General features: G+C 69.3%; 48 protein-coding genes (1 of these 48 only partly in view). 37 read left to right on the forward strand and 11 right to left on the reverse strand.

The window, feature by feature from the left end; all coding sequences use genetic code 11:
• Positions 1 to 216: 216 nt before the first annotated feature.
• Positions 217 to 903: a rhomboid family intramembrane serine protease gene (locus IE266_RS19145; RefSeq protein WP_189681731.1), complete on the reverse strand. Its 687-nt coding sequence runs from the start codon at positions 901 to 903 to the stop codon at positions 217 to 219.
• A gap of 91 nt (positions 904 to 994) precedes the next feature.
• Between IE266_RS19145 and trpS the strand changes: the two genes are divergently transcribed.
• Positions 995 to 2,023 (forward strand): tryptophan--tRNA ligase, encoded by a 1,029-nt coding sequence (trpS, locus tag IE266_RS19150; protein ID WP_189681732.1) that lies wholly within the window; start codon positions 995 to 997, stop codon positions 2,021 to 2,023.
• Between the two features lie 62 nt (positions 2,024 to 2,085).
• On the opposite strand, the gene IE266_RS19155 is transcribed toward trpS, so the two are convergent.
• The 3 genes from IE266_RS19155 to cobU all read right to left on the reverse strand — a co-directional run bounded on the left by IE266_RS19155 (position 2,086) and on the right by cobU (position 4,026).
• Positions 2,086 to 2,751: a glutathione S-transferase gene (locus tag IE266_RS19155; protein WP_308434611.1), complete on the reverse strand. Its 666-nt coding sequence runs from the start codon at positions 2,749 to 2,751 to the stop codon at positions 2,086 to 2,088.
• Positions 2,752 to 2,839: 88 nt separating this feature from the next.
• On the reverse strand, positions 2,840 to 3,418 hold the full coding sequence (locus tag IE266_RS19160; protein WP_189681734.1) for a histidine phosphatase family protein: 579 nt from the start codon (positions 3,416 to 3,418) through the stop codon (positions 2,840 to 2,842).
• A complete protein-coding gene (cobU, locus tag IE266_RS19165; RefSeq protein ID WP_308434612.1) occupies positions 3,415 to 4,026 on the reverse strand; it encodes a bifunctional adenosylcobinamide kinase/adenosylcobinamide-phosphate guanylyltransferase in 612 nt (203 codons plus the stop codon). The genes IE266_RS19160 and cobU overlap by 4 nt, the downstream gene beginning before the upstream one ends.
• On the opposite strand from cobU, the gene IE266_RS19170 reads away from it, so the two are divergent.
• The 6 genes from IE266_RS19170 (at position 4,027) to IE266_RS19195 (ending at position 10,624) form a co-directional block, all read left to right on the forward strand.
• Positions 4,027 to 4,905 (forward strand): RNA polymerase factor sigma-32, encoded by an 879-nt coding sequence (locus tag IE266_RS19170; RefSeq protein ID WP_189681736.1) that lies wholly within the window; start codon positions 4,027 to 4,029, stop codon positions 4,903 to 4,905.
• Positions 4,902 to 5,693, forward strand: coding sequence for a ChaN family lipoprotein (locus tag IE266_RS19175; RefSeq protein WP_189681737.1), 792 nt, complete (start codon positions 4,902 to 4,904; stop codon positions 5,691 to 5,693). The genes IE266_RS19170 and IE266_RS19175 overlap by 4 nt, the downstream gene beginning before the upstream one ends.
• Positions 5,694 to 5,786: 93 nt before the next feature.
• Complete coding sequence (gene coaBC / locus IE266_RS19180) at positions 5,787 to 6,980, forward strand: bifunctional phosphopantothenoylcysteine decarboxylase/phosphopantothenate--cysteine ligase CoaBC (RefSeq protein ID WP_189681738.1); 1,194 nt, start codon at positions 5,787 to 5,789, stop codon at positions 6,978 to 6,980.
• 77 nt (positions 6,981 to 7,057) lie between these two features.
• Positions 7,058 to 7,513: a dUTP diphosphatase gene (gene dut, locus IE266_RS19185; RefSeq protein ID WP_229864288.1), complete on the forward strand. Its 456-nt coding sequence runs from the start codon at positions 7,058 to 7,060 to the stop codon at positions 7,511 to 7,513.
• The gene (locus IE266_RS19190; RefSeq protein ID WP_189681740.1) at positions 7,513 to 8,550 is read left to right on the forward strand and encodes a HesA/MoeB/ThiF family protein; all 1,038 of its coding nucleotides are present in this window, start codon (positions 7,513 to 7,515) and stop codon (positions 8,548 to 8,550) included. The genes dut and IE266_RS19190 overlap by 1 nt, the downstream gene beginning before the upstream one ends.
• Positions 8,551 to 8,611: 61 nt before the next feature.
• On the forward strand, positions 8,612 to 10,624 hold the full coding sequence (locus IE266_RS19195) for a M3 family metallopeptidase (protein ID WP_189681741.1): 2,013 nt from the start codon (positions 8,612 to 8,614) through the stop codon (positions 10,622 to 10,624).
• Between the two features lie 158 nt (positions 10,625 to 10,782).
• Here the strand turns inward: IE266_RS19195 and IE266_RS19200 are convergent, their stop codons facing one another.
• Positions 10,783 to 12,357, reverse strand: a complete 1,575-nt coding sequence (locus tag IE266_RS19200; RefSeq protein ID WP_189681742.1) for a 2-isopropylmalate synthase — start codon at positions 12,355 to 12,357, stop codon at positions 10,783 to 10,785.
• 222 nt (positions 12,358 to 12,579) lie between these two features.
• A complete protein-coding gene (locus IE266_RS19205) occupies positions 12,580 to 13,977 on the reverse strand; it encodes an MORN repeat-containing protein (protein WP_189681743.1) in 1,398 nt (465 codons plus the stop codon).
• 161 nt (positions 13,978 to 14,138) lie between these two features.
• On the opposite strand from IE266_RS19205, the gene IE266_RS19210 reads away from it, so the two are divergent.
• The gene (locus tag IE266_RS19210; protein ID WP_189681787.1) at positions 14,139 to 15,797 is read left to right on the forward strand and encodes an NAD+ synthase; all 1,659 of its coding nucleotides are present in this window, start codon (positions 14,139 to 14,141) and stop codon (positions 15,795 to 15,797) included.
• Here the strand turns inward: IE266_RS19210 and IE266_RS19215 are convergent.
• On the reverse strand, positions 15,772 to 16,254 hold the full coding sequence (locus IE266_RS19215) for a GNAT family N-acetyltransferase (protein ID WP_189681744.1): 483 nt from the start codon (positions 16,252 to 16,254) through the stop codon (positions 15,772 to 15,774). The genes IE266_RS19210 and IE266_RS19215 overlap by 26 nt on opposite strands.
• Before the next feature lie 147 nt (positions 16,255 to 16,401).
• Between IE266_RS19215 and IE266_RS19220 the strand changes: the two genes are divergently transcribed.
• From IE266_RS19220 to IE266_RS19290, 15 genes are all read left to right on the forward strand, one after another.
• Entirely contained in the window at positions 16,402 to 16,989 is a 588-nt protein-coding gene (locus tag IE266_RS19220; protein WP_189681745.1) for a heme NO-binding domain-containing protein, read from the forward strand.
• Positions 16,986 to 17,993, forward strand: a complete 1,008-nt coding sequence (locus IE266_RS19225) for a GGDEF domain-containing protein (protein WP_189681746.1) — start codon at positions 16,986 to 16,988, stop codon at positions 17,991 to 17,993. Before IE266_RS19220 ends, IE266_RS19225 begins: the two co-directional genes overlap by 4 nt.
• Positions 17,994 to 18,168: 175 nt before the next feature.
• Positions 18,169 to 18,645, forward strand: coding sequence for a MaoC family dehydratase (locus IE266_RS19230; protein ID WP_189681747.1), 477 nt, complete (start codon positions 18,169 to 18,171; stop codon positions 18,643 to 18,645).
• 184 nt (positions 18,646 to 18,829) lie between these two features.
• Positions 18,830 to 19,537, forward strand: a complete 708-nt coding sequence (locus tag IE266_RS19235; protein WP_189681748.1) for a hypothetical protein — start codon at positions 18,830 to 18,832, stop codon at positions 19,535 to 19,537.
• Between the two features lie 4 nt (positions 19,538 to 19,541).
• Positions 19,542 to 21,170 carry a trypsin-like peptidase domain-containing protein gene (locus tag IE266_RS19240; protein WP_189681749.1) on the forward strand — a complete coding sequence of 543 codons (1,629 nt, stop codon included), beginning with the start codon at positions 19,542 to 19,544 and terminating at the stop codon, positions 21,168 to 21,170.
• Between the two features lie 3 nt (positions 21,171 to 21,173).
• On the forward strand, positions 21,174 to 22,427 hold the full coding sequence (locus IE266_RS19245) for a hypothetical protein (protein WP_189681750.1): 1,254 nt from the start codon (positions 21,174 to 21,176) through the stop codon (positions 22,425 to 22,427).
• 5 nt (positions 22,428 to 22,432) lie between these two features.
• Positions 22,433 to 25,474 (forward strand): virulence factor SrfB, encoded by a 3,042-nt coding sequence (locus tag IE266_RS19250; protein ID WP_189681751.1) that lies wholly within the window; start codon positions 22,433 to 22,435, stop codon positions 25,472 to 25,474.
• Between the two features lie 11 nt (positions 25,475 to 25,485).
• Positions 25,486 to 28,092, forward strand: a complete 2,607-nt coding sequence (locus tag IE266_RS19255) for a virulence factor SrfC family protein (protein ID WP_189681752.1) — start codon at positions 25,486 to 25,488, stop codon at positions 28,090 to 28,092.
• Entirely contained in the window at positions 28,089 to 29,174 is a 1,086-nt protein-coding gene (locus IE266_RS19260) for an SEL1-like repeat protein (RefSeq protein ID WP_189681753.1), read from the forward strand. The genes IE266_RS19255 and IE266_RS19260 overlap by 4 nt, the downstream gene beginning before the upstream one ends.
• Complete coding sequence (locus tag IE266_RS19265; RefSeq protein ID WP_189681754.1) at positions 29,158 to 31,068, forward strand: vWA domain-containing protein; 1,911 nt, start codon at positions 29,158 to 29,160, stop codon at positions 31,066 to 31,068. Before IE266_RS19260 ends, IE266_RS19265 begins: the two co-directional genes overlap by 17 nt.
• A 7-nt stretch (positions 31,069 to 31,075) precedes the next feature.
• Positions 31,076 to 31,789, forward strand: coding sequence for an ABC transporter ATP-binding protein (locus tag IE266_RS19270; protein WP_229864290.1), 714 nt, complete (start codon positions 31,076 to 31,078; stop codon positions 31,787 to 31,789).
• Entirely contained in the window at positions 31,783 to 32,979 is a 1,197-nt protein-coding gene (locus tag IE266_RS19275; RefSeq protein WP_189681756.1) for an ABC transporter permease family protein, read from the forward strand. Before IE266_RS19270 ends, IE266_RS19275 begins: the two co-directional genes overlap by 7 nt.
• On the forward strand, positions 32,976 to 34,526 hold the full coding sequence (locus IE266_RS19280) for a formylglycine-generating enzyme family protein (RefSeq protein WP_189681757.1): 1,551 nt from the start codon (positions 32,976 to 32,978) through the stop codon (positions 34,524 to 34,526). The genes IE266_RS19275 and IE266_RS19280 overlap by 4 nt, the downstream gene beginning before the upstream one ends.
• 181 nt (positions 34,527 to 34,707) lie before the next feature.
• Positions 34,708 to 36,018 (forward strand): peptidoglycan-binding domain-containing protein, encoded by a 1,311-nt coding sequence (locus IE266_RS26935; RefSeq protein ID WP_229864292.1) that lies wholly within the window; start codon positions 34,708 to 34,710, stop codon positions 36,016 to 36,018.
• Positions 36,019 to 36,289: 271 nt separating this feature from the next.
• Positions 36,290 to 36,721 carry a CAP domain-containing protein gene (locus IE266_RS19290; protein ID WP_189681758.1) on the forward strand — a complete coding sequence of 144 codons (432 nt, stop codon included), beginning with the start codon at positions 36,290 to 36,292 and terminating at the stop codon, positions 36,719 to 36,721.
• A 1-nt stretch (position 36,722) separates the two neighbouring features.
• On the opposite strand, the gene IE266_RS19295 is transcribed toward IE266_RS19290, so the two are convergent.
• The gene (locus tag IE266_RS19295; RefSeq protein WP_189681759.1) at positions 36,723 to 37,145 is read right to left on the reverse strand and encodes a MarR family winged helix-turn-helix transcriptional regulator; all 423 of its coding nucleotides are present in this window, start codon (positions 37,143 to 37,145) and stop codon (positions 36,723 to 36,725) included.
• A 92-nt stretch (positions 37,146 to 37,237) separates the two neighbouring features.
• On the opposite strand from IE266_RS19295, the gene IE266_RS19300 reads away from it, so the two are divergent.
• The 14 genes from IE266_RS19300 to ribD all read left to right on the forward strand — a co-directional run bounded on the left by IE266_RS19300 (position 37,238) and on the right by ribD (position 53,446).
• Positions 37,238 to 38,071, forward strand: a complete 834-nt coding sequence (locus IE266_RS19300) for an FAD binding domain-containing protein (protein WP_229864294.1) — start codon at positions 37,238 to 37,240, stop codon at positions 38,069 to 38,071.
• Complete coding sequence (locus IE266_RS19305) at positions 38,068 to 40,782, forward strand: molybdopterin-dependent oxidoreductase (protein WP_189681761.1); 2,715 nt, start codon at positions 38,068 to 38,070, stop codon at positions 40,780 to 40,782. The genes IE266_RS19300 and IE266_RS19305 overlap by 4 nt, the downstream gene beginning before the upstream one ends.
• Before the next feature lie 211 nt (positions 40,783 to 40,993).
• Complete coding sequence (locus IE266_RS19310) at positions 40,994 to 42,391, forward strand: 6-hydroxynicotinate reductase (RefSeq protein ID WP_229864304.1); 1,398 nt, start codon at positions 40,994 to 40,996, stop codon at positions 42,389 to 42,391.
• Positions 42,388 to 43,236 carry a UPF0280 family protein gene (locus IE266_RS19315; protein WP_189681763.1) on the forward strand — a complete coding sequence of 283 codons (849 nt, stop codon included), beginning with the start codon at positions 42,388 to 42,390 and terminating at the stop codon, positions 43,234 to 43,236. Before IE266_RS19310 ends, IE266_RS19315 begins: the two co-directional genes overlap by 4 nt.
• The gene (locus tag IE266_RS19320) at positions 43,229 to 43,810 is read left to right on the forward strand and encodes an amino acid synthesis family protein (protein WP_189681764.1); all 582 of its coding nucleotides are present in this window, start codon (positions 43,229 to 43,231) and stop codon (positions 43,808 to 43,810) included. The genes IE266_RS19315 and IE266_RS19320 overlap by 8 nt, the downstream gene beginning before the upstream one ends.
• A 2-nt stretch (positions 43,811 to 43,812) precedes the next feature.
• Positions 43,813 to 44,940 (forward strand): peptidoglycan-binding domain-containing protein, encoded by a 1,128-nt coding sequence (locus IE266_RS19325; RefSeq protein ID WP_189681765.1) that lies wholly within the window; start codon positions 43,813 to 43,815, stop codon positions 44,938 to 44,940.
• Between the two features lie 183 nt (positions 44,941 to 45,123).
• Positions 45,124 to 47,067, forward strand: a complete 1,944-nt coding sequence (dnaG, locus tag IE266_RS19330; protein ID WP_189681766.1) for a DNA primase — start codon at positions 45,124 to 45,126, stop codon at positions 47,065 to 47,067.
• Positions 47,068 to 47,184: 117 nt separating this feature from the next.
• The gene (gene rpoD, locus IE266_RS19335; RefSeq protein WP_189681767.1) at positions 47,185 to 49,170 is read left to right on the forward strand and encodes an RNA polymerase sigma factor RpoD; all 1,986 of its coding nucleotides are present in this window, start codon (positions 47,185 to 47,187) and stop codon (positions 49,168 to 49,170) included.
• 247 nt (positions 49,171 to 49,417) lie between these two features.
• Entirely contained in the window at positions 49,418 to 49,885 is a 468-nt protein-coding gene (locus IE266_RS19340) for an REP-associated tyrosine transposase (RefSeq protein ID WP_189681768.1), read from the forward strand.
• A 192-nt stretch (positions 49,886 to 50,077) separates the two neighbouring features.
• Positions 50,078 to 50,656 carry a hypothetical protein gene (locus IE266_RS19345; protein ID WP_189681769.1) on the forward strand — a complete coding sequence of 193 codons (579 nt, stop codon included), beginning with the start codon at positions 50,078 to 50,080 and terminating at the stop codon, positions 50,654 to 50,656.
• Between the two features lie 238 nt (positions 50,657 to 50,894).
• Positions 50,895 to 51,308, forward strand: coding sequence for a hypothetical protein (locus tag IE266_RS19350; RefSeq protein ID WP_229864296.1), 414 nt, complete (start codon positions 50,895 to 50,897; stop codon positions 51,306 to 51,308).
• Between the two features lie 5 nt (positions 51,309 to 51,313).
• Positions 51,314 to 51,730, forward strand: a complete 417-nt coding sequence (locus tag IE266_RS19355) for a secondary thiamine-phosphate synthase enzyme YjbQ (RefSeq protein WP_189681788.1) — start codon at positions 51,314 to 51,316, stop codon at positions 51,728 to 51,730.
• Between the two features lie 154 nt (positions 51,731 to 51,884).
• A complete protein-coding gene (nrdR, locus tag IE266_RS19360; RefSeq protein WP_189681771.1) occupies positions 51,885 to 52,352 on the forward strand; it encodes a transcriptional regulator NrdR in 468 nt (155 codons plus the stop codon).
• Positions 52,349 to 53,446 carry a bifunctional diaminohydroxyphosphoribosylaminopyrimidine deaminase/5-amino-6-(5-phosphoribosylamino)uracil reductase RibD gene (gene ribD, locus IE266_RS19365; protein WP_268249763.1) on the forward strand — a complete coding sequence of 366 codons (1,098 nt, stop codon included), beginning with the start codon at positions 52,349 to 52,351 and terminating at the stop codon, positions 53,444 to 53,446. The genes nrdR and ribD overlap by 4 nt, the downstream gene beginning before the upstream one ends.
• Position 53,447: 1 nt before the next feature.
• Here the strand turns inward: ribD and IE266_RS19370 are convergent, their stop codons facing one another.
• The 3 genes from IE266_RS19370 to IE266_RS19380 form a co-directional block, all read right to left on the reverse strand.
• Positions 53,448 to 55,460: a capsule polysaccharide biogenesis protein gene (locus tag IE266_RS19370; protein ID WP_189681772.1), complete on the reverse strand. Its 2,013-nt coding sequence runs from the start codon at positions 55,458 to 55,460 to the stop codon at positions 53,448 to 53,450.
• Positions 55,461 to 55,464: 4 nt separating this feature from the next.
• Positions 55,465 to 56,541 (reverse strand): polysaccharide biosynthesis/export family protein, encoded by a 1,077-nt coding sequence (locus IE266_RS19375; RefSeq protein ID WP_189681790.1) that lies wholly within the window; start codon positions 56,539 to 56,541, stop codon positions 55,465 to 55,467.
• Between the two features lie 154 nt (positions 56,542 to 56,695).
• Positions 56,696 to 57,671, reverse strand: partial view of a capsule polysaccharide biogenesis protein gene (locus IE266_RS19380; RefSeq protein WP_189681773.1) — the 3' portion only. The gene runs 308 nt beyond the window's last position; only the last 976 of its 1,284 coding nucleotides appear in the window; its start codon lies beyond the right edge, outside the window; the stop codon is at positions 56,696 to 56,698.

Below are 57,671 nucleotides of genomic sequence, written 5' to 3' on the forward strand. Positions count from 1 at the left end.
TCCGCCCGTTCTGGGGAGCCACGGCGGCGGCAGAAGTCCCCGTCAGAAACCCTTACACGGGCGGAGGAGTAACGGCCATGCGAGCACTGGCACTCTGGCTCTTGGGTGTTCCTGTCTGGATCATCCTGCTCTACCTGATCTTCGGCTGAGCTGGTTCCGCCGCCCCTCATTCCCTCGGGGCGGCGGGATCGTGTCTGGGGTCAGTCCTGTCTGGGGTCAGTCCTGGCGCAGCCGATGCAGCAGGCGGGCCCAGCCGCCCGGCGCCAGCACGAAGGACAGCAGAAAACCGGCCGCGAAGGCGCCGAGATCGGCGATCCAGTCGCTCTGGGTGCCGAAAAGCAGGCCGAACAGCAACTGCACCCCCATCAGGAACCCGATCAGCGAGAAGGCCCGCGCCTGATTGGCGCCAACCCTCGACAGGTTGCGCCAGAGGATCCAGGTGAAGGCGCCGATCAGCCCGTAGATCGAGGGGAAGGCACCTATGAGGTAGGTGGGCCCGGCGGCGAAGGCGGTGAAGACAAGCGCGCCTGCAATGGCCGAGACGAAGAAGATCACCACCACGGCGATATTGCCGAAGACCTCGCCCACCATCTTGCCCATGGCCAGGAACATCACCGCCCCGATCAGGGTCTGGGTAAAGCTGCCGTGTACGAAGGGGTAGGTGACGATGCGGATCACGTGCTCGGGCGGCCAGCGCCCGGTTTCCCACATCCACTGCAGGATTTCCCCGGAATAGGCGAAGCGTTCTATCGCCTCGACCCGCCAGCCGACCGCGGTGGGGCCTCCGGCAAGGCCCGAGGCACCGATCTGGAAGACGATCTCGGCGGCGGCCATGACCAGCGCCAGCAGCACGACGGTTGCGGGCAGGGGATTGACGGCGGGGACGTGGTTCGGACTGCTCATGCCGGGGCTCCTGAGGGTGGGCTTCTTGACGGCGTCTGCCCTCATGGGTAAGCGAGGCAGGCCGAAAATTCCAGCCGGGAGTTGCGCCGACATGAGCAAAACGACTTTCACGCCCCGGGTCTTCTCGGGGATCCAGCCGTCGGGCAACCTGCACCTGGGCAACTATCTTGGCGCGCTCAAGCGGTTCGTCGATACCCAGAACGCAGGTGGGTTCCAGACCGTCTACTGCATGGTCGACCTGCACGCGATCACCGTCTGGCAGGACCCGGAGAAGCTGCGCCACAACACGCGCGAACTGACCGCCGGGTTCATCGCGGCCGGTATCGACCCCGAGAAGTCGATCCTCATCAACCAGAGCCAGGTGCCGGAGCACGCGCAGCTGGCCTGGATCTTCAACTGCGTTGCCCGGATGGGCTGGATGGGTCGGATGACCCAGTGGAAGGACAAGGCCGGCAAGGACGCCGAGGCAGCCTCGCTTGGGCTGTTCGCCTATCCGTCGCTGATGGCGGCCGACATCCTGATCTATCACGCCACCCATGTGCCGGTGGGCGAGGACCAGAAGCAGCATATCGAGCTGACCCGCGACATCGCGGCGAAGTTCAACCATGACTATGGCGTCGACTTCTTCCCGATGACCGAGCCGGTGATCGAAGGGGCGGCCACCCGTGTCATGTCGCTGCGCGACGGCACCAAGAAGATGTCGAAGTCGGACCCGTCGGACGCCAGCCGGATCAACATGACCGACGACGCCGATGCGATCGCCAAGAAGATCCGCAAGGCCAAGACCGACCCCGAGCCGCTGCCCGAGAGCCTGGAGGGGCTCAAGGACCGGCCCGATGCGCGCAACCTCGTGAACATCTACGCCGCGCTGGCCGACATGACGCCCGAGGCGGTGGTGGCGGAATATGCGGGCGCCCAGTTTGGCACCTTCAAACCGGCGCTGGCCGACCTGGCGGTGGCACGGCTTGCGCCGATCTCGTCGGAGATGAAGCGATTGATGGCGGACCCTGCCGAGATCGACCGGATCCTTGCGCGTGGCGCGCTGCAGGCGCGCGAGATCACCGCGCCGATCCTGAAGAAGACCTACGAGATCGTCGGCATGATCTCGAGCGCCGGCTGAGGATAAATCTGTGAACAACCGGGCCGCGCGCTGTTATTTCAACAGCTTGCGGCCCAATGTTTTCATGCGGTCTGAAGTGCGGCCTCGGGCCAGGGCTGCGATGGCAGGTCTTTCCTGTAAGGCTCTGGATCGTAGGTGATTTTCAGACCCTCGTTGCGCCACGCCTGAACTGCCGGGTCAGCAAGCAGCTGCAGGCAATAAGCGCGTGCCTCTGCCGATACCGGCAGGTCATAGCCGATGATCCGCGCCGCGACCGGGGTATAATATACATCGGCCAGCGAATAAGCCCCGAACAGGTAGCCCTGCGATCCCGAGAGCTTGCGGGCATGGGCCCAGAGCGTTTCGATCCGGGCGAGGTCGTCCAGCACTTCGGCCGAGGGCTGGAAGTCCTTGTAGACGCGCAGCAATTGCATCGGGCAATCGTTGCGAAGCGCGCGGAAGCCGGCGACCATTTCGGCGCAGAGCCAGCGCGCGGTGGCGCGCTGCGCGGGATCGTTGGGCCAGTGTCCGGCCTCGGGGTGACGCTCGGCCAGGGTTTCAGCAATGGCGAGGCTTTCGCCCAGTGGCGTGCCTTCGGGGGTCATCACCGCCGGCACCAGCCGGGCCGGGTGAAGCGGCGCGAGATCGGCCTGCATCGTCCCGGAATAGAGCCCCACGAGATGCGTGCGGACCGGGATGCCGAATTTCTCGAACATAAGCCACCCACGCAGCGACCAGCTGGAGAACACGCGGTCTCCGATGTAAAGATCATATGTCATGAGACGAGTGTAAGCAGTTGCAACGCTTACGCATAACGCTGGTTTGTGGGTGCCCCCATCACGGGAGGTGATTGATCGCCCCGACGTCCCAGCCGCCCGCGTGGCGGCGCAGCGTGGTCACGGAAAGGTTGTCGATCTTGTGCCGCATCGCCTCGACGGCATCGACGCCCATCGCGCGTTGCACCTGGGTCAGGATGGCGCCGAAATGGGCGACGATGACCAGGTCGCGGCCGGGGTGGGCGTGAAGCAGCGCGTCGACGGCGGTGTCGATCCGGGCGCGGGCCTCGTTCCAGCTCTCGCCGTTTGGCGGGCGGATATCGCCGGGGCTCTCCCAGTAGCTGCGGGCGAGGTGGGCGTCGACGGCCTCGATCTCGCGGAAGCTGCGCAACTCCCAGTCGCCGAAATGCAGCTCGCGCAGCTCTCGCTGGTGCGGCAGGCGTTGGCGCGTACCCTGGATTGCATCGGCGGTGGCGGCGGCGCGGGAGAGGTCGGAGGAGACCACCAGCGCAGCCGCAGGAAGATGGGCGGAGAGACGCGCCAGCGCGGCGGTATCGCTCAGATCGGCGGGCAGGTCGGACCATCCGACAAAGGTCTTCGCATGGGTCGGGCCATGGCGGACGAGGAAAAGCCGGCTCATGCCAACGCGCCCTTAAGCACGCGGGGGATGCCGGCGACGACATGCACCACGGTGTCGGCGGCGGTGGCGAGTTCGATGTTCAGACGCCCCTGTGCCTCTCGGAAGCGCCGGGCGAGAGCATTGTCGGGAACCACGCCCATGCCAACTTCGTTGCTGACCACGACAAGGCGGGCAGGGCAGCTGCGGATCGCGGCCAGGAGGCGGGCTTGTTCGGCGGCGAGATAGGTTTCGGACAGCAGGTGGTTCGAAAGCCAGAGCGTGGCGCAGTCAAACAGGCAGACATCCGCCGACCCGAGCGCCTCGATGGCCCCGGCGGCATCCAGCGGCGCCTCGACCGTGCGCCATTTTGACCCACGACGGGCGATGTGGCGGTCGATCTTGGCGCGCATCTCGGCGTCGAATGCCTGGGCGGAGGCAATGTAAACAGGGGTTTGCGCATCGCTGAAGAGGGTTTCGGCAAAGGCCGACTTGCCGGAGGCCGCTCCGCCGAGAACAAAAATGACTTCCCCAGACACCATAACGTGAAACCCAAGTGATCCGCCGCGCGTTACTCTCCGTAATGACTGTGAGATGCCGAAACAAGGCTGGCCGAAGCAAGGGGGACGCATATGCCACTTGATGCAGCCGACGATCGCAGGATGTCGCGCCGGGCCATGAAGGCCGAGATCCTGGACGCTGAAACCGAACTGGCGCTGGCCTATGCCTGGCGCGATCAACGCGACGAGGCGGCCTTGCACCGTCTCATCACAGCCTACATGCGGCTGGCGATTTCCATGGCCGCGCGGTTCCGCCGCTATGGCGCGCCGATGAACGACCTGATCCAGGAAGCCGGACTGGGCCTGATGAAGGCCGCCGACAAGTTCGACCCTGACCGCGGCGTGCGGTTTTCGACCTACGCTGTGTGGTGGATCAAGGCCTCGATCCAGGACTTCGTGATGCGCAACTGGTCGATGGTTCGCACCGGATCAACTTCGTCGCAGAAGTCGCTGTTCTTCAACATGCGCCGGGTGCAGGCGCGGCTGGAACGAGAGGCCGACGCGCGCGGTGAGATGCTGGACCAACACCAGCTGTTGCAGCTGATTTCCACCGAGATCGGCGTGCCGCTGGCCGATGTCGAGATGATGGCCGGACGGCTGGCGGGGTCGGATTTCTCGTTGAACTCGGTGCAATCGGCCGACGAGGACGGGCGCGAATGGATCGACGTTCTGGAAGATGACGCCACGCAGGCCGCGGAACTGGTCGAAGACCGGCACGACACGGCGCGGCTGCGGTCGTGGCTGCTCGAGGCGATGAAGCAATTGACCGAACGCGAGCGGCTGATCGTGCGGGAGCGCAAGCTCCGGGACGACCCGCGCACGCTGGAGAGCCTGGGCGAGGAACTGGGGCTGTCGAAGGAGAGGGTGCGCCAGCTCGAGGCGGCGGCTTTTGCCAAGATGCGGAAGTCGCTTGCAAATCAGAATCAGGAGGTGTTCGAGTTCCTCGGATGAAACACCTGATTTTCGGCCTGGCGCTGCTCGCCACCGGCGCGGCGGCTGCCGAGCCTGACGTCTCTCCCCTGCAGGGTGCCGAGGTGGTGCTGCTGGGAGAGGTGCACGACAATCCCGGACATCACCAGATGCAGGTGGCGGCGGTTGCGGCCCTGAAGCCGCGCGCCCTGGTCTTCGAGATGTTGACCGCCGAACAGGCCGCGCGCGTCGGCGAAGAGCGCGGCGATGCCGAGGCGATGGCGCGCGAACTTGGCTGGGCCGCGTCGGGTTGGCCTGACTTCTCGATGTATCACCCGATTTTCACGGCCGCACCCGAGACGCAGGTCTATGGCGCGGCGCTGCCGCGCGAGGCGGCACGGGCGGCATTGAGGGAAGGGGTTGCAGCAAGTTTCGGCGAGAATGCCGAACTTTACGGGCTGACCTTCAAGCTGCCCGAGGACGTGCAGAAGGCCCGCGAGGCCGAGCAGGCGGCGGCCCATTGCGACGCCCTGCCGGCCGAGCTGCTGCCTGGCATGGTCGATCTGCAGCGACTGCGGGATGCGATGCTGGCGCGGGCGGCGATCGAGGCGCTGGATGCCACGGGCGGTCCGGTGGTGGTTATCACCGGCAATGGCCATGCCCGCCGCGACGGCGGGGTGCCCGAGGTGCTGACGCGGGTGCGTAATGCACTCAAGGTGGTAAGCGTGGGGCAGGCCGAAGGTGACCGGATCGAGGGCGAATACGACCTGGTCTGGCCGGGCCCGCTGGTCAAGCGGCGCGACCCCTGCGAGACGCTGCGCGAGGGCTGATGCGGCTTTTGCGGGCGCGGGCGCGAAATTCGGTGTCGCGCGTCGGCGCAAGCCATTATGGTCAATGCGGTACGACCGGACGGGGCTTTGCACATGCTCGCTGACAAGCGCATTCTTCTGATCATCGGGGGCGGCATCGCCGCCTACAAGTCGCTCGACCTGATCCGGCGGCTGCAGGACCGGGGCGCACGCGTGGTGCCCGTTCTGACGCGGGCGGGCGAAGAGTTCGTCACGCCGCTTTCGGTCTCGGCGCTGGCCGGGGTGGCGGTGCATCGCGACCTGTTCGACCTGACCGCCGAGGCGGAAATGGGCCATATCCAGCTGTCGCGCGCCGCCGATCTCGTGGTGGTGGCGCCCGCAACCGCCGACCTGATGGCCAAGATGGCGAACGGGCTGGCCAATGACCTGGCCTCGACGCTGCTGATGGCCACCGACAAGCGCGTGCTGATCGCCCCGGCAATGAACGTGCGGATGTGGGGCCACCCGGCGACGCAGCGCAACCTGGCGCAGCTGAAGGCCGATGGCGTCGGAGTGATCGGGCCGAACGAAGGTGGCATGGCCTGCGGCGAGTTCGGCCCCGGCCGCATGGCCGAGCCGCTGGAGATCGTCGAAGCGATCGCCGCGGCGCTGACCGCCGGGCCGCTGGCCGGCAAGCGGATCCTGGTGACCTCAGGTCCGACGCATGAGCCGATCGATCCGGTGCGTTATATCGCCAATCGCTCCTCGGGCGCGCAGGGCACCGCCATCGCCCGCGCCCTGGCGGCGCTGGGGGCCGAGGTGATCTTTGTCACCGGCCCGGCCTCGGTTCCGCCGCCGGAGGGCGTGCGCGTCGTCAAGGTCGAGACCGCGCGCGAGATGGCCGAGGCGGTCGAGAAGGTGCTGCCGGTCGATGCCGGGGTCTTCGCGGCAGCGGTGGCGGACTGGCGCGTCGCCTCGGCCTCGGACCGCAAGCTGAAGAAGACCCGGGACGGAATGCCGAGCCTGGCCTTTGCCGAGAACCCGGACATCCTGGCCACCGTGTCGAAGCTGGAGGAGGGGCGGCCCGGCCTGGTGGTGGGCTTTGCTGCCGAGACCGACGACGTGGTCGCCCATGCCACCGCCAAGCGGGCGCGCAAGGGCTGCGACTGGATCGTCGCCAATGACGTGAGCCCGGCGACCGGGATCATGGGCGGGTCGGAGAATGCGGTGGTGCTGATCACCGAGGCAGGGGCCGAGGAATGGCCGCGCATGGCCAAGGACGAGGTGGCGCAGGCGCTGGCCCTGCGGATCGCCTCGGCCCTGGCCTGAGCGGAGCTTTTGCCCGAGGTTCGGCGCAGGCGGCCAGGGCAGATCTTGAGTATTTGGAAAGAGAAGAAGAGGCGGGCGTGGTTCTGATCCGGGTGCAGCGCGAGGCGGGGGCGGATGCGGCGGTGCCGCTGCCCTCTTATGAAACCGCGGGGGCGGCGGGGGCGGATATCCGCGCCAACCTGCCGGACCGGGGCGAACTGGTGCTGGCGCCCGGCGCGCGGGCGCTGGTGCCGACAGGTTTGCGGCTCGAGATCCCCGAGGGTTTCGAAGTGCAGATCCGGCCCCGTTCGGGGCTGGCGCTGAAACACGGGATCACGCTCCCCAACAGCCCCGGCACCATCGACAGCGACTATCGGGGCCCGCTGGGGGTGATCTTGCTGAACGCCGGAACCGAGCCCTTCACGGTGACGCATGGCGAGCGCATCGCGCAGATGGTGGTGGCCCCGGTGGTGCGCGCGGTCTTCGAGACGGTGGTCGACCTGGGCGAGACCGCGCGGGGCGCGGGCGGCTTCGGCTCGACCGGGCGCGGCTGATGCTGGCAGTTCTCGCCTTTGCGGCGGCGCTCTGGGGGCTCGGGATTCTGCTGCGTGTGCCGGTTGCGGTGCGCGTGGCGATGCTGGCGCTGCTCTATGTCGGCGTGCTGGCTGCGCAGTTGGCGCTGCCCGAGGGCCATCCGCTGCGGCTGGCGACGGGAGGCAGCCCCGAGGCCTGGCTGATCCTGGGCGGGGTGGCGGCGCTGGGCCTGGGCTATGGCAGCCTCGTCGCGGCGCTGCGGCGGCGGGCGCGGAAGGCGGAGGTGAAGGTGGAGAAGACGGGTACATTCTCGGAGGCGGAACTCGAACGCTATGCGCGCCACATCGTGCTGCGCGAGATCGGCGGGCCGGGGCAGAAGAAGCTCAAGCAGGCGAGGGTGCTGGTGATCGGCGCCGGCGGGCTGGGCGCGCCGGTGCTGCAATACCTCGCCGCCGGCGGCGTCGGCACCATCGGGGTGGTCGATGACGATGTGGTCGACAATGCCAACCTGCAGCGCCAGGTGATCCACCGCGACGCCGATATCGGCGTGCCCAAGGTGTTTTCCGCCGAGGCCGCGATGAAGGCGCAGAACCCCCATGTCGAGGTGCGGCCCTACAAGCGGCGGCTGGACGAGGCCGTCGCGGCCGAGCTGTTCGCCGAGTATGACCTGATCCTCGATGGCACCGACAATTTCGAGACGCGGTACCTGTCGAACCGTACCGCCGCAGGGCTAGGCAAGCCGCTTGTCTCGGGCGCGCTGTCGCAATGGGAGGGGCAACTCAGCGTCTTCGACCCGGCGCGCGGCGGGCCCTGCTATGAATGTATCTTCCCCGAGGCGCCCGCGCCGGGGCTTGCCCCCAGCTGCGCCGAGGCCGGGGTGGTCGGCCCGCTGCCGGGTGTGATCGGCGCGATGATGGCGCTGGAGGCGATGAAGTTCATCACCGGGGCGGGCGCGGTCCTGCGTGGCGAGATGCTGATCTATGACGGCCTCTACGGCGAGACCCGCAAGATCGGCCTGCACCGGCGCGAGGGCTGCCCGGTCTGCGGCGGACAATAGCGGCGGCGGGGCTGGACCCCGCCCGCGGGCGCGCCTAGCTTGCGGTGCAAAGGAGACCCGCATGACCAACCCGCTGCTCGCCGACTGGACCACGCCTTTCGAGATCGCGCCCTTCGATGCCATCTCTGACGAGGATTTCGCCCCGGCGCTCGACGCCGCCCTTGACGCCCACCGCGCCGAGATCGCGGCCATCGCCGCCAACCCCGAGGCGCCCAGTTTCGCCAATACCGTCGAGGCGCTGGAGGCGGCGGGCGAGGCGCTCGACCGGGTGCTGGGGGTGTTCTACACGGTCGCGGGCGCGGACAGTAACCCCAGGCGCGAAGAGCTGCAGCGCGCCTTCTCGCCCAAGCTCGCCGCGCATTATGCCGAGATTTCGTCGAACAAGGCACTGTTCCGCCGCCTCGCCACGCTCTGGGAGCAGCGCGACAGCCTCGGGCTGGACGCCGAGCAGGCCCGCGTCCTGATGCTGACCCATCGCGGCTTCGTCCGCTCCGGGGCGGCGCTGGAAGGCGCGGCAGAGGCGCGGATGACCGAGATCAAGGGGCGGCTGGCGACGCTGGGCACCGCCTTCACCCAGAACCTGCTGGCGGACGAGCGTGACTGGTTCATGGACCTCGCCGAGAAGGATCTGGAGGGGCTGCCGGAGTTCGTCGTCGACGCCGCCCGCGCCGCCGGGGCCGAGAAGGGCGCGCCGGGGCCGGTGGTGACGCTCTCGCGCTCGCTGATCGTGCCCTTCCTGCAATTCTCGCCCCGCCGCGACCTGCGGGAAAATGCTTTCCGCGCCTGGGCCGCACGCGGCGCCAATGGCGGCCCCACCGACAACCGTGCCATCGCTGCCGAGATCCTCGCCCTGCGTGAAGAGCGGGCAAAGCTGCTCGGCTATCCGAATTTCGCCGCCTACAAGCTCGAGACCGAGATGGCCGGCTCGCCGGACCGGGTGCGCGAGCTGCTGATGGCGGTCTGGGGGCCGGCGAAGGCGCGGGCCGAGGCCGATGGTGCGCTGCTCGAGGCGATGCTGCACGAAGACGGCGTGAACGGCGCGCTGGAGCCCTGGGATTGGCGCTATTACGCCGAGAAGCGACGGAAGGCCGAGCACGACCTCGACGAGGCCGCGCTGAAACCCTACCTGCAGCTCGACCGGATGATCGAGGCCTCTTTCGCCTGCGCCAACCGGCTGTTCGGGCTGGAGTTCCGCCCGCTGGACATCCCGCTCTATCACCCTGACTGCCGGGCCTGGGAGGTGACGCGCCACGGCAAGCATGTCGCCGTCTTCATCGGCGACTATTTCGCGCGCGGCTCGAAACGGTCGGGGGCCTGGTGCTCGGCGATGCGGGCCCAGGCGAAGTTCCCCAAGGTGCAGGCGCCGGTGGTGCTGAACGTCTGCAACTTCGCCAAGGGCTCTCCCGCGCTGCTCTCCTACGACGACGCGCGCACCCTGTTCCACGAGTTCGGCCATGCGCTGCACCAGATGCTCTCGGATGTGACCTACGAGAGTATTTCGGGCACCTCGGTGGCCCGCGACTTCGTGGAACTGCCCAGCCAGCTCTACGAGCACTGGCTGGAAGTGCCCGAGGTGCTGAAGGAATTCGCCACTCACGCCAGGACCGGCGCGGCGATGCCGCAGGACATGCTCGACAAGGTGCTGGCGGCGGCGAACTTCGACCAGGGCTTCCAGACCGTGGAATATGTCGCCTCGGCGCTGGTCGACCTCGCCTTCCACGAGGGCGCGGCCCCGGCCGATCCGATGGCGAAGCAGGCCGAGGTACTGGCCGATCTCGGGCTGCCCCATGCCATCACCATGCGCCATGCCACCCCGCATTTCGCCCATGTCTTCTCGGGCGACGGCTATTCCTCGGGCTATTACAGCTACATGTGGTCCGAGGTGATGGACGCCGACGCCTTCGCCGCCTTCGAGGAGGCGGGCAGCGCCTTCGACCCGGACCGCGCCAGGGCGCTGGAGGAAAATATCCTCTCCACTGGCGGCTCGCGCGAAGCGGCCGAACTCTACATCGCCTTCCGCGGCCGCCTGCCGGGCGTCGAGGCGCTGCTCAAGGGCCGCGGCCTCGCCGCCTGAAGCGCGGCGTCAAGCGGCGGGCACTTCGGAGAAGCAGGGCGCCACACCCCTGCTTCTCTTCTTCATAAGTATCTCCGGGGAGTCGCGCCGCAGGCGCGGCGGGGGCAGCGCCCCCGATCACCGGATTCCCACGGGCGTGGACCTCCGGCAAGCGCGCCTCAGCTCAGCTCCTTGTAGGAGACCTCGCGCCGGTCGGCGCCGGGGCCGGTCTTGGCGCGGCGCACCGCGAGGCGGTTCAGCGCGTTGACATAGGCCTTGGCCGAGGCGACCACCGTGTCGGTATTGGCCGACTGCCCGGTGACGATGCGCCCGTCCTCCTCCAGCCGCACCGAGACCGTCGCCTGGGCGTCGGTGCCCTCGGTCACCGCGTGCACCTGGTAGAGCTGCAACCGCGCCTCGTTCGGGCAGATCATGCGGATCGCCTTGAAGCTGGCGTCGACCGGCCCGTCGCCATTGGCCGTCGCGGTCACGTCCTCGCCGTCGACCTCCATCTCGACCGTCGCCTCGGCGGGGCCGTCGGTGCCGCAGAGCACGCGCATGGAGACGATCTTGAGGCTGTCGTTCTCCGGGTCCTCGCCCACCCGCATCAGCGCCACGACGTCGTCGTCGTAGACCTCCTTCTTGCGGTCGGCGAGTTCCTTGAAGCGGACGAAGACGTCCTTGAGCTGGTTGTCACCCACCTCGAAGCCGAGCTGCTTGAGCTTGTCCTTCAGCGCCGCGCGGCCCGAGTGCTTGCCGAGCGGCAGGCTGTTCGAGGTGAGGCCGACATCCTCGGGGCGCATGATTTCGAAGGTCTCGACGTTCTTCAGCACGCCGTCCTGGTGGATGCCGCTCTCGTGGGCGAAGGCGTTCTTGCCGACCACCGCCTTGTTGAACTGTACCGGGAAGCCCGAGACGGTGGCGACGCGGCGCGAGATCGCCATGATCTTGCGGGTGTCGACATTGGTGGTCCAGGGCATGATGTCGTGGCGCACCTTCAGCGCCATCACCACCTCTTCCAGCGCGGTATTGCCGGCGCGTTCGCCGAGGCCGTTGATGGTGCATTCGATCTGCCGCGCGCCGCCGGCGACGGCGGCCAGCGAGTTCGCCGTCGCCATGCCGAGGTCGTTGTGGCAATGGGTGGCGAAGATCACCTCGTCGGCGCCCGGCACCTCGGCGATCAGGCGGCGGATCAGGTCAGCGCTTTCGGCCGGGGCGGTATAGCCCACGGTATCGGGGATGTTGATGGTCGAAGCGCCCGCCTTGATGGCGATCTCGACCACGCGGCGCAGGTAGTCCCATTCCGTCCGGGTCGCATCCATCGGCGACCACTGCACGTTGTCGCAGAGGTTGCGCGCATGGGTCACGGTCTGGTGGATGCGCTCGGCCATCTCGTCCATGGTCAGGTTCGGAATGGCGCGGTGCAGCGGCGAGGTGCCGATGAAAGTATGGATCCGCGGCGCCTTGGCGTGCTTCACCGCCTCCCAGCAGCGGTCGATATCGGGCAGCTGGGCGCGGGCGAGGCCGCAGATCACGGCGTTCTTCGAGGCGCGGGCGATCTCGCTCACCGCCTTGAAGTCGCCTTCCGAGGCGATCGGGAAGCCGGCCTCGATGATGTCGACGCCCATGTCGTCGAGCATCTCGGCGATCTCGAGCTTTTCGGCATGGGTCATGGTCGCGCCGGGCGACTGTTCGCCATCGCGCAGCGTGGTGTCGAAAATGAGGACGCGGTTCTTGTCGGTCATGCTGGTCATGTCGGTGATCTTTCTAAATCTGTTCCTAGGGCCAATGGCGCGCAGGCGGCATCCTCTGAGCGGGCGCGCCTGATGGCACGCTCAGAGGCGCGTTAGGAGCAGTAGGCCGAGCGCAACGGCACCGCGCGGGGCGGGCAGGGAAGGGATATGTGCGCAAATCGACATGGGACGGAGTTATAACCGGATCGGATTAAATGAAAAGTCCAAAATGCGGGGCAGGGGTCAGCCGTCGGACTTGTTCAGCGCGCCGTTCTCCCAGGTGCCGGTGGCCTCCTGGCCGGTGGCGTATTTCATCGTGCCCTGGCCCTGGCGCTTGCCCTTGACGAATTCGCCCTCGTAGACGTCGCCGTTGGCATAGGTGGCAATGCCCTTGCCGGCGATCTCGCCGTCCTGCCATTCGCCGGTATACCTGAAGCCGCCGGTCATCACGATCTCGCCCTGGCCCTGGCGGTGGCCGTTGACGAAGCCGCCGGTATAGACAGAGCCGTCGGCATAGGTGGCCTTGCCCTGGCCGTGGCGCTGGCCGTCGACCCAGTCGCCCTCGTAGCGATAGCCGTCGGGATAGGTCATCACGCCCCGGCCGTGGTTGCGGGCGTTCTTGAACTGCCCCTCGTAGACGGTGCCGTTGGCATAGCGCGCGATCCCGTCGCCCTCGATCACGCCGGCGACCCACTGGCCCTCGTAGGTCGAGCCGTCGGGGTAGGTGATCTTGCCGGTGCCATCCGCGAGGTCGCCGCGGAACTGGCCCTCGTAGACCGAACCGTCGGGATAGGTCACGCGGCCCTGGCCCTCGATCTGCCCGGCCACCCAGGACCCGGCATAGACATAGCCGTCGGCACCGGTGAAGGTGCCCGTGCCATCGCGCCGGTCGTCCGAGAAATCGCCCTCGTAGACATCGCCGTTGACGTATTGCACGCGGCCCTTGCCCTCGCGCTTCCCGGCCACCAGCGCGCCGGTATAGACGTCGCCGTTGGGCTGGGTCAGGCTGCCCTGGCCCTCGATCTGCCCGGCCTTCCAGGTGCCCTGGTAGACCAGCCCGTCGGGCATGGTCAGCTTGCCGGTGCCCTCGCGCTGCCCGGCGACGATATCGCCGTCGTAGACCGCGCCGTCGGGATAGGTGATGACGCCCTTGCCCTGCTTCTCGCCCTCGACCCACTGGCCGCGGTATTCATAGCCGCCGGGGCTCTGCATCGTGCCCATGCCGTGGTGCTTGGCGTCCTTGAACTCGCCCTCGTAGCGCACGCCATTGGCATAGATCGCGATGCCCTTGCCGTTGATCTTGCCGTCGACCCATTCGCCTTCGTAGGTGCCGCCGTCCGAGAAGGTGATCTTGCCCAGCCCCTCGGGCTTGCCCTTGGCGAATTCGCCCTCGTAGACCGAGCCGTTGGGGAAGCGCGCGACGCCGTGGCCGCGGATCTCGCCGTCGACCCATTGGCCGGTGTATTCATAGCCGTTGGGCAGCCGGTAGGTGCCGGTGCCATGCTGCAGCCCGTTACGGAAGCCGCCCTCGTAGATGCCGCCGATATCGTCCTGGGTCTTGCCGGTCTCCTGCGCGGCGACGGGAAGCGCCTGCAGGGCGACAAGCGCGGCGGCGGCGGTGGCGGTCAGGGATCGGATCATGGTTTTGTCCTGTCAGGCCATTCTGGCGGCACACGGGCACGCGGCCCGCCGAAATTAGGCGACCGCGCCGCGCGGAGCAACGCCTTTTGCCGCTATCGGCTTTTCTGCCCGGCGCGATCTGGTAAAGGGGGTCGGCAGGCGAATTGATGACCGAGGGCAGGATGGCCGACCGTTTCCGCATGACTCTGGCGCAGCTGAACCCCGTTGTGGGCGACCTCGCCGGCAATGCCGCCAAGGCGCGCGAGGCCTGGGAGGCCGCGCGCGAGGCCGGGGCCGACATGGTCGCGCTGCCCGAGATGTTCATCACCGGCTACAACGCCCAGGACCTGGTGATGAAACCGGCCTTCCACACCGCCGCCATCGAGGCGGTGCGCCAACTGGCGAAGGACTGCGCCGAGGGGCCCGCCATGGCCATCGGTGGCCCCTGGATCGAGGGCGTCGAGCTCTACAACGCCTATTTCATCCTGCGCGGGGGCAATATCGTCTCGACCGTGCTCAAGCATCACCTGCCCAACGAGACCGTCTTCGACGAGGTGCGGATCTTCGATTCCGGCCCCATCGGCGGGCCCTATTCGGTATGTAATACCCGCATCGGCTCGCCCATCTGCGAGGACGCCTGGCACGAGGACGTGGCCGAGACCCTGGCCGAAACCGGCGCCGAGTTCCTTCTGGTGCCCAACGGTTCGCCCTATTACCGCGGCAAGTTCGACACCCGGATCAACCACATGGTGGCCCGCGTGATCGAGACCGGGCTGCCGCTGATCTACCTCAACATGGTGGGCGGCCAGGACGACCAGGTCTTTGACGGCGCGAGCTTTGCGCTGAACCCCGGCGGCGCGCTGGCGGTGCAGCTGCCGGCCTTCGACGCCTGCCTTTCGCATGTCGACCTGGAACGCGGAGAGACCGGCTGGCGCATCCTGCCGGGCGAAATGGCGGTGCTGCCGGGCGATTACGAACAGGACTATCGCGTGATGGTCGAGTCGCTGCGCGACTATTGCGGCAAGACCGGGTTCAAGAAGGTGCTGCTCGGTCTCTCTGGCGGCGTCGATTCGGCCATCGTGGCGACCATCGCCGCCGATGCGCTCGGCCCCGAGAACGTGCGCTGCGTCATGCTGCCGTCGGAATATACCTCGGCCGGGTCGCTCGAGGATGCCGAGGCCGTGGCGAAGGCGCTGGGCTGCCGCTACGACTATGTTCCGATCAGTGGCCCCCGCGCCGCCGTGACCGAGGCGCTGGCGCCGCTCTTCGAGGGCCTGAAACCTGACCTCACCGAGGAAAACATCCAGTCGCGCCTGCGCGGCCTCCTGCTGATGGCGATGTCGAACAAGTTCGGCGAGATGCTGCTGACGACCGGCAACAAGTCCGAGGTGGCGGTGGGCTATGCCACGATCTACGGCGACATGGCGGGCGGCTACAACCCGATCAAGGACCTCTACAAGACCCGCGTCTTCGAGGCCTGCCGCTGGCGCAACGCCAACCACCGCGACTGGATGATGGGTCCGCCGGGCGAGGTGATCCCGCCGCGCGTGATCGAGAAACCGCCAAGCGCCGAGTTGCGCCCCGACCAGAAGGACAGCGACAGCCTGCCCGAATACGCCGATCTCGACCGGCTGCTCGACATCCTGATCGAACAGGATGGCTCCATTGCCGACTGCGTTGCAGCGGGCTTTGACCGGGCCACCGCGCAGAAGGTCGAGCGGCTGATCTATCTCAGCGAATACAAGCGCTTCCAGTCCGCTCCTGGTGTGCGGCTGACGAAGAAGGCCTTCTGGCTCGACCGGCGCTATCCGATCGTCAACCGCTGGCGCGATCCAAGCTGACGGGGCGCTGCATGGTGAGGGTCGTGACCCGGTCATAGCCCTCGTGCGAACTCTCGCCGGTCTTGACGAAGCCCATGCGGGCGAAGGCGGCGTGGTTCTCCACCAGCTCGATCCGGGTTTGCAGCTCGACCACCGGGAACCCCTGCGCGGCCGCGCGCTCGCAGGCGATCCCGACCAGCCGCGCCGCCAGCCCCCGGCCGCGCGCGCTCCCCGCCACCGCCAGCTTGCCGAGGTAGAGCCGCCCCGGCTTGGGCGTCAGGAACATGCAGGCCACCACCGGCGCGCCCAGCGACCAGACCTCGCCCGTCTCGCACTGGCGCCGCACGTCGTCCAGGCTCAGGCGATGCATCGACGAGGGCGGGTCGATGCGCGCGTCCATATAGGCGAATTCGGCGCGGATCAGCGCCAGCACATCGGCAAGCGCGGGGTCGGTCGGCAAGTGGCGGGTGGCGATCATCGCGGGCTCCGGAAATCTCGCCGCATATGAGGCCCGCCCTCGCGCCGGCGCAAGGGGCGGCGGAATTCAGGTAAAATTCGATCTGTTACAGGCCGGTTAACCTCTGCCGATCCATGCTGCCGCGCGTACCCAGGGCAAGGAGTCGTGATGCATGGCCTGATCAACTGCGCGATCCAGTCCTTCTTCTGCCATACCTACAGCCAGGCGCGCTGGCGCCGGGTGACCCGGCGCGCTGGCCTCAGCGGGTCGGGCTTCGAGGCGATGCTGACCTATGAGGACGCGCTCTCGCTGCGCGTGCTGGACGAGGTCTGCGCCGACCTGGGCCGCGACCGGGCCGAGGTGCTGGAGGATATCGGCACCTTCATCGTCTCGCACCCCGGTCTGGAGGCGCTGCGCCGCCTGCTGCGTTTCGGCGGTGTCACCTATGTCGACTTCCTGCATTCGCTCGACGATCTGCCCGACCGCGCCCGCCTTGCCGTGGCCGACCTGAACCTGCCCGCGCTGGAGCTGCGCGAACTCACCTCCGGGATGCTGACGCTGACCTGCGGTCCCGGTCTTCCCGGCTTCGGCTGCGTCATGATGGGCGTCCTGCGCACCATGGCCGACGATTACGGCGCGCTGGTCATACTCGACCATCGCGGCCTGCGCGACGGCTGCGAGGTGATCTCCATCGCCCTGATCGAGACCGATTTCGCCAAGGGCCGCAGCTTCGACCTCGGGGCGCGCAGCGCATGACAACGGGGGGCGAGGTCGACCAACTGCTCGATACCCTCTGCCCGATGCATGTCCGGCTCGACCCCGCGGGCCACATCCGCCGTACCGGCCCGACCCTGCGCAAGCTGCGCCCGGTGGCGGCGCTGCATGGCCATCGCTTTCTGGACGTCTTCGAACTCGGCCGCCCGCGCGCCGTCACCTCGATGCAGCAGCTGATGCAGCGGTCCGGCACCAAGCTGCACCTGCGCTTCCGCACCGCGCCCGCGACCGGGCTCAAGGGCGTGATCGTGCCGCTCTCGCCGGGGCAGGGGGCGGTGGTCGATCTCTCCTTCGGCATCTCGGTGCTCGACGCGGTGCGCGACTACGACCTCACCAGCGCCGATTTTCCGGCCACCGACCTCACCATCGAGATGCTCTACCTGGTAGAGGCGAAATCGGCGGCGATGGAGGCCTCGCGCCGGCTCAACCTGCGCCTGCAGGGCGCGATGATCGCGGCCGAGGAACAGGCCTATACCGACACGCTCACCGGGCTGAAGAACCGCCGCGCGATGGATTTCCTGCTCGACCGGCTGATCGCCGAGGGCAGCCGCTTTGCGCTGATGCATCTCGATCTCGATTTCTTCAAGGGAATCAACGATACGATGGGCCATGCCGCCGGCGACCACGTGCTGCGCCACGTCGCGCGCATCATGGCCGAGGAAAGCCGCGAATCCGATTGCGTGGCGCGGGTAGGGGGCGACGAATTCGTGCTGATCTTCCGCCAGCTGACCGACCGCGCCCGGCTCGAGGAGGTGGCATCCCGGCTGATCGCCCGCATCGGCCAGCCGATCATCTACCAGGGCCGTCTCTGCCGGGTGGCCGCCAGCATCGGCATGGTGGTCGCCCCCAGGACCGGCACCCCCGATGCCGGGCGGCTGATGCACCAGGCCGACCTTGCGCTCTATGCCGCCAAGCACGCGGGCCGCGGCACCCATCGCTTCTATCGCCCCGAGATGTCCGGCGATCCGGGCAGCACCGTGGCCTAGGCTGGCCGGGATTGGCCTTTTACAACAGCCGCTTCGCCGGATATCCCTCGGGCAGGGCGAGGCAAGGCGCCCGCCACGCGAGGGGGAGAGCAGGTGGCAAGGACTGGCGGCACCGCCATGCAAAGGCCGGCTCCCCGCGCGGGGAACATCCCCTTTAACCGGAACGGTATGAACCATGTCTGACAGCACGACGACACTTCTCGGCACCGGCTTCTACTGGCAGGACCTGCCAGTCGGGGCGCGGTTCCGCACCTATGGGCGCACCATCCGCGAGGCCGATGTCTCGGCCTTCACCGCCACCGTCGGCATGGTCGAGCCGCTGTTCACCGACGAGGTCTATGCCGAGGCACATTCCGCCATCAAGGGCCGCCTGGTGCCCGGCGCGCAGGTCTATGCCGTGGCCGAGGGGCTGGTGCTCGCCGCCACCGCCCATGGCACCGGCATGGCCTTCCTGCAGGCTTCGATGAACGTGCTCGGCCCCACGCTGGCCGGCGACACGGTGCATGTCGACTTCGAGGTGATCGAATCCCGCCCCGCGCAGAAGGGCGGCCGCGGCCTGGTGCGCACCCGCAACCGGGTCATCAACCAGCACGGCGTGGCGGTGATGGAATACGAACCGCTCCGCCTGATGGCCGGACGCGACGAAGGCTGATCGGCCCTCCGCTCATTCCGCCGGGTCATCAGCGGGATCGTGCCAAGGCGCGCCCCGTGCCCGGCGATATCCGCCCTTGCAGGACCAAAGCGCCAAGGCTTAGGGTCAACCCGTTGGAAATCAGGGTCAAACTCCTGTCGCCGCCGCGCAGCCGAAGACCCGGCGCAGGGCGACGGGGGGCGGAATGGGTAACATGCGGCCGGCAATAGCTCTTGTCGCGATCTTGCTTGCGCTGCTGGTCGCGGCGTCGGGATACCTGTTGCTGCAGGCCTGCGGGCTGCGGCTGCCGCTGATCGGCACAGTAATCTCTGCCTGCGAGGATCAGGGCGCGATCGACGAGCGCGCCCGTCTGGCCGAGACCGTGCAGCAGGCCCGCGACCTCGAAGCCGAGGTTGCCGCGCTGGAGCGCGAACTCGCGCTGCTGCAATGCGAGGCCGAACCGCCGCCGCCCCCTCCGCCTCCGCCGCCGCCACCCCCGCCGCCGCCGCCCGAAACGCCGAGCGGCCTTGCCCCCGATGCCTTCGAGGACAACGACATCTCGGTGATGGAAGGCTGCTGGGAACTCGCCTCGCGCTATGACGTGCGCGACATCCGCACCGGCTATATCACCAGCTTCCGCAGCTGGCAGATCTGCTTCGACGCCAATGGCAATGGCCGCGAGACCATGCGGGCCAGCGACGGCACCCGCTGCGAAGGCCGCCTAAGTGGCGATATTGCCAGCGGCCGGCTGAACATGCGCGAGCCGGGCAACCTGCAATGCTCCAACGGCTCCGAGATATTCCGCCGCGACATCCGCTGCGCGCTCGATTCCAAGGGCACGGCGAATTGCACCACCTACCAACCCGAGACCAACGGACGCGGCAACGCGACGCTGCGCCGGGCGAGGAGATAGACCCATGGCCGATCATTTCCTGTCCAAGATCAAGGTGGCCAACGAGGATTTCGTCACCGCCGGCGGCCGCGCCGCGCTGGAACGCCACGACGAGCTGCGCGCCCTGCTGGCCGACAGGGCCGGCCCCGAGGTGGCGGCGCTTTTCGCCGAGCCGCTGATCAGCCGGGGCAACGACGCCGCCGCGCCGACGGTGAGCTGGTACACCGACCGCGCCGGAACCGCGCGCCCGCTGTCCGAGCTTGGCCCGGGCGAGCGCGAGCGCGCCGAACGCTGGCTCGCCGACCACCTGCGCCCGGTGCGCGCCCTGGCCGAGGACCCGGCGACCGCACCCTTGGCGGCGGCGGCGCTGACGGTCAGCGGCGGGGCCGATGTGCTGGTCGTGGGCGATCATCCGGTGATCGTGAACTGGGGCCTGATGCCGGGCGGGAAGGGGGCCAACGCGCTCTCGCGTCCGACGCATTACGCGGCAACGCTGGGGCGGTTCCTGCCGATGAGCGGCCCCGCGCCGGAACCCGTCGCCGCGCCCCGCGCCACGCCGGTGGCCGCCCCGGTGGCCGAACCCGCGCCCCGGGTCGTGCATCGCATCACCCCGCTCGCATGGGTGCCGCTGCTGGTGCTGCTGCTGCTGGCCGCCGGCACGCTGGCCTGGCTGCTGACGCCGGGATCGCGCCTCTTCCCCAGCGGCGAACCGCCTGCCGTCACCGATGCCGCGATGCTGCGCGCCGCCGAGGCCGAAACCGCCGCCCTGCGCGACCGCAAGGCGCAGCTGACCGAGGCGCTGGAGGGCGCGGTCTGCCGCGCCGACGGCCAGCTGATCCTGCCGGGCGGCCTCACCCCCGAGGGGCTGCTCCCGCCGGCCGAAGGCACCGCGCCGCCCGAGCGCGCCAGCGCCGCGCCCGACGCGCTGCTGCCCAGCCGACCCGACCGCGTGGTGACCGGCGACGAAAGCTTGCTGGCGCTGATCGAGGCGCGCACCGTCATGGTCATCGTCCAAGGCGGCAGCGGCGTCACCACCGGCTCGGGCCTCTCTCTCGGGTCGGGGCTGATCGTCACCAACCAGCATGTGATCGCCGCCGCGCAAGCGGGCCAGATCCTGGTCACCGGCAAGGCGCTGGCCCGTCCCGCGCCCGCCGAGGTGGTCAAGACCCTTGGCCCGCTGACCGAGGCAGGCGGCGATTTCGCGTTGCTCAAGATCGCCGACGTGGCGATGCCGGGCTTCACCCTGCATGTGCCTTCCGCGCCGCTCACGCTGACCAACGTGGTGGCCGCAGGCTATCCCGGCGACGTGCTGGAGACCGACGCCGCCTTCGCCGCGCTCAAGGCCGGGGATCTGGCGGCGGTGCCGGGGCTGACCGTGACCGACGGCATCGTCAACACCGAACAGCAGCTTGCGCCGGGCACCCATGTGCTGATGCATTCCGCCGCGCTCTCCTCGGGCAACTCCGGCGGGCCGCTGGTCGACATGTGCGGGCGGCTGGTGGGGGTGAACACCTTCGTGCGGCAGGGGGGCATGCAGAACCGCGGTTTCGCGCTGACCACCGCCGATCTGCTGGCCTTCCTGCAGGGCACCGGGGCCGCGCCGGAACAGGACACGGCGGCCTGCGCGCCGCAGGTCGAGCGGGCCGGGAAATAGGCCATGTATCAAAGCCTTCTCGCCACAACTTCGAGTGAAGGTCTGCAACCGCTGGGCACGGCGGCGCAGCGGTCGTTCGAACTGGTGAGCGGGGCGGTGCGGGCGCGGCTGGGCGAGGAACACGCACTGATCTTCGCCGAGCCGGTGGCGGCGCAGCATGGCGAGGCGATCGATTGGCACGCCCCCCGCGAGGGGCGGGCGCTGACCCTCTCCGAACTCTCGGACGCCGAACGCGCAGCGCTCAAGGCGCAGCTCGCCCAGCTGGTCGCCGAGATCCGCGCCGAGGCCGAGACGCTGGCCTCCAGCCCCGCGCCGAACGACCAGCGGCTGGGCGAGGCGCTGCTGAACGCGCTGGAGATCCCGGGCGAGGACATGATCCGCGCCATCCGCGACGCCTCGGGCGCGCTGCACCCGGTGCTGCTGCACTGGGCCTGGCTGCGCGACGAACAGCGCGCCGTGCGCGGCGTGCTGAGCACCCTTGTCGCGCGCCCCGCCGCGCCCGTGGCCGAGCCCGCCCCGGAGGAGAAACGCGCCTCCCCGGCGCTCTGGTGGCTCTTGCTGCTCGGCTGGCTGCTGCTGGCTCTGATGCTGGCCGCGATCCTCTGGCTTCTGGTCAAACCCTGCGGCCTCTGGCGCACCGGCCCGGATTTCTGCCCTGTGCCGCAGGCGGCCATCGCGGCGGCGCTGACCGAGACCCGCGTGGCGGCAGACGAGGTTGCCGCGCTCGAACGCGAGATTGCGCTGGTCGACCGCGGCTGCCAGCCGACCATTCCGGTGCTGCCCGCCGTCCCGGAAACCGCGCCTGAAACCACACCGGACGCGCCGCAACAGAAAACCGGCCTCGAACCCGGCGAGGCCGAGCGCAAGGCCGCGCTCGACCGCGCGCAAGGCCGGGGTGTCGAGGTCAAGGCGCTGACCTTCCTGCTGGAATGGTCCGGCCCCGCCGATATCGACCTCACCGTGACCTGCCCGGCAGGCCCCACCGTCTCGCGCGAGACGCCCGACGCCTGCGAGGCCACCCTGGCGCTTGATGCCAGCACCGATATCCCCATCGACGACCCTGTCGAGGCGGTGACCTTCCCCGCCGCCCCCTCTGGACTTTACAAGGTGACGGCCCATCTCAGGGACGCCCGCGGCGCGGCGCAGGTGCCGGTCCGGCTGCACATGTTTCGCCAAGATGGACCTTCGCGAAGCTATGCGGGTATGCTGGAGGCAAAGCAGGCCGATTGGACGACAAACATAAGCATTTCGAGGTAGGCAGCATGAAGCATTCCCGACATCTGGCGCAGCTGACCGACTGGCGCGACGAGATCGCGCTGGTGCCGTGGTCGGGCACGCAGATGCTGGACTTCGGCTTCCGTCTCGACACGCTCGACCTGCGCGCCGCGCGGTTCATCGAGCGGGTGGTCGGCGGCACCGAGGCGCATGAGGAATGGGCGCTCCTGCCACTCACCGGCGAGGCCGAGGCGGACGAGGCCGTCGAAGCGGGCGCGCGGCCCGATGACGACGAATATTCGGTGCGCCCGGTCGCGGCGCTGGAACCCTTCCTCGAGAAATGGGTGCCGGTGCCGGTCCTGCGCATCAAGAACGACCGCGGCCCCGGCGGCGAGGAACGCTTCGATCCCGGCCCGACCAGCTGGGCGCGGCTGCGGGTGGTCGAAATCGACGAACCCGACCCCGACACCGGCCATACCCACCGGGTGCAGCTCGCGCTCGACACCGCGCTGATGGACGGCGACCAAAGCCACCAATATGTCGCCCCCGAAGTGAGCGACGCCGAGAAATCGCGCGATTTCCGCTTCGTGTCCGACCCGGCGCGCATGGACTGGTTCCTGCGCCGTCTCGAACCCGACAGCAGCGGCGAGATGCTGGACCTGCAGAAATGGGTCTCGGACTGGCTCGACGAGCTGTTCATGGCCTTCAAGCGGGCCGAGCGGCCGGGCCGCAAGATCACCCACGAGGGGCTGGCGCACCGCTTTGAACATTGGGCGCGGTATTTGGCCTTCCTGCGGCTGATCGACAACGCGGTGAAGATCCCCAAGATCCGCTTTGCCAATACCGTCAGCTCGCGCGAGGGCGTCACCCCGGTCGAGGTCGAGCTGGTGCTCGACGTCGGCAATTCGCGCACTTGCGGCATCCTGATCGAACGCTTTCCGGGCGAGATGAAGCTCGACCTTGCGCGGTCCTTCCCGCTGGAGGTGCGCGACCTCTCGCGCCCCGAGTTCAGCTATTCCGGGCTGTTCGAGAGCCGTGTTGAGTTCTCCGAGCACCGCATGGGCGACGAACGCTTTGCCTCGCGCTCGGGGCGGCGCAATGCATTCCTCTGGCCCTCCATCGTCCGGGTCGGGCCCGAGGCGCTGCGGCTGGTGGCCGGCGAAGAGGGCACCGAGACCGCCTCGGGCCTGTCCTCGCCGAAACGCTATCTCTGGGATGACGCCGCCGTTCAGCAGGACTGGCGCTTTCATCACCACAACGACCCCAACAACCTGCCGAAATCCCTGCGCGCCGCCATGCGCCACCTGAACGAGGCGGGCGACGTGCTGGCGCAGATCAAGGCGGACGAGGCGGCGCGGCTGCGCCCCCGCGGGCGCACGCCGATGACCCCGGCGATCCGCCCGCGCTTTGCCCGCGCCTCGCTCTTCGGCTTCATGCTGGCCGAGATCATCGCCCATGCGCTGATCCAGGTGAACGCGCCCGGTGCCCGCGCGCGGCGCGCGCAATCCGAACTGCCGCGCCACCTCGACCGGATCATCCTGACCCTGCCGACCGCCACCACGGCGCAGGAACAGGCGATCATCCGGTCCAAGGCCAAGGGCGCGCTGGAACTGGTCTGGACCATGCTGGGCCTCAAGGACGGCGAAAGCAGCATCTCGCGCAAGCCCGAACTGATCGTCGAATGGGACGAGGCAAGCTGCACCCAGCTGGTCTGGCTCTATTCCGAACTCACCCAGAAGTTCGACGGCCGCATCGACCGCTTCCTGCGCCTCAAGGGGCGCGAGCGCAACGGCGAGCCCTCGCTGCGGCTGGCCTGCATCGACATCGGCGGCGGCACCACCGACCTGATGGTGACGACCTATACCGGCGAGGCGGGCAGGGTGCTGCACCCGGAACAGAACTTCCGCGAAGGCTTCCGCGTGGCCGGCGACGAGCTGCTGCAACGCCTGATCGCCACGGTGATCCTGCCCGGTATCCAGCGGGCCATCGAGGCGGCGGGCGGGCGCTATGCCGGCGACAAGCTGCGCGAGCTCTTCGGCGGCGATATCGGCGGGCTCGACCAGCAGAGCGTGCAGAAGCGCCGCCAGTTCGCCCTGCGCGTGCTGATGCCGCTGGCGGTCGCCATCCTCAAGGCCAGCGAGACCGCCGAAGAGGATGCCGCGATCACCCTGCAGGTCCGCGACGCGCTGCCCGAAGGCGACCTGCCCGAAAGCCTCTGCGCCTATATCGAGGACGCGGCGGCGGGGCTGGGGGCCGAGGGCTTCCACCTTGCCGATGTCGAACTGACGCTGAACCGCGAGGACGTCGACGCCGCCGCCCGCGAGGTGTTCCAGCAGGCGCTTTCGAACATGGCCGAGGTGGTGCATCACCTGGGCGTCGACGTGGTGCTGCTCACCGGCCGCCCCTCGCGGCTGCCGGCGGTGCGGGCGATCCTGGAAGAGATGCTGGTGGTGCCGCCGCACCGTCTCGTCTCGATGCACGCCTACAAGACCGGGCGCTGGTATCCGTTCCGCGACCCGGTCACCCAGCGCATCGGCGATCCCAAGTCGACCGTCGCGGTGGGGGGCATGCTGATCGCGCTGTCGGAATCGCGCATCCCCAACTTCAAGGTCACGACCTCCGCCTTCCGGATGCAGTCGACCGCCCGCTATATCGGCGAGATGGACAGCTCGGGCCAGATCATGGCCGACCGGGTGCTGTTCCAGGATGTCGACCTCGACGCGAAGAAATCGGAGCGCGACCTGCTGGCGCATCTGACGATGTACACGCCGATCTACCTTGGCGCGCGGCAGCTGCCGCTGGAACGCTGGACCACCACGCCGCTCTACCGGCTCGACTTCGCCACCCCCGCCGCCGAGGCCCGCGCGCCGCTGCGCGTGACCTTCGAACGGACCGAATTCGACGAGGACCCCGAGGTCGAGACCTCCGAGTCGGTGCTGCGCCGCGAGGCCATGCGCGAGGCCTTCGCCGTGACCGAGCTGGAAGACGCCGAGGGCACGGCGATGAAACCCGGCGAAGTGAGACTGCGTTTACAGACACTCGGCTTTGCCGATGAATACTGGATCGACACCGGCCTGTTCAGGCTGTGAAAGGGCATTTGATGGTGACGCAGGACCAGCAGAAACTCGCGGCCGATTGCGCCGAGGTGGCCGAGGTCACGTCGCAGGCGCTCGCCTGGGTCGAGACGCCCGCCAATGCCGCGCTGATCGGGGCCGAGGCACGCTCGCTGACGCAGATGATGCGCAAGGGGCTGCGCCGGGCGCGGCGTCTGGCGCAGGCGGCGGAAAAGCCGATGTCGGTCAGCGTCTTCGGCCCCAGCCAGGCGGGCAAGTCCTTCCTCGTCTCGGTGCTGGCCCGCCCCGAGGGCGGCCGCCTGGTGGGCGATTTCCCCGGCCGCAGGCTCGACTACATCTCCGAGGTGAACCCCGAGGGCGAGGGCGAAAGCACCGGCCTCGTCACCCGCTTCACCATGCGCCGCGAACCGACGCCCGAGGGCTTTCCGATCAAGCTCACGCTGCTCTCCGAGGCCGATATCGTCCGCACTATCGTCAATTCCTTCTTCAACGACGGTGACGAATCCGAGGTGCCGCCCGACGCCGCCGAACTTTCCGCCCACCTTGACGCCTTCAAGGCGCGGGCCGGGGCCGCGCGCCCCGGACTTGATGCCGACGCGGTGCACGAGATCGGCGAATATATCGAAAGCGTCTTCCGCAAGTCGGCCTATGCCGCCGCGCTGAAACCCTTCTGGGACGAGGCCGCCGAGATCGCGCCGCGCCTCTCGGCTTCCGACCGGGCCGGCTTCTTCGCCATCCTCTGGGGCCGGCACGAGGCGCTGGGCGCGCTCTACCAGCAACTTGCCGACGCTCTGGCCCAGCTCGACCATTCCGGCACCGTCCATGTCACCCTCGACGCGCTGACCCCGCGCGAGCAATCCATAATCGACGTGAAAACGCTGGCCGGCCTGCGCGGCGCGCCGGTGGGCCCCGCGCTCCAGGTCCGCACCGAGGCGGGCCGCGTGGTGCAGATGCCCCGCGCCGAGCTGTGCGCCCTGGCGGCGGAACTGGTCTTCCCGATGGCCGAGCAGCCGTCGGAACTCTTCGGCCGCACCGACCTTCTCGACTTCCCCGGCGCCCGCAACCGCTTCGAGGAACCGCTCTCCAAGACGCTGGCAAACCTCGACAAGAACCTCCACGAGTTGCTTCTGCGCGGCAAGGTCGCCTATCTCTTCGACCGCTATGTCGAGAACCAGGAGATCACCTCCATGCTGCTCTGCGTGCCGGGCAGCAACATGGAGACGCTCGACCTGCCGGGCCTTGTCGACAACTGGATCGCGCTGACCCATGGCCGCACGCCGGAACAGCGGGCGCAGACCGACAACGTGCTGTTCTTCGTGCTGACCAAGTTCGACATGCAGCTGGCCGACAGCGCCGCCGAAGGGGGCGCGGTGACGCGGTTCGAACGCCGCATGAAGGCCTCGCTGCTCGAACGCTTCGGGCGCGGCAGCGACGGCTGGGTCGAGGAATGGGCGCCCAACCGCCCCTTCGACAACTGCTATTGGCTGAGGAACCCCAACTACTTCGTCGACGGGCTGATCGACTATGACGACAACCGCCGCGAACTGCGCCTGCGCCCCGACAAGGAGGCCCGCGTCGCCGAGCTGCGCGAGGGCTGCCTCGCCGCCGAGCCGGTGCAGCGCCATTTCGCCGACCCCGCCGCCGCCTGGGATGCCGCCCTGGCGTTGAACGACGGCGGTGTGACCTATCTGACCGACGCGCTGGCACGGGTCTGCAAGCCCGACAGCAAGCTGCGCCAGATCCGCGTGCAACTTGATGAAATCGCCGGGAAACTGACCCAGGCGCTGGCGCCGTTCCACGTCTCGGACGATGTCGAACAGCGCATCGTCGAGGCGCAGGAGACGGTCACCCGCGTCATCGACGACCTCGAACAGGCGCTGGCGCGGCACCGCTTCGGCGCGGTGCTTTCGGCGCTGATGGTCGACCAGGACGAGATCGAGGGCCGCATCGCCCGAGTGCCCAGTTCGGTGCGCATCACCTCTGCCGTCAGCGCCGCCAGCGCCGACCCGACCACCGGGCCGGCAAGGCCGGGCCGCCCGGCGCGGCCGCGCCCCACCGGCAGCGACATCCGCACCATGACGCTGGAGCAGTTCCAGGCCGAAACCGCGCTCGAAGCCTGGATCGACCGGCTCAAGGCCTTCCGCGACGACCGCGCGCTGCGCGCCGCCTGGGGCATCACCGACAGCCCCGCCGCCGACCTGGTCACCGGGCTGATCCACGCCGCCCGCCGCACCAATCTCTCGCGCCGCACGGCGGACGAAATCGCGGCGGTGAACTTCGGCCTCAATGTCGAGAAGCAGGCGCAGCCCGCCTCGATCATCGGCGCGGAAGAGATCAACAGCTTTGTCGCCACCCTCGGGATGCGCGACCTTCCCGCCTCGGAACGGCCCAAGGTCGAAACGCCCGCCGGTCCGCGCCCGGTCTTCACCGAGGCTGCGGGTCATGACAGCGTCGACAGCCTGCCGGCGCGGGCACTCAACGTCGCCGAGGCCACCTGGAGCGACTGGGTCTTCGCGCTCGACGCGCTGTTTGTCGCCAATGCCAAGGACGGGGCAGGGGGCGCGATCGACATCGAACAGAACCTCGCGCTGGGCCGCATCCTCGGCGCGCTGAACGGGCATGGCCGCGCATGACGCTCAACGTGCATCCCGATCCGCAGGAAAAGGCCGGGGGCTATGCCTTCCTGGAACTGCCGGGCGGGACGCTGCGCGGCGACAACGTGAATGTCGCCGTCTTCGACGCCTATGGAGAACGCTGGCTCGCCGCCGCCGAGGCGCCGGGCGCGCGCATCGGCATCGGCGATCCGCATTGGCAGAGCGAGCGGTTCGAGTTCGGGCCCTATCCGGTCTACCGCCACGAGGGGGCGGACTGGGTGCATATCGGCCCCGAGATCGTCAACAAGGTCGAGGAATACGCGCCGCTGCGGCTCAGCCTCGGCGGGCGTGACTATGACATCGCCTGGCCCGACGACGTGCCGCCCCGCGCCGGGGCGGCGGTGCTGGGTGGCATCCGGCCCGTGGCGCGCCCGGTGAAGGAGACCGAGACCGCGCCGCTGGTCGGCCGCGCCGAACCGGCGCAGGCTGAGGAGACAGTGGTGGCTCCGCCGCCACGCCCGGCGCCCGCGCCAAAGCCCGAGCCCAAGCCGGACCCCGCGCCGGTGCGCACGACGAAACGGCCCAATCTCTGGCTGCCGCTCCTGCTGCTGCTTCTGCTGGCCGCCGGCGGCGCTGCCGCCTGGTGGTTCTGGCCACGCAAAGAGCCGACCGAGACCGCCGCCGCCGCCGAACCCGCCCCAGCCCCCGCGCCGCAGCCCGTCGCCGCCACCCCACCCGCGCCCAAGGGCGAACCCTGCGCGCTCGCCACGCTCGCGGCGATCCCCGATTTCCCCGCCGCCGACGCCGCGCTGCGCCAGTGCGGCAAGGACGTGACGCCCGACACCGCGCTCGAGGTGATCGAGGCCCATGCGGCAAAGGACGATCCCGGCGCGCTGCTGCTGATCGGCACGCTCTACGACGAGAACAGCATCGACCCCCGCATCGAGACGCTGATCGGCTTGACCTTTGCACCGGACATCGCCCGCGCGGTCGAGTATTATGCCCGCGCGGCCAAGGCCGGATCGACGGCGGCGCCGGCCAAGCTGGCCGACGGCTGCAAGCGCCTCCAGGGGGCGGACGCGACATTGGCCAAGGGGGCGTATGATGATTACTGCGGTTAAGGCTTTCACCCTTGCATTCGCACTCGCGGTCTATGGGGCGCCGCTGGTGGCGCAGACCCCCGCGCGCCCGCTGCTGGTCGAGGGCCGCAAGACCGTCTACCAGCGCGTCCTGACCCGCCCCGACGCGCCGCGCTACACCGCCACCAACGGCGCCCCTGCGGCGATCTATCCGGCGTTCCAACCGCTCTACGTCTATGCCGCCGAGCCGGGCTGGTACCAGGTCGGCCGCTCGATCTCCTCCGGCCCCGAGGGCTGGGTCAAGGCCGACAGCGTGGTCGAGTGGAAGCAGAACATCGTCGCCGCCTTCACCAACCCCGCCGGCCGCCAGCGCCAGGTGCTCTTCGACACCGAAGCGCGGCTGCGCGCGATCATGGAGGACAAGACGCTGCCCGAGATGCAGCAGCAGATCCTCGGCCAGGTGCTGGCCGGCAGCGTCTCTGCCGAAACCGGCGTCGTCGCCGCCGAGCCGCCGGTCTTCGTCAACATCGTCGACCGCCTCTACCTCATGCCGATCCTCGACTTCGTGCAGGACCTGCACCCGCTGAACTACGAGGAAAACCTGCTGATGAAGGTCGCCTCGGTGCCGCTGCGCGAGGAAACCGCCGCGACCCCGGCCAAGGCCGACAGCTTCGACGTCGGCATCGTCTTCGTCTTCGACACCACCTCGTCGATGGAGCCCTATATCTCCCGCACGCAGGCCGCCGTGGAACAGGTCGTGCGCGACATGGCTGGCACCGGCATCGGCGAGCGGGTGAACTTCGGCGTCGTCGCATTCCGCGACAACAACGCCGTCGCGCCGGGGCTGGAATACCGCACCCGCACGCTGCTGCCGCTGCAGCGGCGCAGCGACCAGACGCCGGTGCTCGCCACCATCCGCGCCGCCACCCGCGTCGCCAGCGTCGACTCGCCCGGCTTCAACGAGGACAGCCTGGCCGGGGTCGAGGATGCGGTCGACCTGACCGACTGGAACGGCGGCGGCGATCCCTTCGACGCGCGCATCGTCATTCTCATCACCGACGCCGGCCCGAAGGAGATCAACGACCCCAACGCCCGCAGCCAGATCGGCGCGAAGGAGCTGCAGCGCGCCGCGCAGGACAAGGGTGTCGCCATCATGACGCTGCACCTCAAGACCCCGGTGCCGGGCGAGGCGCAGCACGCCTATGCCGCCCGCGAATACCGCGACCTCTCGCGCTTCAACAACGATACCTTCTACTACGGCATCGAGAACGGCTCGCCCGAGGCCTTCGAGTCGACCGTCCACCGCCTCGTCACCGCGATGACCGACGTGATCCGCGAGGCGCGCAGCGAGACGCCGGTGCTGCCGGCGGCGCAGAAGGGGCCGGAACTGGTCAATCTCGGCCTCGCCATGCGCCTTGCCTGGCTCGGCCGCACCCAGGGCACCGAGGCCCCCGACGTGATCGAGGGCTGGGTCTCGGAGAAAGCCATCGAGGACCCCGCCAAGCTGGCGATCGAACCGCGTCTGCTCGTCACCAAGAACGAGATGGCGACCATGGCCGACCTGCTGGCGCAGTTGCTCACACTGGGCGAACAGGCGCGCGGGGCCGAAGATGCGGCAAGCTTCTTCACCCAGGTCCGCGACGTCGTGGCCCGCATGGCGCAGAACCCCGACCGGCTGGTCAATACCGACAGCAACACGCTGGGCGGCGCGCTCGAATTCCTCGAGGATCTGCCCTACGAGAGCCAGTTGATGCTGACCACCGAGGAACGCTGGGCGCAAAGCGCGATGAACCGCCGCCAGATCCTCGACGGGATGCGCCAGAAGCTGGTGCAATACCGCAAGTGGCTCTTGAACCCCGATGTCTGGACACCCCTCTTCGATGGCGCACCCGACGGCGAATACGTCTTTGCGATGCCCTTCGACGTATTGCCCTGAGGCGCGCGTGGCGGGCCTGCGGCTGAGCGGGGCGCGGATCGACCTGCGCGACGGCGACCGTGCCTTCCGGCTCGAGGTCGACGAGCTGACGCTCGACGCCGGCCAGGCGGTGGCGCTGACCGGGGCCAGCGGCTCGGGCAAGACGCTGCTGCTTGAACTGCTGGGCCTGCTGCGGGCGCCGGGGCCGGGGACGGCCTATCGCCTGGGCGAAAGCGACCTTGCCGCGCTCTGGTCTCACGGCCCGCGCGCCGCCGCGCTGGCGCGGGGGCGGGGCGCGCATTTCGGTTTCGTGCCGCAGACCGGCGGGCTGATGCCCTTTCTCACCGTGGCCGAGAACGTCGCCCTGCCGCAGGCCATTGCGGGCCGCCGCGACGCGGGCCGCGTCACCGCGCTGATCGACCGGCTGGGGCTGGGCGACGTGGCGGCCCTGCGCCCCGGCGCGCTTTCCATCGGCCAGCGCCAGCGCACCGCCATCGCCCGCGCGTTGGCGCATCGCCCGCCCTTCGTCATCGCCGACGAACCCACCGCCGCGCTCGACCCCGACAGCGCCGACCGGGTGCTCGACCTGCTGCTGGAAACCGCCCGCGCCGAGGGCTCGGGTGTGATCCTGTCGTCGCACGATATCGCCCGGATGGACCGTTTCGCCATCCCGCGCCGGGCGCTGGGCGTGACGACCGAGGGCGCCACGGTGCTCTCACGGCTCGGGGGCGCGCCATGCTGATCGCCACGCTGGCCTGGCGCGACCTGATCCGCGACCGCTTCTTCCTGCTCTGCAACACCGCGGTGATGGTCGGCATCCTGGTGCCGCTGCTGGTGCTCTTCGGGGTCAAGAACGGCGTCTATGCCGCGCTGGTCGGCCAGATGCTGGCGGACCCCGCCAACCTGCAGATCGACACCGCCGGCAATGCGACTCTGACCGAGGCCGAGATAGCGCCCCTGCGCGACTGGCCCGAGATCGCCTTTGTCACGCCCAAGGTGCGTACCCAGTTCGACTACATGAACATCCGCGCCAAGGACGGCCGCCGCATCCGCCCGGCGCTGGTGATCCCGACCGGCGCGGGCGACCCGACCCTGCCCAAAGACGCCGCGCTGGGCGCGGGCGAGGTGGCGGTCAGCGCCCAGTTGGCGAAACAGCTCGACCTCGCGCCGGGCACCGAATTGCAGCTCATCAGCCAGGCCGAGGATCGCCCGAAACAGCTGTTGCTGCCGGCGCGCGTCGCCATCGTGCTGCCCGAAAGCGCCACCGCCGGGGCCGCGGTGCTGGCGCCCTTCGCCACGCTCGACCTGATCGAGGCCTTCTACGACAGCTACAGCCTGCCCGAGCATGGCATCGAGGGCACTAAACCGCTCGCGGACCGGGTCCCCGTCTATTCCGGCCTGCGCGCCTACGCCCGCTCGCTCGAAGGGCTGGCGCCGCTGCAGGCGCGGATCGAGGCACAGCTCGGCATGGGCACCACCGCCAACACACGGGCGGTGGAATCGCTGCTGGGCCTCGGGCGCAAGCTGAACCTCGCGCTGGCGGGCACGGCGGTGCTGGCCGCCATCGGGCTGGGCGCGGCGCTGGTGCTGGGCTTCTGGTCCGACGTGGCACGCAAGAAGACCGTGCTCGCCACCATTGCGCTGCTCGGCGTGCCGGGGCGCGACCTGGCGCTCTTCCCCGTGTTTCAGGCGCTGATCACCGCCGCTCTCGGCCTTGTGAGCAGCTTTGTTCTCTATGCCATCGCGGCGCAGGGCGCGGCGGCGCTCTTTGGCGAAGGTCTGCCGGGCGAGGCGCCGCTGGCGGTGATCTCGGCCGGGCAGGGGGCGCTGATCTCGCTCGCCGTGCTGGCGCTGGTCGCCTGCGCCGCCGCCGCTGCCGCATGGTCGGCGCAGCGGCTCGATCCGGCCTCGGTGCTGCGGGAGGGCACATGAAACGCCTCGCTCTCATCCTCGCCCTCGCGGCGGCCCCGGCGCAGGCCCAGGACTGGCCGCGCGAGGTCTACGACCCGGCCACCGAGGGCGCGCCCGCCGACCTCGTGCTGCCGATGCCCTGCGGTGGGGCGATGGCCTTCCAGAAGGTCACCGTGCCCGTCGACGCCTCCGACCCGCTGGCCGACCGCCGCCTGCGGCTGGGCCAGACGCTCGACGACACCGGCTATTCCGACTACCTCAGCCCGGCCTTCCTGCGCGGCAGCTTCACCGACGCTGCGACTGGTACCACCCATTACTACATCGCCCGCTACGAGTTGACCGAGGGCCAGTATCGCGCCCTGATCGGCGATTGCCACGCGCCCGAGCGCAGCGACCGGCTGGCGCGCGGCGGGCTGTCCTGGTTTGACGCGGTCTCGCTGGCGCAGACCTACTCCGAATGGTTGATCGCGCAGCGCCCGCCGGGGCTGCCGGTCGAGGACGGGGTGCCCGGATTTGTCCGCCTGCCGACCGAGACGGAATGGGAATACGCCACCCGCGGCGGCGCCCGGATCGAGCCGACCAAGTTTCCCGACCGCACCTTCTTCGGCGACGGCGACCTGCGCGACTATGCCCGCCACCAGGCCGCGGGATCGGGGCGCGGGGCGTTGGGGCCGGTCGGGCTGCGCAAGCCCAACCCCCTGGGACTCTACGATGTTTACGGCAATGCCGAGGAACTGATGCTCGACCCCTTCCGCCTGAACGCGGTGGGCCGCGCCGGCGGGCAGGTCGGCGGCATCGTCACCCGTGGCGGCTCGGTGCTCTCGACACCCGACCAGATCTACTCGGCGCAGCGCACCGAGTATCCGCCCTTCGACCCCGCGACCGGCGCGCCCATCGCCGGGGCCACCTTCGGAATGCGGCTGGTGATCGCCACCCATATCGCCACCTCCGACGCCCACCTGCGCGCGATCCGCAACCGCTGGGACGAGATCGCCGGCGCCGAGCCCGACGCCGCCATCGCCGAGACCGACCCGCTGGCGCTGCTCACCGGGCTGATCGAGGCGGAAACCGACCCCGGCCGCCAGGACGCGCTGAACGAGCTCAAGCTCCAGTTCCGCCGCGCCGGCGACCGCGCCCAGACCGCGCAGAGCCAATCGGCCCGCGCCACCCTGCTGGCCGGCGCGGTCTTCGTCGAGTCGCTCGACAACAACGCCGCCGCCATCGCCGCCAAGGCCGCCAATATCCGGATGCTGGTCGATCTGCAGAAGAACGGCAACCAGACCGCCTTCTACGCCCGCCAGGTCGAGAAACACGTCCAGGAGATCGGCGAGCTGCGCGCCGCGCAGGCGACCTACCTGCTGTCCTTCCGTGCCACCCTCGAGTCGCTGAACGCCGATGTCGCCCCGACCGTGCGGGAGTCCGCCTATGCGGTGCTGCGCGAGGAAATGTCGCTCGCCGGCCGCTCGGCCCTTCTGCGCAAGCTCGACCGCTTCTGGGGCGACGTCGAAGCCTATGCCGACCGCCCCGACCTTGGTCCGGACGCGCTCCTGGCGATGGCGCTCGACTAGGGTCGGGCAATCGTGACTTTGACTGTGTCACAGTTTGGCGTAGATTATAGGGGAAGGCGGTGCGCAGACTTGACGAAAGGGCGCCGTTTTGTTCCGCTGGCGGTTCCGCTGGTGGGCGCGGAGGTAACGCTGTGACACCGCACAGGAAACTGGCGGAATTATGCCCCGGAGGTTTTTGAAGATGTTGAAAAGCAAACTTTTGTCGACGCTGACGATGGCGGCCCTGATCGCCGTGCCGGTCGAGCGTGCCCAGGCCAGCGATGCGGGTGCCGCCATCGGCGGCATGATCCTCGGTGGCATCATTGTCAACGAGATGAACAAGAACAAGCAGCGCCAGCGCACGGTCTATCGCACCGCGCCGGCCTATTCGGTGACGCGGGAAGAGAACCGGCAGATCCAGACGGCGCTGAACTACTTCGGCTACAATGCCGGCACCGCCGATGGTGTGATGGGCAGCCGCTCGCGGTCGGCCGTTTCGCAATACCAGGCGCAGATGGGCTTTACCCCCGACGGCCAGATCGACCCCTACGAGCGCGACTTCCTGCTCGGCTCGTATCAGCGCGCGCTGTCGAGCTCGCATGTCGCGCCCTATAACCAGATCATGGCGACCCAGGGCCCGTCCGGCCTGCTGCGCACCTATCGCAACGAGCAGCTCGGTATCGCCACAACCGCCGCGCAGCCGACGCCGGCCCCGGCACCGATCCCGGCCCCCGCGCCGATGCCCGCCCCGGTGGCCACCGCCGCCCCGGCTCCGGCTCCCGTGCCTGCACCGGCCCCGGCGCCGGCACCGGTGACCGCGCGCCAGGACAACGCGGCGCTGCCGTCCTTCACCTTCGGCCAGACCGACCGTTCGGTGAACGAACACTGCAACCAGATCAACGTGCTGACCGCGGCCAATGGCGGCATCACCGCGCCGGGACGGGTGCAGGATGCGGAATTCGCGCTCAACGAGCAGTTCTGCCTGGCCCGCACCCATGCGATGGCGGAAAGCACCTCGATCACCGCGACGATCCCCAACATGACCGACGCGCAGATCGCGCAGCAGTGTGAGGGCCTGGCCCAGGTGATCGCACCGCAGCTCGGTAATCTCGCCGGCTCGCGCCCCGACCAGGTGATCGCCGATACCTCGGCGGTGCTGCAGCAGTCGGGCCAGCCGATCGACCAGCTGGCCGCAGGCGGCAAGGTCTGCCTCGGCGTCGGCTATCGCACCGACAACGCCCAGATGGCGCTGGCCTCGGCCGTGCTGCTGGCGGCCTCGGGTCAGCTTGGCTATGGCGAGGTGATCAGCCACCATATGCGCGAGGGCTTCGGCACCGCCAAGGCCGACCCGGCACGGGCCAACGCCTGGATGCAGATGGCGCTGGACACCGTGACCTCGACCGCCGGCGCGGCGGTGATGGGCCAGTCGCCCGACCGGGTTGCGGTTCTGCAGGACGCCACCGCGGGCGGCGGCGGCTCGGCCAAGCTGCCGTCCTTCCCGGCCAAGAACTGATCCGCGCGACACGCCTGGAGGGTGACGCCCGTCCCCGCAGGGGGGCGGGCGTTCCGTATTCAGGGAGCGCGCCTGGCGGAGGTTCACGCCCCTGGGTCAGGCAGGATTCGGGGGGCGCTGCCCCCGCCGCGCCCCTGGGGCGCGGCCCCCCCGGAGGTATTTGGAAAGAAGAGAAATCAGGGGGAGTTTTGCGTTTTCTTCTCTTTGATAAATACTCCAGGGACCCGGCAGGGCCAGGACTGACAGTTGGCAAGGGCGCCGGGAGGGCGGCATGAGAACAATCGTGATGGCGCTGGTCCTGCTGCTTGCGGCAGGCGGGGCGCGGGCGGACCGGGTGAACGGCGCGAGCGAGGCGCTGAACGGGTTCCGCGCCAAGGTCGGCCTGGCGCCGCTGGCGCATTCGGGGCAACTGCAGCAGGCGGCGGAGCGCCATGCGCGCGACCTGCTGGCGCGGGGCGGGCTGTCGCACCGGGGCGCGGACGGCAGCACCGTCGGCGACCGGGTGATGCGCACCGGCTATCGCTATTGCACCGTGGCCGAGAACATCGGGCGCGGGCAGCGCTCGCTGGAGGAGATCATGCTGGGCTGGGCCGGGTCGGACGGGCACCGGGCCAATATGCTTCTGGCGAATGTCCGCAACTACGGCCTTGCCTGGGAGAAGGGCAATATCTGGGTGCTGGTGCTGGCGGCGCCGGGCTGCTGAGTCAGCAGAGCCGTTCCAGCAGGTCGAGGAAGGCCTTCCGTTCCGCCGGGCTCAGCGGGGCGAGCGTGGCGGCGGTGATGCCATGGGCCAGCGGCGCCAGCCGGTCGAAGGCGGCGCGGCCCTCCGGCGTCGGTTCCAGCAGGATGCGGCGGTTGTCGCCGGGGTCCGGGGTCGCCGCGACATAGCCCTTGCGGCGCAGCCGGTCGATCACGCCCTTGATCGTCGCCGCATCCATCGAGGTCGCCCGCCCCAGGGCGTTCTGCGAAGCCTGGCCGGACTGGCAGAGCCGGGCCAGCGCCGCGAACTGGGTCGGCGTCAGCTCGGGGATGCCCTGGGCGAAGAGCGCGAGGTGGCGCTGGTTGGCGCGGCGCATCAGGTAGCCGACCTGGCGGTCGAGCAGGTATGTCTGGTCGGGATCAGGCATCGGGGCCTCGGGCGTTGACAGGTTTCGGGGCCTGGCTCACACTGTTTGTATACGAACAAGATCGACGCTCCAACCGCGAAGGAGAATCGGCCGTGGGAGCCTATCTGCAACCCCGTGACCTGGACGAGGCGCTGCGCCACCTTGCGCAGGGGCCGCTGACCGTGGCGGCGGGCTGCACCGACCTGTTCCCGGCGACCGAACGGCAGCGGCTGGCGGGCGACGTGCTGGACATTTCGGGGCTGGCGGGCCTGCGCGGGGTATCGCGCCACGCGGACGGCTGGCGGATCGGGGCGGGGACCACCTGGAGCGAGGTGATCGCCGCCGACCTGCCCGCGGGTTTCGACATGCTGAAGGCGGCGGCGCGCGAGGTCGGTTCGGTGCAGATCCAGAACGCCGGCACGCTGGGCGGCAACCTCTGCAACGCCTCGCCGGCGGCCGACGGGGTGCCGCCGCTGCTGGCGCTGGGAGCCTCGGTCGAGCTGGTCTCGGCCTCGGGCGCGCGGGTGCTGCCGCTGGAGGAGTTTCTGATCGGCCCGCGGCGCACGGCGCGGCGGGCCCAGGAATTGCTGAGCGCGGTGCTGGTACCGGAGGCGGCGGGCGCCTCGACCTTCCGCAAGCTGGGGGCGCGGCGCTACCTGGTGATCTCCATCGCCATGGTCGCGGCGCGGCTGGTCTTGCGCGAGGGCCGGATCGAACGGGCCTGGGTCGCGGTCGGCGCTTGCAGCCCGGTGGCGCGGCGGCTGGGCGCGCTCGAGGCGCGGCTGGTCGGCATGGGCGCGGCGGAAGTGGCCGGGCTGGAGCCGGGCTTCCTCGAGGGCGTTTTGTCGCCGATCGCCGATGTGCGCGGCTCTGCCGAATATCGCCTCGGCGCGGCCGAGGAACTGGTGCGGCGCAGCGTGGGCGAGCTGATGGAGGGCCGGGCATGAAGGACGCGGGCCTTGCGTCGCTGAGCATCAACGGCCGTCCCGTCGAGGTGGCCTCCGACCCCGGACGCCGCCTCTCGGATGTGCTGCGCGAGGAGCTGGGCCTGCGCGGCACCAAGGTCGGCTGCGACGCCGGCGATTGCGGCGCCTGCACCGTGCTGCTCGACGGCGCGCCGGTCTGCGCCTGCCTGACGCCGCTCGGCCGCGCGCTGGGGCGCGAGATCGCCACCGTCGAGGGCGGCGTGGCCGAGGACCTGCAGGCGAGCTTCCTGCGCCATGGCGCGGCGCAATGCGGGATCTGCACGCCGGGGATGCTGATGGCGGCCAGCGCCCTGCTGACCCGCAACGCACGTCCCTCGCGCGGCGAGGTCGAGGCGGCGCTGGGCGGGGTGCTCTGCCGCTGCACCGGCTATGCCAAGATCGTCGACGCGGTGATGGCCACCGCCACCGCCGCGCCCGCGCTGCCGAAGGCCGGCGCGGCGGTGGGCGCGCGGGTCGAACGGCTGGACGGCAGGCCCAAGGTCGACGGAAGCGAGTCCTACGGCGCCGACCATGTGCCCGAGGGGGCGCTGCTGGTGCGGGCGGTCCGCTCGCCGCATGTCGCGGCGCGCTTCGCCCTGGGCGACATCCAGAGCTGGGCCGCAAGGCACGGGGTGCAGGTCTTCACCGCCGCCGACATCCCCGGCGAGAACCGCTTCAGCGCGATCCCTGCCTTCGCCGACCAGCCGGCCCTGGCGCGCGACCGCGTGCGGATGCGCGGCGAGGCGGTCGCCATCGTCGCCGGCCCGCCCGAGGTGGTCGAGGCGCTGGACCTCGCCACCTTCCCAGTCGACTGGTCCGAGGACACCGGCCTGCGCGACCCCGACAGCGCGGAAAGCGCCGGTGCGCCGCAACTGCACGAGGACCGGGGCGGCAATATCCTGACCCGCGGCCTGGTCCGGCGTGGCGACGCCCGCGCCGCGCTGGCGGGTTCCGCACATCTGGCCGAGGTGGAGGTGCGGACCTCCTTCGTCGAACATGCCTATATCGAACCCGAGGCCGGCGTCGCCTGGATGGAGGGCGATGTTCTGGTGATCCGCGCCTGCACCCAGGCCCCGGTGATGGACCGCGACGAGACCGCGAAAATCCTCGCCCTCCCGCCCGAACGGGTGCGGATCATCCCGGCGGCCACCGGCGGCGGCTTCGGCTCCAAGCTCGACGTCTCGCTGCAGCCGCTGATCGGGCTGGTGGCTCTGCGCAGCGGCCGGCCGGCGCGGATGGTATATACCCGGCGCGAGAGCATGGCCTCGACCACCAAGCGCCACCCGGCCCATATGCAGGCGCGCGCCGGGGCCGATGCCACCGGCCGGATCACCGGCATGGTCTTCGACGGCCAGTTCGACACCGGCGCCTATGCCAGCTGGGGGCCGACGGTGGCGGTGCGGGTGCCGGTCCATGCCTCGGGGCCCTACCGCGTGCCGGCCTATGACGCGCGCTCGCGGGCGGTGCATACCAACAACCCGGTGGCCGGGGCCTTCCGCGGCTTCGGCGTGCCGCAGGCGGCGGTGGCGCAGGAGACGCTGTTCGAGGACCTGGCGCTGGCCGCCGGCATCGACCGGCTCGCCTTCCGCCGGATCAACGCGCTCAAGGACGGCGACCGCTCGGTCTGCGGGCAGGAGCTTTGGGGCGTCGGCATCGACGACTGCCTCGCGGCGCTGGAAGGCCCCTGGGCGCAGGCTCTGGCCGAGGCCGAGGCGGCGAATGCGCAGGGCGGACGCATCCGGCGCGGCGTGGGCGTCGCCTCCTGCTGGTATGGCTGCGGCAATACCGGGCTGCCCAACCCCTCGACCGTGCGCGCCGGGATCACCCGCGAGGGGCGTCTCAGGCTGCACCAGGGCGCCACCGACATCGGGCAGGGGGCCAATACCGTCATCGCCCAGATCTTCGCCGATGCGCTGGGCGTGGACCTGGCCTCGGTCGAGCTGATTGGCCCCGATACCGCGCTGACGCCCGATTGCGGCAAGACCTCGGCCTCGCGCCAGACCTTCGTCACCGGCAAGGCGGCGCTGCTGGCTGGGCAGGCGCTGCGTGCGCGGCTGCTGGCGCTGGCGAACATGGGCGACGAGGCATCCATTGCCTTCGAGAACGGCGCGGTTGTGCTGCGCGAGGGGGCCCGCAGCCGGCGGATCGCCCCCGCCGAGCTGCCGCTTGACGTTCTGGGCTATGCGCTCAGCGTCGAGGAGACCTACGACCCGCCCACCAGCGGGCTCGACGCCGACGGGCAGGGGGTACCCTATGCGGTCTACGGCTACGGCGCGCAGGTGGCCGAGGTGGCGGTCGATCTCGACCTCGGCACGGTGAAGGTGCTGCGCATCACCGCCGCCCATGACGTCGGCCGGGCAATCAACCCCGCCCTGGCCGAGGGCCAGATCGAGGGCGGCATCGCCCAGGGCCTCGGCATGGCGCTGATGGAGGAATATATCCCCGGCCGCACCGAGAACCTGCACGACTACCTCATTCCCACCACCGGCGACATGCCCGAGGTGCGCTCGATCCTCGTCGAGAAGCCCGACCCCGAGGGGCCGCTCGGCGCCAAGGGGCTGGGCGAACACGTGCTGATCCCGACCGCGCCGGCGATCCTGAACGCGATCCGCCACGCCTCGGGCGCGCGCCTCACCCGCCTGCCGGCGCTGCCGCACCGGGTGCGGGCGGCCATCCGCGAGGCCGCCCCATGACCCGCCCCTCCGGAAAATGCGCCGCGCCCCCGGCTTCTCTTCTTCATAAATATCTCCGGGGGAGCCGGCCGGAACGGGCGGGGGGGGCAGCGCCCCCGAATCCCGGCCTGCCCCGGGCGTGGACCTCTCCGGGAAGGAGCCCAGATTGACCACCGACCCCGCCCCCCGCCGCGAACGCGAGGAGAAGATCCGCTGCGATGCCTGCCCGGTGATGTGCTACATCGCCGAGGGCAAGATCGGCGCCTGCGACCGCTACGGCAATGTCGGCGGGCGGATCCTGCGCTGCGATCCGCTCACCGTGCTCGACCGCACCATCGCCGAGGGCGGCGAGATCCGGCCCTTTCTCAAGGCCGACTGGGATGGCCGCATCGTCGGCGGCGAGGACATGTTCGTCACCGCCATCGGCTCGGGCACCACCTATCCCGACTACAAGCCTGCGCCCTTCATCGTCAGCCGCGAGGTCGAGGGCGCCGATTTCGTCACCGTGGTGACCGAGGCGATCTTTTCCTATTGCGGCGCCAAGGTGAAGATCGACACCGACCGCCACCTCGGCCACGAGAGCGCGGCGGTGCGCTACCAGGGCGAGGCGGTGGGCCACATGATGACCGCCGAATACGGCTCGCAGATGATGAGCCTGGGCGGTGTCGCGCATCTGACCGGGGCCTCCAAGCCCGAGGGGCGGGCGACCTGCGAGGCGCTGCTGCGGCTGCTGAACCGCGAGGCGGTGGAGCTGGTGGTGGACGATGGCGCCACGGTCATCGTGCAGTCCGGCGCCGCGCCCATCGTCGATGGGCACCGGGAAGAGCGGATGCGGGTTGGCTGCGGCTCGGCCACCATCGGCATGTTCGCCAGCCAATGGCGCGGGCTGGTGGACGAGGTGGTGGTGGTCGACGACCATATCACCGGCGTGGTCAGCGAACACCAGGCCGGCAAGGTGCTCGGCTGGGAGGATACCGGCATCCGCATCAGGGGCCGGCGTTCGACGCCGGGGCGCTATTTCCAGGTGGCGCAGCCGGGCCTCGGCTGGGGCGGCACCGACATCACCGACCCGCTGACCATCCTCGCGCCTTTCGAGACCCGCAAGGGCGCGCGCCCCGGGCTGACCCTGCTGATGGTCTCCACCACCGGCGAGCAATATGGCTATTACATGCTCGACGAGGCCCTCGTGCCGCAGCCCGCGCCGCTGCCCGAGGCGCTGCGCCCCTCGGTCGAGCTGATCGCCGAGAATTGCGAGCCGGCGCTTTGCACCGTCATGTTCATGGGCGGGGCCGGCGGGTCGCTGCGCTCGGGCGTGACGAAGAACCCGGTGCGCCTGACCCGTTCGGTGCAGGGCCAGCGCACAAGGGTCAGCGTGGCGGGGATCCCGGCCTATGTCTGGCCCGGCGGCGGCATCACCATCATGGCCGACGTGAAGGACATGCCCGAGAACGCCTTCGGCTACGTCCCGACGCCCGCCATCGTCGCGCCGCTGGAATTCACCGTGAGCCGCGCCGAATACCGCGCGCTTGGCGGCCATGACGAGGCGGTGCGCTCGGTGGCCGACGTGCTCGAAAGCGGCGGTGAATACGGCGCTGACGTGCGCGCGGTGGCGCCGAAGGGGCCGCGGTGAGCGCCCAGGCGGCATGGCTGCCGGGCGGCCGGCTGCACCTGCACCACGGGCCGATCGACCTGGTGATCGGGGCCGAGGGGGCGGGGCGCGATGCGGCACTGCGCGCCGCCGAGGCGCGCTTTGCCACCGTGATGGAGGAACTTGTCGGCGAGCTCGCCCTGCTGCGCGCGCCCGCCGATTCGGGCCGCGTCCCTCGGGGCGCGATTGCCCGGCGGATGCACGCGGCGGTGCTGCCCTTCCTGCCCGATTTCATCACACCGATGGCGGCGGTGGCCGGTGCGGTGGCGGAAGAGATCCTGGCGGCGATGTGCGGCGCGGGCGTGCTGGAACGGGCCTATGTGAATAATGGCGGCGACGTGGCGCTGCATCTCGCGCCGGGGCAGTCCTTCCGCGCGGCGATTGCCGACGGGCTGGGCGACAGCGCCCTGATCCGCGCGGGCGACGGGGTGCGGGGCATCGCTACCTCGGGGCGGGGCGGGCGGAGCTTCTCGCTCGGCATCGCCGAGAGCGTCACCGTGCTGGCGGCACGCGCCGCCGGGGCCGACGCCGCCGCGACGATGATCGCCAATGCGGTGGACCTCCCCGGTCATCCGGCGATCCGGCGCTTGCCGGCCTGCGAGATCGCGCCCGAGAGCGACCTCGGCGCGCGGCTGGTGACGGTGGACGTCGGCGCACTCAGCGCCGCCGAGACCGCGCTGGCGCTGGAGGCCGGGGCCGAAGCGGCACGCGACGCGGTGGCGCGCGGGCTGATCGCCGCCGCGCTGCTGACGCTGAACGGGGTGCGCCGGGTCACCGGCAGGCCCGGACTGATCGAAGAGACCATCAAGGAGGCGATCCATGCCTGAATTCACCCTGCGCAAGACCATGCTCTTCATCGAGGAGATCCACCACGACGGCGGCCCCGCCGCCGCCAGCCCGCGCCGCCGGGCGGCCATCGTGGCGCTGGTGAAGAACCCCTTCGCCGGCACCTATGCCGAGGATCTGCAATCGGCGATGGACGACCTCAAGCCGCTGGGCCTGATGATGACCGACCGGCTGATCGAGGCGATGGGCGGCATCGAGGGGATCGACGGCTATGGCAAGGCCGGGCTGGTGGGCGAGCGCGGCGAGCTGGAGCATACCGCGCTCTGGCACGTGCCGGGGGGCTATGCGATGCGGGCGCGGCTGGGCGAGGCCAAGGCCATCGTGCCCTCGGCGATGAAGGTGGGCGGGGTCGGCACCCGGATCGACGTGCCGCTCGGCCATATCAACGCGGCCTATGTGCGCAGCCATTTCGACGCGATGGAGGTGGGCGTGCCGGACGGGCCCAAGGCCGACGAGCTGCTCTTTGCGCTGGCGATGACGCGCGGGCCGCGGATCCACAACCGGATGGGCGGGCTTTCGGTCTCCGAGGTCAAGGGCGAGGACGGCCTGCGCTGAGGATGGCGGCCCTGCGGCGCATCGGGCTGGCCCTGGCCCTGCTGCTGGCCCCGGTCGCGGCGGCGGCGGACGCCTATGTCGCCTGCGTGCAGGCGCAGCTGGCGCGGCTCGGGATCGACGCGGGGGCGGCGGACGGGTTGGTCGGCCCGAGGACGCGCGCCGCCTTGGCCGAGCTGGTCGCGCGCGAGCCGACCTTCGCGCCGCTGCCGCGGCTGACCGCGCATAACGCCTCGGTCTGGTGCGGCGAGATCGGCCGCCGGCTCGACCTGCGCGGCGCCTGGCCTTCGGCGGATAGGCCGCTGCGGCTGGAGGTCGGGGCGGAAGTGGTGCCCGAGCGCGGCGCGGTGCTGGAGGCGACGATCCTCGAGGCGCGCGCCTTTCTCGTCGCCACGCTGGGCGCGGATATCCCCGGCACGCTGGTGGTGATCGCCGAGACCGATATCGACCACCTGGCCGAGAGGACGGCACGGGCGCTGGATGGCAATGTTGTCCGGGGGCTGATCGCGCCGCTGTTGCACGAGCAATGCGACGGCGCCGATCCCGCCTCGGGTGTCACCTTCGACGAGACCGTGGCGCTCTGCCTCGCGCCCGGCTGGACCACCGAACGCGCCTGGACGCCCTTCGAGCGGCGGCAGCTGCGCCGGCTGGTGGCGCATGAGCTGACCCATGTCTTCGAGCGCCAGCTCGTCGGTCGCAACATCCGGCTCGACGCAAGGGCGCGCGAGGGCATCTGGGGACCGCGCTGGCTGACCGAGGCGGCGGCGGTGGCGATGGAGTTCGGCTTTGCCTTTCCGCAGACCTCGCTGCAGGACAAGTTGCGCTGGTTCGAGGCGCAGCAGGACTATGACGCCGCCGTGCTGCGGGGCTGGTCCGCGGGTGAGGTGCGGGGCGGCGAGACCGCCGAGATGCACGCGGGCTATGCCGGCGTGCTGCTGGCCTGGACCCATGGCGAGGCGGCCTTCCTGGACTTCTGGCGCGCGATCCCGGCCGCGGGCTGGGAGGCGGCCTTCGAGCAGGCCTTCGGGCAGCCGGTGGAGCGTTTCTATGCCGGGTTCGGGGTGGCCGCGAGCAAGCCCGCCGAGGGCCGCAGGAGCGGCCGGCCCGCGCCCGACCCGACCGAGACGCGCTGAGGCCGGGGCAGGCGGTTGGGGGGCGGCGGGGTGAACCCCGCCCTACGCGACCTCGAACCGGGGAGGGGGCGCTGCCCCCGCCGCCCGTGCCGGGCGGCCCCCCGGAGATATTTGTGAAGAAGAGAAGAGGGGGGCGTGGCGCCTCTGCCTCGCCTTCGCTGCGTGGGGCTGCTATGAGGAGCCATGAGTCTTCCTCCCGGATTCCTTGACGAGCTGCGCAGCCGCGCCAGCCTGGCCCGTGTGGCCGGGCGCAAGGTTACGTGGGATCCGCGCAAGTCGAACCAGGGCAAGGGAGATCTCTGGGCGCCGTGCCCCTTCCACCAGGAAAAGAGCGCCTCGTTCCACGTCGATGACCGCAAGGGGTTCTACTACTGCTTCGGCTGCCACGCGAAGGGCGATGCGCTGAGTTTCGTGCAGCAGACCGAGAATGTCGGCTTCATGGAGGCGGTGGAGATCCTCGCCCGCGAGGTCGGCATGGCGATGCCCGAGCGCGACCCCAGGGCGCAGCAGAAGGCCGACCGGCGCAGCGAGCTGGCCGAGGTGATGGAGCAGGCGGTGCAGTTCTTCCGCCTGCAGCTGAAGACCGGCGCGGCCGCGGAGGCGCGTGCCTACCTGGGGCGGCGCGAGTTGGATGCCAAGGCGATCGAGCGTTGGGAGATCGGCTTTGCGCCCGATGGTTGGCAGGGCCTCTGGGACCACCTGCGCGGCAAGGGCGTGGCCGAGGACCTGATCCTGGGCGCGGGGCTGGCCAAGCCCTCGACCAAGGGGAAGAAGCCCTATGACGTCTTCCGCAACCGGATCATGTTCCCGATCCGCGACCTGCGCGGGCGCTGCATTGCCTTCGGCGGGCGGGCGATGGACCCCAAGGACAGCGCCAAATACCTGAACTCGCCCGAGACCGAGCTGTTCGACAAGGGCCGCAGCCTGTTCAACCATGCCCCGGCGCGCGAGGCGGCGGGGAAGGGGGCGCCGCTGATCGTGGCCGAGGGCTACATGGACGTGATCGCGCTGGATGCCGGCGGCTTCCATGCCGCCGTGGCGCCGCTCGGCACCGCGATCACCGAGGAGCAGCTGCAGCTGATGTGGCGGATCTCGCCCGAGCCGGTGATCGCGCTCGACGGCGATACCGCCGGGCTGCGCGCCGCGATGCGGCTGATCGACCTGGCGCTGCCGCTGCTGGAGGCGGGGCAGTCGCTGCGTTTCGTGATCCTGCCCGAGGGGCAGGACCCCGACGACCTGATCCGCAAGTCGGGCGCGCCGGCGATGCAGGCGCTGCTGGATGCGGCGATCCCGATGGTGAAGCTGCTCTGGCAGCGCGAGACCGAGGGCCGCGTCTTCGACAGCCCCGAGCGCAAGGCGGCGCTCGACAAGGCGCTGCGCGAGAAGATCAAGCTGATCCGCGACCCCTCGATCCGCGGCCATTACGGCGAGGAGATCAAGGCGCTGCGCCAGGAGCTGTTCTCGCCCCGGCGCGAACGCGGGGCCTGGAGCCCGCGCGGGCCCAAGGGGGCGCCGGCGGCGCCGCTCTCCAGCACCCGCTCCTCGCCGCTGGTCATCTCGGACGACGCGGCCCAGGTGCGGCTGCGCGAGGCGGTGGTGCTGGCGACGCTGATCGTGACGCCCGAGGTGATCCACACCTATGAGGCCGAGATCGAGCGGCTGGAGTGTTCCGACCCCGATCACCACCGCCTGCGCGGCCTGATCCTGCGCCATGCCGATGCCGGCCCCGAGGGTCTGCGCGCCGGAATTGTCGCCGAAATCGGCCCCGGCCCCCTTGAAAACCTCTTCTCCCTTGGCCATGTCGCCATAGCGCCCGGCGTGCGCCGGCCCGGCGATGCCGAGGTCGCGCATATGACGCTGAGCGAGGAACTGGCGAAACTGCACGCGCAGCGCGGGCTCGAGGCCGAGATCGACGAGGCGGTCGAGGACCTCCACCACCTGGCCGACGAGGCGCTGACCTGGCGGCTGAGCCAGGCCGCAGAGGCCCGCAACCGGGCCATCCGCAGCGAGCAGCAGGAGCGGACCGATTATGACACCGGAGCGAACGGAGCCCGAATCAGCCGTGACGAAAGGGACGCCTTCGAGGCCCTTTTGCAGCGAATCGGCCACGCAACACCGAAAAAATGACCCCGAATGGTAGGGAAATTCGTAATTAAACCGGCTAGACGGGTGGCCGAATCGCCCGATAACGCTATTGATTCGACGAACTGCGAATCGACCGTAGTACCCGTGCAGGAGCTCTGAATGGCCGCCAAGGACACCGACGACGTCAAGACCGAGGATCAGGACAACGATGTCTCGCTCGACATGAGCCAGGCAGCGGTCAAGAAGATGATCGCCGAAGCCCGCGAGCGCGGCTACATCACCTATGACCAGCTGAACCAGGTCCTGCCGCCCGACCAGGTGAACTCGGAGCAGATCGAGGACGTGATGTCGATGCTCTCCGAGATGGGCATCAACATCATCGAGGACGAGGAAGCCGAGGAGGAAGAGCAGAAGGGCTCGACCGAGGTCGTCGCCCAGTCCGACACGCGCGAGGTCTCGCTCGCCTCCACCGGCAACGAGAAGCTCGACCGCACCGACGACCCGGTGCGCATGTATCTGCGCGAGATGGGCTCGGTCGAACTGCTCTCGCGCGAGGGCGAGATCGCCATCGCCAAGCGCATCGAGGCCGGCCGCGACACCATGATCGCGGGCCTCTGCGAAAGCCCGCTGACCTTCCAGGCCATCACCATCTGGCGCGACGAACTTCTCTCCGAAGACATTCTGCTGCGCGATGTCATCGACCTGGAAACCACCTTCGGCAACCAGCTGGACGAGGACGGCGAGGTCGACGAGCCGCTGGTCGCCTCCGAGAGCGGCGAGTCGTCGCGCGCCGAGAGCTCGAACGACCCCGAGCTCGACGCCGACGGCAATCCGATCATGAAGGAGGACGACGACGAGGACGACGAGCAGGCGAACATGTCGCTCGCCGCCATGGAGGCCGCCCTCAAGGACCAGGTGCTCAACACGCTCGAGCGCATCGCCCATGACTATGCCCTGCTGTCGGAAATGCAGGACAGCCGGATCTCGGCCACGCTGAACGAGGACGGCTCCTTCAGCGCCGAGGACGAGGCCACCTACCAGAGCCTGCGCTCCGAGATCGTGGTGCTGGTGAACGGCCTGCACCTGCACAACAACCGCATCGAGGCGCTGATCGACCAGCTCTACGGCATCAACCGCCGGGTGATGTCGATCGACAGCTCGATGGTGAAGCTGGCCGACCAGGCCCGCATCAACCGGCGCGAGTTCATCGACGAATACCGCGGCCGCGAGCTTGACCCCAACTGGCTTTCGGACATGGCCGACAAGGGCGGGCGCGGCTGGCAGGCCTTCATCGAGAAATCCTCGGGCAAGGTCGAGGAACTGCGCGCGGACATGGCGCAGGTCGGCCAGTATGTCGGCCTCGACATCAACGAATTCCGCCGTATCGTCCAGCAGGTCCAGAAAGGCGAGAAGGAAGCCCGCCAGGCCAAGAAGGAAATGGTCGAGGCGAACCTGCGCCTGGTGATCTCGATTGCCAAGAAATACACCAACCGCGGCCTGCAATTCCTTGATCTCATTCAGGAAGGCAACATCGGCCTGATGAAGGCGGTGGACAAGTTCGAGTATCGCCGCGGCTACAAGTTCTCGACCTATGCCACCTGGTGGATCCGCCAGGCGATCACCCGCTCGATCGCCGACCAGGCGCGCACCATCCGCATCCCGGTGCACATGATCGAGACGATCAACAAGCTGGTCCGCACCGGCCGCCAGATGCTGCACGAGATCGGCCGCGAGCCGACGCCCGAGGAATTGGCCGAAAAGCTGCAGATGCCGCTCGAGAAGGTCCGCAAGGTGATGAAGATCGCCAAGGAGCCGATCTCGCTCGAAACGCCGATTGGCGACGAGGAGGATTCGCAGCTTGGCGATTTCATCGAGGACAAGAACGCGGTGCTGCCGCTGGATTCCGCCATTCAGGAGAACCTGAAGGAAACCACGACCCGCGTGCTCGCCTCGCTGACGCCCCGCGAGGAACGCGTGCTGCGGATGCGCTTCGGGATCGGCATGAACACCGACCACACGCTGGAAGAGGTCGGCCAGCAGTTCTCGGTGACCCGCGAACGCATCCGCCAGATCGAGGCCAAGGCGCTGCGCAAGCTCAAGCACCCGAGCCGGTCGCGGAAGCTGCGGTCGTTCCTCGACCAGTGACGGGTTGGGGTGCGCAATGAATGCGCACCCTACGGGGCATTCGGCGTGAGGCCGTAGGGTGCGCATTCACTGCGCACCATTCCCCACCCCGGCCTGCACGGATTGACCCCGTAGGGTGCGCATTCATTGCGCACCATGCCCCACGCCGGTCCGCACGGATTGACCCCGTAGGGTGCGCATTCATTGCGCACCATGCCCCACGCCCCACTTAACGCTCCGTTAACCGGTCTCTGCCACCCTGCGGGCCATGTCCCGCTACATCCGCCCCAGGGTGCCCGGCGCCACGGTGTTCTTCACCCTCTGCCTGGCCGACCGCCGGTCGGATGCGCTGGTGTCCCATGTCGATACCCTGCGCGAGGCGGTGCGCCAAACCCGGCGTGAACGCCCGTTTGTCATCGACGCCTGGGTTGTGCTGCCCGACCACCTCCATTGCGTCTGGTCCCTGCCCGAATGCGATGCCGATTATTCCACCCGCTGGAGCGTCATCAAGGCGCGGTTCTCCCGCGCCATGCCGCATGAACCGCGACGGCCCAGCCATGTCCGGCGGCGCGAGCACGGGCTATGGCAACGGAGGTTCTGGGAACACCACCTGCGAACCCCCGACGACCGCGCCGCCGCCATGGCCTATTGCTGGGCCAATCCGGTGAAACATGGCCTTGCCGGATCGCCCGGCGAATGGCCCTGGTCCTCCTGGCACCGGGATAATCCACCGTAGGGTGCGCATTCATTGCGCACCTTGGCGTGCCCGCATCTGGTGCGCCGTGAAGGCGCACCCTACGGCGGCTGCATATTGATTTTGTCACGCGTTCCGGCACACTCCGGCTTAGCAACGACCTGTCCCGCTGAAAGGTCCAGATGCCTTGCGCCAGCTTGCCTTGGCCACCCGCCCGCCCGGACCCGTGACCCGATGACCGTCGGGCGCCGCCTCATGGCCCTGCTGGCGGCCCTTACGCTGCTGATCTGGGCGGCGGCCATGGCCCCGGTGATCCTGCGCTGGGTCGGGGTCTGCTTCATGCCCGCGGCGGATGCGCCCCCCGTCGCTTATGGAAACGTCGCGCTGGGGGCGGGGGGCGTGCTGGGGGCTCTGGCCTTCGTGCCGATGATGCTGGGCCTCTCCCCGTCGGGGCAACGCGCACGGGTGGGCCTGGGGATGCTGCTGGCGCTGGCCTTCGGCGTGATGATCACGGTCTTTTCCGCCTATATGGCGCTGGTGGTCACGGTGCCGATGCTCCATGCCGCGATCCGGGGCGAGGCGGTCGCGCTTCCTTTCCGCGTCGACAACCCGCGCGACCATGTCTCGCGGCGGGGGCATTGCCGCCACGCGATATCGGTCGAGGCCGCCTCCTTCCTCTTCGACAATGTCTGCGGCGTGCCGGACTCTCTGCGCGAGGGGCTGCAACGGGGGCAGGTCGTCACCCTGCACGGCAGCGGCAGCGCCTGGGGCGTGTTCTATTCGGGCGTCTCGCGCCGGGCAGAAAGGCCGTAGGATGTGCCTTCACGGCGCAGCTGATCCACACCCGAAAACACCGTCCCGGAAACACTCCTGGACTTTATTAAATAATATCAATAATTTGACCCCCCGTCCTAGCTGGGACATTTTCCAGGACCCCGATCCGGGCGCTTTTGCCGCTGCCTTTTGTGAACGGCTTCATATTGAACTCGGCCCGATTTGGGCCAAGATCCACCGCAAGGACGGGCCAACCCGGATGAAAGGTCCCATGGTCATGAAACAGCTCTCAACCCTCACCCTCGCCGCCGCCCTGGCCCTTGCCCCCGCCTGGGCCGGCGCCTGGCGCGCCACCAACTGGCACGAGGTCCTGCCGGTCTCGAACGGGGTCTACGAAGTGGTCGCCCGTGTCGGCTCGGGCCCCGCCGATTACTGGTGCGGGGCAGGGGAATACTTCTCCAGCCAGCTCGGCGTGCCGGCGACCCAGAGGATCTACGTCTGGCGCGGCATCGGCCCGAGCGTGAACCGCCCCGGCCGCAAGGCCGTGCAGTTCTCGCTGACCCCGCCCCCCGGCGCCGACCTGCGCCAGCGTCTGACGCTGGACGTGAAAGAGCCCGGCGACAGCATCAACGCGGCGATGGCGAAGCAATACTGCTACAACAGGGACAACGACTTCTTCATCTGGCCGTGAGTTTACTGCAGACCGACTTCTTCTTCCCCACGCGGGGCGAAGGCTGTTATGCCTTCACCCGCGAGGTGGTCGGCTGGCTGAATGAGACGGGCGCCGGGGATGGTCTCCTGACCCTCTTCGTGCGCCACACCTCCTGCTCGCTGCTGATCCAGGAGAACGCCGACCCCGACGTTCAGACCGACCTGCTCGGATATCTCGACCGGCTGGTTCCGCCGGCGGATCACTCCTCGATGTCCTGGCTGCGCCACACCGACGAGGGGCCGGACGACATGCCGGCCCATATCAAGGCCGCCCTGCTGCCGGTGTCGCTTTCGATCCCGGTCCGGCAGGGGCGCATGATGCTGGGAAACTGGCAGGGCATCTACCTGGTAGAACACCGCCGCGCGCCGCATCGGAGGCAGGTCGCGGCGCATTTCGCCTGAGCCGGCAAGCCGCTGGAAAGGCCGCGAAAATGGCGGTTTGGCCACAGGATATGGTGGCCGTACAAATTCACTACACAAAAAAAGTCATGCCCCCTATAGTGGATGTGATCCATGGGGCGCAGACCCCTACAGGCAGTCAACACGAGGAACCGGCATGCGCTGTCCGTTTTGCGGCAATATCGACACCCAAGTGAAAGACAGCCGGCCGGCGGAAGATCATGTTGCCATCCGGCGGCGGCGGTTTTGCCCGGCCTGCGGCGGACGTTTCACCACCTACGAGCGGGTGCAGCTCCGCGACCTCGTGGTGATCAAGAGCTCGGGCAAGCGCGAGGATTTCGACCGCGACAAGCTGGAACGCTCGATCCGCATCTCGATGCAGAAGCGCCCGATCGAACCGGAGCGCATCGACCAGATGATTTCCGGCATCGTGCGGCGCTTGGAGAGCATGGGCGAGACCGATATCCCGAGCCACAAGATCGGCGAGATCGTGATGGAGAGCCTGGCCCGGATCGATACCGTCGCTTATGTCCGTTTTGCCAGCGTTTACAAGAACTTCCAGGCCGCGGATGATTTCGAAGACTTCGTGAGCGAGTTGCGTCCACACACGCAGACGGAAGAGTGAGCAGCGCAGACGAACGGTTCATGGCGCTGGCCCTGTCGCTGGGCCGGCGCGGTCAGGGCAATTGCTGGCCGAACCCCGCTGTGGGCTGTGTCATCGTGAAGGACGGGCGGATCGTCGGGCGCGGCTGGACCCAGCCGGGCGGGCGGCCCCATGCCGAGACCATGGCGCTGGCGCAGGCCGGGGCGGCGGCGCGGGGGGCGACGGCCTATGTCACGCTGGAACCCTGCGCCCATCACGGCCAGACGCCGCCCTGCGCCGAGGCGCTGATCGAGGCGGGCGTTGCGCGGGTGGTTGCGCCGCTGGCGGATAGCGATCCGCGGGTCTCGGGGCAGGGCTTTGCCATGCTCGAGGCGGCGGGTATCGAGGTCGATACCGGCGTGCTGGCGGCCGAGGCGGCGGCGGATCACGAAGGGTTCTTCCTGAAGACCGAGCAGGGGCGTCCGCTGGTGACGCTGAAACTCGCGTCGAGTTTCGACGGGCGGATCGCCACGGCGACCAAGGAAAGCCAGTGGATTACCGGGCCGGAGGCGCGGTGGCTGGTGCATGGCCAGCGGGCGCGGCATGACGCGGTGATGGTGGGCGGCGGCACGGCGCGCAGCGACGATCCCTCGCTGACGGTGCGTGGCCTGGGCGTGGAGCACCAGCCGGTGCGGGTTGTGGTCTCCCGGCGGCTCGACCTGCCGCTGATCGGGCAACTGGCTCGCACGGCCAAGGCGGTGCCGCTCTGGCTGTGTCATGGCGCGGACGCCGACAGTGACCGGATGAAGGCCTGGCGCGAGACCGGCGCGACCCTGCTGTCCTGCCGGGTCGAGGCGGGGCAGGTGGACCCGAAGGACGTGCTGGCGCAACTTGGCAAGGCCGGGCTGACGCGCGTGTTCTGCGAAGGTGGCGGGGCGCTGGCGGCCTCGCTGCTGGCCGAGGACCTGGTGGACGAACTGGTGGGCTTCACTGCCGGTGTTGCGATCGGGGCCGAAGGGCTGCCGGCGATCGGTGCGCTCGGGCTGGAGCGGCTGGCCGATGCGCCGAGGTTCGAATTGGTGGAAGCGCGGAGCGTGGGCGGCGACGTCATGCACCGCTGGCGGCGCGCGGTCTGACCTAACGCCAGATGTGGGCGTAGGTGGCGAACATGCCCTGCAGGCGCGACAGCGCCCGGTTTGCCAGCCCCGGATGCGCGACATGGCCCGATGCGAGGTGTTCCGCGACCACCTCAGCCGGGCAGGGCAAGCCGGTCACCGGATCGCGGTAGCGCGGGTAGTCGATCAAGGCGGCGTGGACCAACCCTTCCAACGAGGGGCGCGCGCGACGGCGTTCGGGCTGGGGCGCGAGATCGCGCGTGAGGCCCCAGCCGGCGTAGAAAGGCGCGCCCAGCACGGTGACGGGCAGGCCGCGCAGCAGTGCCTCGAAGCCGATCAGCGAGGTCATGGTCCAGACCTCGTGCACGGTGTCGAGCAGGGCGGCGGGGTCGGCGCCGGTGGCCAGCACGTCGGCCAGGCCGGTGGCGTCGATGGCGCCCGCGCGCAGTCCGGCTTCGACATCGGGGTGCGGCTTGTAGACGATGATCGCGTCGGGCCGGCCCTGGCGGGCGGCTTTCAGCAGGTCGAGGTTGGTGCGCGCGCCGCAGGCGCCGGTGAGGACCGAGGCGTCGTCCTCGACCTGGCCGGGCACCAGCACCTTGTGGCCTGCGGGCAGGGGCGGCAGGTCGCCGCCGAGGTTGTATTTGCTGAGGCCCTTGCGGGTCACCAGCTGGATCAGCCGCTCGGCCCGGCGGCGCTGGCCCTGGGTCAGCTCGGCGCGCTTTTCGATCAGCTGTTCCAGGCGGCTGGGGGTGGTCGGGTCGTAGTAGATCCCCAGATCGTCGGTGACGAGGGACAGCGGCGGCACCAATTCGGCGCCGAGGCCGCGTGAGCGGAGGAAGCCGTCTTCGATGCGGGTCCATCCGGCGTGCCTGGGGCCTGCCTTGCTGGCCCAGACCATGCAGGGGCGTTTGCTGGCGCGGGCCTTCTCGGCGTCTTCGGTGAAGAGCATCCGGCGCTCGCGGCCGAAGAAGCCCTGGAGCGGCTTGCGTTTCCATAGGCGCATGCTGCTGGCGGCCCAGCCGTTTCGGTCCTGGCGCCAGGCGTGGGTGCGGGACTCGAGCGTGTCGAGGGTGCATTCCAGCTCGCAAAGGCGGTCGCGGAAGGGGTCGTACCAGCGCGGGTAGAGGATCATCGCGGCGGCGAAGAGCTGGGCGCGGGTCAGTTTGCGTTCGCGGCGGGGGACGGGGGCGTCGTCCTCGGTCAGGCCCCAGCCGGCGTAGAAGGGCTGGCCGAAGACGCGGGGGCGGTGGCCGGCGAGGATGGCCTCGAAGCCGAGCTGCGAGGAGACGGTATAGACGCCGACCGCGCCTTCGAGCAGCGTCCAGGGGCTGACCGGGTCGGTGAGCAGGCTGACGCGGGCCGAGGTGTCGTCGGCGGAGTAATAGCCGGGGCGGTGGCCGGCGGCGGTTTCGGGGTGGGTCTTGATGAGCACCCGCGCGCCGGGATGTTCTTCCTGCGCGAAGACCAGCATCTCGCGGAAGCGGGCGTCGTCGGCGCGGCTGGCGCGGACCGAGGCGTCGTCGCGGGTCTGGTCGATCACCAGCACATAGCCGGGGCGGGGCACCGGGGCGGCGGGGTCGAAGCCGCTGTATTTGCTGAGGTGGCTCTCTATCATGCGGGCGATGGCGTCGCGCGCGCGGGTCATCAGCGCGCTGTCGTCAAGCGGCGCGGTCGCCAGCATCTGTTCGAGGTCGGAGGGCGTGGTCGGGTCGAAGTGCAGTCCGGACCAGTCGAGCGTCAGGCCAAGCGGGGGTTCGCCGGCGCGGCCGGGGAAGAGCGAGCGCAGGAAGGCGTCTTCGACCCGCAGGACGGGGACATGCCTCTTGGCCGCGACCGAGAGCCCGCGATGGGCGGTGGGGCTGTCGCCCCAGACGGCGACGGCGTCCTCGGGGCCGGGCAGGCCGAGCGAGACGCGGTGACCGGCAAGCGCAAGGATACGGCGGACGCGCCGCTGGGTGAGGAAGCCGCCATTGAAGACGAAGAGCCGGGAACCCGCGTCCCCGGCCCTCGCGCCCTGCGCCTGGTGAGGCACGGCCTTAGCCGCCGGTCAGTGTCTGGACGCTGGCCACCGGGGTCAGCGATCCGGCGATCAGCGAGATGGTCTTCGTCCACTGCGCGTAGGGTGCTTCGGTGACATAGATGGTGTCGCCGTCGCGGATGACGAAGTCGCGCGCGTGGAACAGGCCGTTGGGTTCCTTGAGGTTCAGCACGTAGACCATGCGCTGGGCGCCTTGCAGGTCTTTGCGGCCGAGCACGGGGTTGGCGATCTCGGCGGGTTCGTTGCGGAAGACGAAGACGCCGGTCGGGTCGGAGCTGGTGGCGACAAGGCCGCCGACCTGGGCCAGCGCCTCGAGCGCGGATAGGTTCTGCGACTTGAAGGGCACGCGGGCCTGCTGGCTGGTGGCGCCAAGCGCGGTGAAGGAACGGCTGTCCTCCTCGACGAGGATGCGGTCGCCGGGACGCAGCGCGATGTCGAGGCGCGGGTTGTCGTAGAGATCCTGGAACCAGATCTTGCCGCGCTGGTCGCCGCGGATCACGGTGATCTGCGCGATGCTGGCCTCGATGGTGATGCCGCCGGCCTTGGCGAGCATCGCCGAGAGGGTGCGGGTCGGCCGCTCGATCGGGTAGACGCCCTGGCCGCCGATCTTGCCCGAGAGCGAGACGGTGGAGCCGTCGCCGGCGACGCGGCGCACCTCGACCTGCGGGTCGGGGGTCTGGTCCCTGAGGCGCGAGGTGATGAGTTCGCGCAGCTCGTTCGGCGTGTTGCCCGAGGCGCGGACGCTGCCGGCATAGGGCACGAAGATGAACCCGGCGCTGTCGACCTGGACTTCCTGGATCGGGGTGGCGTTGACGCCGGTATTGGCGAGCAGGCCGTCGTCGACGTTTTCCCAGATGGTCAGGCCCAGCACGTCGCCGGGGCGGATGATGTCCGAGGTGACGAGGCCGGCGGAGGAGAAGCTGGAGGAAAAGCCGAAAGCGGGCGCGACGGCGGTGGCGCGCGTCACGCGGTCATTGACGGAGACAACGAAGGCATCCCCTTGTTTTTGCACGGATCCGGCGAAGATCTGCCGTTTGTTCGGACCCAGTTGCGGCAGGCCGCAGGCAGCCACCATGCCCACAAGCGCCAATGCCGCGATGGGCTTCGCCCATCGGTTTCGTTGGGGATTCACTGCCCGGTCTCCTCGACCTGTTATTGTTCCGCCTCGGTTTTTTTGTTTATCCGTATAGGATTCCAGAACAAAAAACCAGTGGCCGGTTCCGGGCGCGCTATTGAACCAGACGCAACTGTTGCCGGGGGGCCGCGGTACCCGATTTTAGCGCGTCATAGGGATCGTCGGGCGAGAGAATCATGTCGACGACCAGCCTCAGCAGCTGTCGGCGACCCTTGGAGGAATAGAAGCCGCCGGGCACCTGGCTGGTTTCGAGCAGGAAGCGGCGGTAGTCCTTGTAGGCGCGGGCGTCGGGCCTGGCGGCGGCGGCGAAGAATTCGCGCAGCGGCTGTTCCGAGACGAACTCGGGTTTGTCATAGACCGCGCGGCCGAAGACCTTGAGCGGGATGCCGCGCCAGAGCACCTGTTGCCCGGCGGTGGAGTTCACCGTGACGGCGCTGCGTGCCTCGTTCAGCAATTCGGCGAGCTTGCCTCCGCGCACGTAGTGGACGCGCCCGGCGATGCCGTTGGCGGCGGCCAGGCGGGCGGTTTCGCGGCGCAGCGGCACCTGGCCAGATTCCAGCGGATGGGCCTTGATGACGAGGTGATGATGCGGCGGGGCGGCGGCGGCAAATCCTTCGATGATCTCGGCCAGGAATTCGGTCATCGAGGAGAAGGGCGAATGGGTCTGGACCGAACTGTCGTGTTCCAGTTGCAGCAGCGCCAGGTGATAGGGGAAGCCGCCGGAGCGGATACGCCAGGTGGCGATGCGGCGGTCGAGCGCGTGCAGGGGCATCAGCAGCAGGCGCCTGAGGTAGAGCTGGAATTCGCGGGTGACGGGCAGGGCGCGGTGGGCGCGGAAGTTGGCGTAGCCGCGATTGGCGAACATCACGAACCAGTGGTAGAGCGCGCCGTAGAAGACGTGCTGGCGCATGTCTCCCCAATGCGCGGGCGGCAGCGGGGCTTCGAGATCGGAGAGGGCCAGCGCCTCCTGCATCTCGGTCACGGTCATCTCCATCAGGCGCGAATGGCCGTTCGAGCCGCCGCGCTCGTAGGTCACCCAATAGGGGCGCATGTAGCCTTCCTCGAAGACA

The sequence above is a fragment of the Seohaeicola zhoushanensis genome (assembly GCF_014656415.1).
GTDB classification, from domain to species: domain Bacteria; phylum Pseudomonadota; class Alphaproteobacteria; order Rhodobacterales; family Rhodobacteraceae; genus Seohaeicola_A; species Seohaeicola_A zhoushanensis.

Excerpts from the sequence above, each read along its gene's own strand:
- IE266_RS19145 (WP_189681731.1), bottom strand. The coding sequence starts at position 903 with ATGAGCAGTCCGAACCACGTCCCCGCCGTCAATCCCCTGCCCGCAACC.
- trpS (WP_189681732.1), top strand. The coding sequence starts at position 995 with ATGAGCAAAACGACTTTCACGCCCCGGGTCTTCTCGGGGATCCAGCCG.
- IE266_RS19160 (WP_189681734.1), bottom strand. The coding sequence starts at position 3,418 with ATGAGCCGGCTTTTCCTCGTCCGCCATGGCCCGACCCATGCGAAGACC.
- cobU (WP_308434612.1), bottom strand. The coding sequence starts at position 4,026 with ATGCGTCCCCCTTGCTTCGGCCAGCCTTGTTTCGGCATCTCACAGTCA.
- IE266_RS19170 (WP_189681736.1), top strand. The coding sequence starts at position 4,027 with ATGCCACTTGATGCAGCCGACGATCGCAGGATGTCGCGCCGGGCCATG.
- IE266_RS19175 (WP_189681737.1), top strand. The coding sequence starts at position 4,902 with ATGAAACACCTGATTTTCGGCCTGGCGCTGCTCGCCACCGGCGCGGCG.
- coaBC (WP_189681738.1), top strand. The coding sequence starts at position 5,787 with ATGCTCGCTGACAAGCGCATTCTTCTGATCATCGGGGGCGGCATCGCC.
- IE266_RS19190 (WP_189681740.1), top strand. The coding sequence starts at position 7,513 with ATGCTGGCAGTTCTCGCCTTTGCGGCGGCGCTCTGGGGGCTCGGGATT.
- IE266_RS19195 (WP_189681741.1), top strand. The coding sequence starts at position 8,612 with ATGACCAACCCGCTGCTCGCCGACTGGACCACGCCTTTCGAGATCGCG.
- IE266_RS19200 (WP_189681742.1), bottom strand. The coding sequence starts at position 12,357 with ATGACCAGCATGACCGACAAGAACCGCGTCCTCATTTTCGACACCACG.
- IE266_RS19205 (WP_189681743.1), bottom strand. The coding sequence starts at position 13,977 with ATGATCCGATCCCTGACCGCCACCGCCGCCGCCGCGCTTGTCGCCCTG.
- IE266_RS19210 (WP_189681787.1), top strand. The coding sequence starts at position 14,139 with ATGGCCGACCGTTTCCGCATGACTCTGGCGCAGCTGAACCCCGTTGTG.
- IE266_RS19215 (WP_189681744.1), bottom strand. The coding sequence starts at position 16,254 with ATGATCGCCACCCGCCACTTGCCGACCGACCCCGCGCTTGCCGATGTG.
- IE266_RS19220 (WP_189681745.1), top strand. The coding sequence starts at position 16,402 with ATGCATGGCCTGATCAACTGCGCGATCCAGTCCTTCTTCTGCCATACC.
- IE266_RS19225 (WP_189681746.1), top strand. The coding sequence starts at position 16,986 with ATGACAACGGGGGGCGAGGTCGACCAACTGCTCGATACCCTCTGCCCG.
- IE266_RS19230 (WP_189681747.1), top strand. The coding sequence starts at position 18,169 with ATGTCTGACAGCACGACGACACTTCTCGGCACCGGCTTCTACTGGCAG.
- IE266_RS19235 (WP_189681748.1), top strand. The coding sequence starts at position 18,830 with ATGGGTAACATGCGGCCGGCAATAGCTCTTGTCGCGATCTTGCTTGCG.
- IE266_RS19240 (WP_189681749.1), top strand. The coding sequence starts at position 19,542 with ATGGCCGATCATTTCCTGTCCAAGATCAAGGTGGCCAACGAGGATTTC.
- IE266_RS19245 (WP_189681750.1), top strand. The coding sequence starts at position 21,174 with ATGTATCAAAGCCTTCTCGCCACAACTTCGAGTGAAGGTCTGCAACCG.
- IE266_RS19250 (WP_189681751.1), top strand. The coding sequence starts at position 22,433 with ATGAAGCATTCCCGACATCTGGCGCAGCTGACCGACTGGCGCGACGAG.
- IE266_RS19255 (WP_189681752.1), top strand. The coding sequence starts at position 25,486 with ATGGTGACGCAGGACCAGCAGAAACTCGCGGCCGATTGCGCCGAGGTG.
- IE266_RS19260 (WP_189681753.1), top strand. The coding sequence starts at position 28,089 with ATGACGCTCAACGTGCATCCCGATCCGCAGGAAAAGGCCGGGGGCTAT.
- IE266_RS19265 (WP_189681754.1), top strand. The coding sequence starts at position 29,158 with ATGATTACTGCGGTTAAGGCTTTCACCCTTGCATTCGCACTCGCGGTC.
- IE266_RS19275 (WP_189681756.1), top strand. The coding sequence starts at position 31,783 with ATGCTGATCGCCACGCTGGCCTGGCGCGACCTGATCCGCGACCGCTTC.
- IE266_RS19280 (WP_189681757.1), top strand. The coding sequence starts at position 32,976 with ATGAAACGCCTCGCTCTCATCCTCGCCCTCGCGGCGGCCCCGGCGCAG.
- IE266_RS26935 (WP_229864292.1), top strand. The coding sequence starts at position 34,708 with ATGTTGAAAAGCAAACTTTTGTCGACGCTGACGATGGCGGCCCTGATC.
- IE266_RS19290 (WP_189681758.1), top strand. The coding sequence starts at position 36,290 with ATGAGAACAATCGTGATGGCGCTGGTCCTGCTGCTTGCGGCAGGCGGG.
- IE266_RS19295 (WP_189681759.1), bottom strand. The coding sequence starts at position 37,145 with ATGCCTGATCCCGACCAGACATACCTGCTCGACCGCCAGGTCGGCTAC.
- IE266_RS19305 (WP_189681761.1), top strand. The coding sequence starts at position 38,068 with ATGAAGGACGCGGGCCTTGCGTCGCTGAGCATCAACGGCCGTCCCGTC.
- IE266_RS19310 (WP_229864304.1), top strand. The coding sequence starts at position 40,994 with ATGTGCTACATCGCCGAGGGCAAGATCGGCGCCTGCGACCGCTACGGC.
- IE266_RS19320 (WP_189681764.1), top strand. The coding sequence starts at position 43,229 with ATGCCTGAATTCACCCTGCGCAAGACCATGCTCTTCATCGAGGAGATC.
- IE266_RS19325 (WP_189681765.1), top strand. The coding sequence starts at position 43,813 with ATGGCGGCCCTGCGGCGCATCGGGCTGGCCCTGGCCCTGCTGCTGGCC.
- dnaG (WP_189681766.1), top strand. The coding sequence starts at position 45,124 with ATGAGTCTTCCTCCCGGATTCCTTGACGAGCTGCGCAGCCGCGCCAGC.
- rpoD (WP_189681767.1), top strand. The coding sequence starts at position 47,185 with ATGGCCGCCAAGGACACCGACGACGTCAAGACCGAGGATCAGGACAAC.
- IE266_RS19340 (WP_189681768.1), top strand. The coding sequence starts at position 49,418 with ATGTCCCGCTACATCCGCCCCAGGGTGCCCGGCGCCACGGTGTTCTTC.
- IE266_RS19345 (WP_189681769.1), top strand. The coding sequence starts at position 50,078 with ATGACCGTCGGGCGCCGCCTCATGGCCCTGCTGGCGGCCCTTACGCTG.
- IE266_RS19350 (WP_229864296.1), top strand. The coding sequence starts at position 50,895 with ATGAAACAGCTCTCAACCCTCACCCTCGCCGCCGCCCTGGCCCTTGCC.
- nrdR (WP_189681771.1), top strand. The coding sequence starts at position 51,885 with ATGCGCTGTCCGTTTTGCGGCAATATCGACACCCAAGTGAAAGACAGC.
- IE266_RS19375 (WP_189681790.1), bottom strand. The coding sequence starts at position 56,541 with ATGGTGGCTGCCTGCGGCCTGCCGCAACTGGGTCCGAACAAACGGCAG.